At 57.4% G+C, this 57,671-nt stretch carries 47 protein-coding genes, 1 pseudogene and 1 riboswitch (2 of these 49 cut by a window edge); of the genes and pseudogenes, 28 read left to right on the top strand and 20 right to left on the bottom strand.

Going from position 1 to position 57,671, the window contains the following annotated elements:
- Positions 1-3,266, top strand: partial view of a PVC-type heme-binding CxxCH protein gene (locus Poly21_RS11725; RefSeq protein WP_146407228.1) — the 3' portion only. Its footprint begins 229 nt before the window's first position; the window shows 3,266 of its 3,495 coding nt (coding positions 230-3,495); its start codon lies beyond the left edge, outside the window; its stop codon occupies positions 3,264-3,266.
- Positions 3,267-3,359: 93 nt separating this feature from the next.
- On the opposite strand, the gene Poly21_RS11720 is transcribed toward Poly21_RS11725, so the two are convergent.
- The 6 genes from Poly21_RS11720 to Poly21_RS11695 all read right to left on the bottom strand — a co-directional run bounded on the left by Poly21_RS11720 (position 3,360) and on the right by Poly21_RS11695 (position 11,693).
- A complete protein-coding gene (locus tag Poly21_RS11720; RefSeq protein ID WP_146407227.1) occupies positions 3,360-4,640 on the bottom strand; it encodes a polysaccharide pyruvyl transferase family protein in 1,281 nt (426 codons plus the stop codon).
- A gap of 383 nt (positions 4,641-5,023) precedes the next feature.
- Positions 5,024-6,700 carry a prenyltransferase/squalene oxidase repeat-containing protein gene (locus Poly21_RS11715; RefSeq protein ID WP_436967508.1) on the bottom strand — a complete coding sequence of 559 codons (1,677 nt, stop codon included), beginning with the start codon at positions 6,698-6,700 and terminating at the stop codon, positions 5,024-5,026.
- 111 nt (positions 6,701-6,811) lie between these two features.
- Positions 6,812-7,216 carry an ExbD/TolR family protein gene (locus Poly21_RS11710; protein WP_146407226.1) on the bottom strand — a complete coding sequence of 135 codons (405 nt, stop codon included), beginning with the start codon at positions 7,214-7,216 and terminating at the stop codon, positions 6,812-6,814.
- Entirely contained in the window at positions 7,217-8,236 is a 1,020-nt protein-coding gene (locus tag Poly21_RS11705; RefSeq protein ID WP_302118729.1) for a MotA/TolQ/ExbB proton channel family protein, read from the bottom strand. It abuts the gene before it with no gap.
- Positions 8,233-10,188: a tetratricopeptide repeat protein gene (locus Poly21_RS11700; protein ID WP_302118727.1), complete on the bottom strand. Its 1,956-nt coding sequence runs from the start codon at positions 10,186-10,188 to the stop codon at positions 8,233-8,235. The genes Poly21_RS11705 and Poly21_RS11700 overlap by 4 nt, the downstream gene beginning before the upstream one ends.
- A gap of 326 nt (positions 10,189-10,514) precedes the next feature.
- Positions 10,515-11,693, bottom strand: a complete 1,179-nt coding sequence (locus Poly21_RS11695; protein WP_146407224.1) for a DegT/DnrJ/EryC1/StrS family aminotransferase — start codon at positions 11,691-11,693, stop codon at positions 10,515-10,517.
- A 331-nt stretch (positions 11,694-12,024) separates the two neighbouring features.
- Here Poly21_RS11695 and Poly21_RS11690 point away from each other — a divergent pair, with 331 nt between their 5' ends.
- Complete coding sequence (locus tag Poly21_RS11690) at positions 12,025-13,470, top strand: trypsin-like peptidase domain-containing protein (protein ID WP_146407223.1); 1,446 nt, start codon at positions 12,025-12,027, stop codon at positions 13,468-13,470.
- Positions 13,471-13,619: 149 nt separating this feature from the next.
- Here the strand turns inward: Poly21_RS11690 and Poly21_RS11685 are convergent, their stop codons facing one another.
- Both Poly21_RS11685 and Poly21_RS11680 read right to left on the bottom strand, forming a co-directional pair.
- Entirely contained in the window at positions 13,620-13,799 is a 180-nt protein-coding gene (locus Poly21_RS11685) for a hypothetical protein (RefSeq protein ID WP_146407222.1), read from the bottom strand.
- A gap of 150 nt (positions 13,800-13,949) precedes the next feature.
- Positions 13,950-15,389, bottom strand: coding sequence for a DUF1598 domain-containing protein (locus Poly21_RS11680; protein ID WP_146407221.1), 1,440 nt, complete (start codon positions 15,387-15,389; stop codon positions 13,950-13,952).
- Positions 15,390-15,711: 322 nt separating this feature from the next.
- Between Poly21_RS11680 and Poly21_RS11675 the strand changes: the two genes are divergently transcribed.
- Positions 15,712-16,410 carry a TraX family protein gene (locus tag Poly21_RS11675; protein ID WP_146407220.1) on the top strand — a complete coding sequence of 233 codons (699 nt, stop codon included), beginning with the start codon at positions 15,712-15,714 and terminating at the stop codon, positions 16,408-16,410.
- 178 nt (positions 16,411-16,588) lie between these two features.
- On the top strand, positions 16,589-17,641 hold the full coding sequence (locus Poly21_RS11670; protein ID WP_146407219.1) for a hypothetical protein: 1,053 nt from the start codon (positions 16,589-16,591) through the stop codon (positions 17,639-17,641).
- 130 nt (positions 17,642-17,771) lie between these two features.
- On the opposite strand, the gene Poly21_RS11665 is transcribed toward Poly21_RS11670, so the two are convergent.
- The 7 genes from Poly21_RS11665 to Poly21_RS11635 all read right to left on the bottom strand — a co-directional run bounded on the left by Poly21_RS11665 (position 17,772) and on the right by Poly21_RS11635 (position 27,377).
- On the bottom strand, positions 17,772-19,331 hold the full coding sequence (locus Poly21_RS11665) for a DUF1570 domain-containing protein (RefSeq protein WP_302118721.1): 1,560 nt from the start codon (positions 19,329-19,331) through the stop codon (positions 17,772-17,774).
- A 371-nt stretch (positions 19,332-19,702) separates the two neighbouring features.
- Entirely contained in the window at positions 19,703-20,710 is a 1,008-nt protein-coding gene (locus tag Poly21_RS11660) for an ABC transporter ATP-binding protein (RefSeq protein WP_146407218.1), read from the bottom strand.
- Positions 20,707-21,783 (bottom strand): ABC transporter ATP-binding protein, encoded by a 1,077-nt coding sequence (locus Poly21_RS11655; RefSeq protein ID WP_146407217.1) that lies wholly within the window; start codon positions 21,781-21,783, stop codon positions 20,707-20,709. The genes Poly21_RS11660 and Poly21_RS11655 overlap by 4 nt, the downstream gene beginning before the upstream one ends.
- Positions 21,780-23,036 (bottom strand): ABC transporter permease, encoded by a 1,257-nt coding sequence (locus tag Poly21_RS11650; RefSeq protein ID WP_146407216.1) that lies wholly within the window; start codon positions 23,034-23,036, stop codon positions 21,780-21,782. The genes Poly21_RS11655 and Poly21_RS11650 overlap by 4 nt, the downstream gene beginning before the upstream one ends.
- Entirely contained in the window at positions 23,033-23,962 is a 930-nt protein-coding gene (locus Poly21_RS11645) for an ABC transporter permease (protein WP_146407215.1), read from the bottom strand. Before Poly21_RS11645 ends, Poly21_RS11650 begins: the two co-directional genes overlap by 4 nt.
- Positions 23,959-25,956 (bottom strand): peptide ABC transporter substrate-binding protein, encoded by a 1,998-nt coding sequence (locus Poly21_RS11640; RefSeq protein ID WP_146407214.1) that lies wholly within the window; start codon positions 25,954-25,956, stop codon positions 23,959-23,961. Before Poly21_RS11640 ends, Poly21_RS11645 begins: the two co-directional genes overlap by 4 nt.
- Before the next feature lie 203 nt (positions 25,957-26,159).
- Positions 26,160-27,377 (bottom strand): amino acid aminotransferase, encoded by a 1,218-nt coding sequence (locus Poly21_RS11635; protein ID WP_146407213.1) that lies wholly within the window; start codon positions 27,375-27,377, stop codon positions 26,160-26,162.
- A 66-nt stretch (positions 27,378-27,443) separates the two neighbouring features.
- On the opposite strand from Poly21_RS11635, the gene Poly21_RS11630 reads away from it, so the two are divergent.
- The 19 genes and pseudogenes from Poly21_RS11630 (at position 27,444) to Poly21_RS11540 (ending at position 49,661) form a co-directional block, all read left to right on the top strand.
- Entirely contained in the window at positions 27,444-28,634 is a 1,191-nt protein-coding gene (locus tag Poly21_RS11630) for a 4-(cytidine 5'-diphospho)-2-C-methyl-D-erythritol kinase (protein WP_302118718.1), read from the top strand.
- A 9-nt stretch (positions 28,635-28,643) separates the two neighbouring features.
- Complete coding sequence (locus tag Poly21_RS11625) at positions 28,644-29,534, top strand: septation protein SpoVG family protein (protein ID WP_302118717.1); 891 nt, start codon at positions 28,644-28,646, stop codon at positions 29,532-29,534.
- Complete coding sequence (locus tag Poly21_RS11620) at positions 29,527-29,901, top strand: hypothetical protein (RefSeq protein WP_146407210.1); 375 nt, start codon at positions 29,527-29,529, stop codon at positions 29,899-29,901. Before Poly21_RS11625 ends, Poly21_RS11620 begins: the two co-directional genes overlap by 8 nt.
- Positions 29,902-29,987: 86 nt before the next feature.
- Positions 29,988-31,907: a hypothetical protein gene (locus Poly21_RS11615; RefSeq protein ID WP_146407209.1), complete on the top strand. Its 1,920-nt coding sequence runs from the start codon at positions 29,988-29,990 to the stop codon at positions 31,905-31,907.
- A gap of 154 nt (positions 31,908-32,061) precedes the next feature.
- Positions 32,062-32,290: riboswitch (cobalamin riboswitch) on the top strand.
- Between the two features lie 164 nt (positions 32,291-32,454).
- On the top strand, positions 32,455-33,534 hold the full coding sequence (locus Poly21_RS11610; RefSeq protein ID WP_146407208.1) for a DUF1559 domain-containing protein: 1,080 nt from the start codon (positions 32,455-32,457) through the stop codon (positions 33,532-33,534).
- Entirely contained in the window at positions 33,527-35,053 is a 1,527-nt protein-coding gene (locus Poly21_RS11605; protein ID WP_146407207.1) for a cobyric acid synthase, read from the top strand. Before Poly21_RS11610 ends, Poly21_RS11605 begins: the two co-directional genes overlap by 8 nt.
- Positions 35,050-35,682: a cob(I)yrinic acid a,c-diamide adenosyltransferase gene (gene cobO / locus Poly21_RS11600; protein WP_146407206.1), complete on the top strand. Its 633-nt coding sequence runs from the start codon at positions 35,050-35,052 to the stop codon at positions 35,680-35,682. The genes Poly21_RS11605 and cobO overlap by 4 nt, the downstream gene beginning before the upstream one ends.
- A complete protein-coding gene (cobU, locus tag Poly21_RS11595) occupies positions 35,679-36,323 on the top strand; it encodes a bifunctional adenosylcobinamide kinase/adenosylcobinamide-phosphate guanylyltransferase (RefSeq protein WP_302118715.1) in 645 nt (214 codons plus the stop codon). The genes cobO and cobU overlap by 4 nt, the downstream gene beginning before the upstream one ends.
- 263 nt (positions 36,324-36,586) lie before the next feature.
- Positions 36,587-37,528 carry an ABC transporter substrate-binding protein gene (locus tag Poly21_RS11590; protein WP_302118713.1) on the top strand — a complete coding sequence of 314 codons (942 nt, stop codon included), beginning with the start codon at positions 36,587-36,589 and terminating at the stop codon, positions 37,526-37,528.
- Complete coding sequence (locus Poly21_RS11585; protein ID WP_146407204.1) at positions 37,525-38,559, top strand: FecCD family ABC transporter permease; 1,035 nt, start codon at positions 37,525-37,527, stop codon at positions 38,557-38,559. Before Poly21_RS11590 ends, Poly21_RS11585 begins: the two co-directional genes overlap by 4 nt.
- Positions 38,560-38,624: 65 nt before the next feature.
- Positions 38,625-39,353 (top strand): annotated as a pseudogene (locus Poly21_RS11580) (ABC transporter ATP-binding protein); the annotation flags it as partial.
- Positions 39,347-40,336, top strand: coding sequence for an adenosylcobinamide-phosphate synthase CbiB (cbiB, locus tag Poly21_RS11575; protein WP_146407202.1), 990 nt, complete (start codon positions 39,347-39,349; stop codon positions 40,334-40,336). The pseudogene Poly21_RS11580 and the gene cbiB, both read left to right, overlap by 7 nt.
- The gene (gene bluB, locus Poly21_RS11570) at positions 40,333-42,114 is read left to right on the top strand and encodes a 5,6-dimethylbenzimidazole synthase (protein ID WP_302118708.1); all 1,782 of its coding nucleotides are present in this window, start codon (positions 40,333-40,335) and stop codon (positions 42,112-42,114) included. The genes cbiB and bluB overlap by 4 nt, the downstream gene beginning before the upstream one ends.
- A gap of 21 nt (positions 42,115-42,135) precedes the next feature.
- On the top strand, positions 42,136-42,594 hold the full coding sequence (locus Poly21_RS11565; RefSeq protein ID WP_146407200.1) for a MotA/TolQ/ExbB proton channel family protein: 459 nt from the start codon (positions 42,136-42,138) through the stop codon (positions 42,592-42,594).
- On the top strand, positions 42,591-42,923 hold the full coding sequence (locus Poly21_RS11560; RefSeq protein WP_146407199.1) for a DUF2149 domain-containing protein: 333 nt from the start codon (positions 42,591-42,593) through the stop codon (positions 42,921-42,923). The genes Poly21_RS11565 and Poly21_RS11560 overlap by 4 nt, the downstream gene beginning before the upstream one ends.
- Positions 42,923-47,041, top strand: coding sequence for a cobaltochelatase subunit CobN (gene cobN / locus Poly21_RS11555; protein ID WP_302118706.1), 4,119 nt, complete (start codon positions 42,923-42,925; stop codon positions 47,039-47,041). The genes Poly21_RS11560 and cobN overlap by 1 nt, the downstream gene beginning before the upstream one ends.
- Positions 47,042-47,204: 163 nt before the next feature.
- Complete coding sequence (cobT, locus tag Poly21_RS11550; protein ID WP_302118704.1) at positions 47,205-48,236, top strand: nicotinate-nucleotide--dimethylbenzimidazole phosphoribosyltransferase; 1,032 nt, start codon at positions 47,205-47,207, stop codon at positions 48,234-48,236.
- Positions 48,233-49,054, top strand: a complete 822-nt coding sequence (locus Poly21_RS11545) for an adenosylcobinamide-GDP ribazoletransferase (RefSeq protein ID WP_146407197.1) — start codon at positions 48,233-48,235, stop codon at positions 49,052-49,054. The genes cobT and Poly21_RS11545 overlap by 4 nt, the downstream gene beginning before the upstream one ends.
- Positions 49,047-49,661, top strand: coding sequence for a histidine phosphatase family protein (locus tag Poly21_RS11540; protein WP_146407196.1), 615 nt, complete (start codon positions 49,047-49,049; stop codon positions 49,659-49,661). The genes Poly21_RS11545 and Poly21_RS11540 overlap by 8 nt, the downstream gene beginning before the upstream one ends.
- Positions 49,662-49,663: 2 nt before the next feature.
- Here Poly21_RS11540 and Poly21_RS11535 read toward each other — a convergent pair whose 3' ends face one another.
- From Poly21_RS11535 to Poly21_RS11520, 4 genes are all read right to left on the bottom strand, one after another.
- Positions 49,664-51,052, bottom strand: coding sequence for a type II and III secretion system protein family protein (locus tag Poly21_RS11535; protein ID WP_302118703.1), 1,389 nt, complete (start codon positions 51,050-51,052; stop codon positions 49,664-49,666).
- Positions 51,053-51,364: 312 nt separating this feature from the next.
- Complete coding sequence (cpaB, locus tag Poly21_RS11530; protein WP_146407195.1) at positions 51,365-52,402, bottom strand: Flp pilus assembly protein CpaB; 1,038 nt, start codon at positions 52,400-52,402, stop codon at positions 51,365-51,367.
- A gap of 158 nt (positions 52,403-52,560) precedes the next feature.
- On the bottom strand, positions 52,561-53,118 hold the full coding sequence (locus Poly21_RS11525; protein ID WP_146407194.1) for an A24 family peptidase: 558 nt from the start codon (positions 53,116-53,118) through the stop codon (positions 52,561-52,563).
- 2 nt (positions 53,119-53,120) lie between these two features.
- Positions 53,121-53,297 carry a Flp family type IVb pilin gene (locus tag Poly21_RS11520; RefSeq protein ID WP_146408619.1) on the bottom strand — a complete coding sequence of 59 codons (177 nt, stop codon included), beginning with the start codon at positions 53,295-53,297 and terminating at the stop codon, positions 53,121-53,123.
- Between the two features lie 180 nt (positions 53,298-53,477).
- Between Poly21_RS11520 and Poly21_RS11515 the strand changes: the two genes are divergently transcribed.
- The 5 genes from Poly21_RS11515 (at position 53,478) to Poly21_RS11495 (ending at position 57,228) form a co-directional block, all read left to right on the top strand.
- Entirely contained in the window at positions 53,478-53,822 is a 345-nt protein-coding gene (locus tag Poly21_RS11515; protein WP_146407193.1) for a hypothetical protein, read from the top strand.
- A gap of 124 nt (positions 53,823-53,946) precedes the next feature.
- The gene (gene nusG, locus Poly21_RS11510; protein ID WP_146407192.1) at positions 53,947-54,501 is read left to right on the top strand and encodes a transcription termination/antitermination protein NusG; all 555 of its coding nucleotides are present in this window, start codon (positions 53,947-53,949) and stop codon (positions 54,499-54,501) included.
- Between the two features lie 365 nt (positions 54,502-54,866).
- Complete coding sequence (gene bamJ, locus Poly21_RS11505) at positions 54,867-55,529, top strand: BamJ family beta-barrel-assembly machinery protein (RefSeq protein WP_146407191.1); 663 nt, start codon at positions 54,867-54,869, stop codon at positions 55,527-55,529.
- Positions 55,530-55,667: 138 nt separating this feature from the next.
- On the top strand, positions 55,668-56,795 hold the full coding sequence (locus Poly21_RS11500) for a hypothetical protein (protein ID WP_302119752.1): 1,128 nt from the start codon (positions 55,668-55,670) through the stop codon (positions 56,793-56,795).
- A 52-nt stretch (positions 56,796-56,847) separates the two neighbouring features.
- Positions 56,848-57,228: a histidine kinase gene (locus Poly21_RS11495; RefSeq protein WP_146407189.1), complete on the top strand. Its 381-nt coding sequence runs from the start codon at positions 56,848-56,850 to the stop codon at positions 57,226-57,228.
- Positions 57,229-57,306: 78 nt separating this feature from the next.
- Here the strand turns inward: Poly21_RS11495 and Poly21_RS11490 are convergent, their stop codons facing one another.
- Positions 57,307-57,671 carry the end of a lipid-binding SYLF domain-containing protein gene (locus tag Poly21_RS11490; protein WP_146407188.1) on the bottom strand. 745 nt of this gene lie beyond the right edge of the window, so only the last 365 of its 1,110 coding nucleotides appear in the window; the start codon falls outside the window, past its right edge; the stop codon is at positions 57,307-57,309.

Below are 57,671 nucleotides of genomic sequence, written 5' to 3'. Positions count from 1 at the left end.
GGCGGATCGATCTGTTTGCTGCCGAACCGGAAATTGCCAACATCGTCGCCTTCGATATCGATAATCGTGGACGCGTGTTCGTGTGTGAAACCTTTCGTCAAAATCGAGGCGTGACTGACAACCGTGCGCACGACGAGGCATGGGTACTCGCCGACCTCGCCGCAGAGACTGTTCAAGATCGCATTGATTACCACAAACGTTTGCTTGGCGAGGGTGCCACCGCCTATGCTCAGCAGGAGGATCGCATCCGTCGTTTGGTCGACGAGGACGGCGACGGGAGAGCGGACGCGAGCACTATTTTCGCCGATGGCTTCCATGCATTGGAGGAAGGTACCGGCGCCGGTGTGCTGGCTCACGGCAACGACGTGTACTACACATGCATCCCCAAACTTTGGCGGATGACTGATCTCGATGATGATGGCGTTGCCGACGAGAAAGCGGTGTTATCAGATGGTTACGGGGTGCGCGTCGCGTTTCGCGGCCATGACTTGCATGGTCTCACAATGGGTTACGACGGCCGCCTGTACTTTTCGATCGGTGACCGTGGATTTCATATCTCCACGCCCGACGGACGCGTGTTGTCTCATCCTGACCAGGGGGCTGTTTTTCGGTGCGAACTTGACGGCAGCGATTTGACGGTCTTTGCTCGGGGACTTCGCAACCCTCAGGAACTTGCATTCAATGATTATGGAGACTGGTTTTCGGTTGATAACAACAGCGACAGCGGCGATAAGGCTCGTATCGTGCAACTGCTTCGAGGCGGTGATAGTGGTTGGCGGATGTACTATCAGTACTTGCCCGATCGGGGCCCATTTGGCCGCCAAAAGATTTGGGAACCGCACCGCAACGACCAACCCGCCCACCTCGTGCCTCCGATCGCGAATTTCACCGACGGCCCCTCGGGACTGGCGTTTTATCCAGGCACCGGCTTTGGCGACACGCTGAAAAACCGGTTCTTGATCTGCGATTTTCGTGGCGGCCCGAGCAACAGCGGCATTCGGTCGTTCGAACTCAATCAGTCTGGCGCGTTCTACTCACTCGGCGAAAACGACCAGCCGCTATGGAATGTGCTCGCGACGGATGTTGCCTTTGGCCCCGGCGGCGAGCTCCTCGTTAGTGATTGGGTCGATGGCTGGGATGGGTTGGGCAAAGGGCGTATCTATCGTCTTACCGATCCAAGCCAAACGGACGCACCTGTTGTCGCTGAGGTTCGTGACATGTTAGCTGCGGGGGTAGCTGATGTTGCCGTGGGAGAATTGGCGTCACGTCTTGCGCACGCAGATCGGCGGGTACGGCTGGCCGCCCAGTGGGAGCTCGCCAAACGTGGCGAGGTCGAGCCCTTGATCGAAGTTGCTCTCAACAAGAAACTCGAGCCTCGCTTTCGGCTGCACGGCTATTGGGGGGCCGAGCATGCAGTGCGACTGAATGGTGAGCTGCGTGAGCGGGTGTTGACTGCACTGCGTGTTGGCCAACAAGACGCCAGTCCCTGGATTCGTGCCGCCGCCTGCAGTCTGGCCGCTGACCAAGCTGATACCGCTTCAATTCCCCAGCTAGTCACCGCCATTGAGGACAAGGATTCTCGCGTCTCCTACCACGCCATGATGGCGCTGGCCGATCTGCTGGCCGGTAATCAGCAGTCTTTCGCTGAGTTTGTGGGGCCGGCGATGGTCGCCGTGCAGGCGCGCATCGAAGAGAACGCCAATCAAGATCCTGCACTGCGTCACGCAGCGATCCGCTGCTTAGCAGCAGCAGCGGAGGACAACTGGTTAGTCAATCTACAGTCTCACCGGTCGGTAGACGTGCGGCGCGCTGCCGTGGCGGCGCTACGCAACCGCCGCAGCGAAAAGGTGGCGGAGTTTCTCTCCGACGCGGATACGTTGGTGATCGCGGAAGCTGCGATGGCGATTCACGATGCGCCGATTCCGGTGGCTCAAGAACGACTTGCCGAACTAATCAGCAAACCGGACCTGCCCATCGACTCGGAACCCTTGCTGCGGAGGGTGCTGTCGGCTGGTTTTCGGATCGGTACACCAGCCGCTGCTGCGGCGATTGCTGAGTTTGCTGCATCGGATCGTTCACCGGAGTGGGCGCGGATTGAAGCGATTGACTCACTTGCGGATTGGTCCGCCCCAGGCCCACTATGCCGTGTCACCAACAAATACAGTCCACTACCGCCTCGTCCAGTGGCCGAGCCACCACTGCTAGCGGGCAAAACGCGGGACACGACCACAGTGAAAGATTCCATCGCGAAGTCGGCGTTGACAAGCCGAATCGACGAACTGATGTTGGCCAGTGATGCGGTCCGCGAGAAAGCCATTGATGTCGGTTCGACACTAGGCATTGTGAAGATTGCTCCAAACCTCGTGAAGCGATTCACCAACAAGACCCTCAATCCAGCAACACGGGCAGCCGCATTGACGGCGTTGGCACGCCTGCAGCCCACACTGGCGATCGAACTTGCTCGTGAGATCGACCTGCAACAACCCAACCGGATCGTCCTGGCTAGTCTGAGTGTTCTTGGCCGGTATGATGCCGCAGCTTCGATTGAACGCCTGATTGTGGCTACCGGGAGTTCAAGTCAGCCGGTCCGTGGATTGGCCTGGGACCTGATCGCATCCAACGAATCGCCGCGAGCGGAACAGCATTTGGCGGTCGGACTTCAAAAGTATCTCAGCGGTGAACTGCCCAGCGACGTGCGACTCAATGTGGCCGAAGCAGCCCGTCGGCGTCTGCCTGCCTCAGCGGCCAAACTTGCGGAGCACGAGGAGAAATTGAAGGTCACCGAGCCGCTTGCTCCCTGGTTCGATGCGCTCGACGGGGGTGATGCCGACGCCGGCAAAGACCTCTTCTTCGGCAAAACAGAACTGTCCTGTGTTCGCTGTCACCAAGTCGATCGGGTGGGGGGGGAAGTCGGCCCGAGTCTGACGACGATCGGCAAAACGTTGGATCGACGTCAACTCCTCGAGGCGATTTGCTTGCCCAACGCACGGATCGCTGAAGGTTTTGAGACGGCTGTCATCGCCGATGAAGACGGGACTGTCTTCACCGGCATTGTCGCTGCCGAGACCGATGACTTGGTTGAGCTGATCGCAGCCGACGGGACACATCATCCCATTGAAAAGGAATTGATTGTAGCTCGTAAGAAAGGGCTATCGTCGATGCCTCTCGGGCTCGCCGATTTGATTTCTGCCCGAGAGCTTCGTGACCTGGTGGCCTATCTGGCGAGTTTACAAATTGATCCTCGGGGCGAATCCGAAGTCGAGTGAGCTAACGTGGTTGTGAAGCTGCGGGGTGATCGCCCCGCTTGCTTGGCTGCCGCGGCCCACCGGCAATTGCGTCCAACGAGCTTCTGGGGATCCCTAAGTGTTTTCAGACAGCTCGTCTCGGAGGACGCCCATCGTTTCATGTTGCCGCTTCAACACGAACTGCCTGGCGATTTCCGTTTTTGCTTTCGCCGCGGTGAAGTCGCGTGCCATGGCGAGGACTGCGGCTGGGACCGCGGCGGCTTCCGAGTCGACGTCGAGATCGAACAGCCAGTCGCCTAAGCCGATGTCTCGCCACATGATTCCTTTGCTGGTTTGTTCAGCGAAACGGCATACGATCGCGGGAATCCCGTTGCCCACAGCCATGATAGGTGAGTGCATCTCACTGCCAAACAACCCAGCGCTGCGAACGTAGACGCTCAGGGCTTCATCGGTCAGCCAATAGTTTTCACGCCAGACAACTCGTGGCTTCACATCGGTGGGCAACTTGTCGTAGAGGTACTTTTTTCCTACCGCCATTTGGGTCATGTCTTCGGGGCACAGCAGCACCTTCAAATCCGTTTCGCGGACGACTCGCTCGATCGCTTCACGAATCGGTGCGTGATCGTGCTCCGCCATTTCTTCGTTGCGAGCGACGCGCTTGGGGTCGCTCTTGCGATGGTCACCGGGGATCGTCCAATACGGTGTGTAGCGAAGCCGCGACAGACAGCAGAGGAATTTACCAGTTTCAAGCCCATTGCTCGCGAGAAACTTTTCCGCCGCCTGGTCATTGCGTAGATCGCAGGCGAATGCGCCGTCGGGGCCGAATTCCATTACCGGGCATGTTACACCCTCGTCTCTGGCGAGTTGCAGGGATACCGAGTCGCGAAAGAAAACGAAGTCCGCTTGGCTAAGTAAATCGGGGCCGTTTCCCGACAGAAATGAGCCGTGGGTGATCCCGTAGACGCCGAAGGGTTTGCCGACATGCTTGACAAACGCCGCGACGTCTTTGGCTGCGACGAGGGAGGGACCCGAACCGTGCAATAGAAAGTCCGTCTCGGCAATTGCCGCTTGCAGTTCGGCGTTGGAGGCCGTGCCTTGCGAGCCGATCGATCCTTTGACAATCTTGAGCTGTGGAAACCGAACGTGTTCCATCGCCGCGACTTCGTCGGTGAGGTTACCTGACGCCCAGAGTGTCACCGTGGCGTCAGGCAGGTGCTTTTCCAACAGGGCCAAGACGCCAGGGGTGTGGGCGATATCGCCGATATTCACGCACTGCCAAGACGATCGCAGTAATATTCGTGGTGAGCGTGGCGGGCTGCCAGCAGGTAATGCATTGGCAATAGCAGCGGCTAGGGAGGCTGCGGTGCATTGAGCTAAAAATTGTCGACGCTGCATGTCGTTGCCTGCGATACTTGGCCGTGGGATGGATTGAAATAGTTCTTCGTTCGACTGCCGGAGCGGATGACCTCTTCGCCGCGATTGCATTGAGATCGAATCAATTCAAATGGAAGTCTGCAAGGGTCCCATCATAACAGCAAAATGACGCACCGTTTCAGGCAGGGTTCCGACCACCGGCGGTCGTGCACGATTCGTGCAGAATGCGTGAACGGCGTGTTCGGAGGTGGATAGATCGGGGGCAAGTAGTGGATTTCTACATGTGAGCGATGGAGCGTCGCCATCCTGAACACCCAGGTGCGTCGCAATCGCGATGTGAGTTGACGCCGACTCCGCTTCCACATCAAGGACCCGAGGGCGCCGCCCGTAATCGCCGCCCGAGATTACTGGCGGAGTTCATGTCGGTAGTAGGTTTCCAAACACAAGGTCGCCATCGCGGTGGTGTAAACAGTGCCACCGTAACCGCCCCATAAACTCGTGTCCGGCCAGCTGCCGTCGCTACGCTGGGTGGCCAGTAAACGCTTTTTCATCGCTGCGTTCCAGGTCTGCCATGCATCGTCTTGACGCTGGTGCAAGGCGAGTGACGCGTAATACCAAAAATAATAGTTGTCAGGTCCTACCTGTTGGCCTGGGAGTGATGCCAGCAACACCGCTTCGGCCTCGCTGATCGCGTCCTCTGACACCTGTTCGCCCAGCAGCAGGCGTACGGCGAGAGCTTCGGCAGTCATGGTAGGTGTGGTGCGTTCGCCGGGTCGGTAGCTTGCCAAGCCACCTGCTCGGCCACTTCGCACGGTGGTGAGAAAACGTTCCACGCCGCGTTGCATCGACTCCTGATCATCGAGTGCACCCGCTCGCTGCGCGCCATCAATCAACAAGGCTTGCCAGCCAAGCTGACTGAGGTCTCCGGTATCGCCGCGGGTGTACCGCCATCCGCCTGTGATCGGATGCTGAGTCGATTTGGAGTACGCGATTGCTCGGCGGGTTGCTTCAATGGCAGCGGGGTCTTGAGTCATCACGGCAGCTTCGGCCAGAGACAGCGATGCCATGGCGTGACAGTAGTGGGCGGCGTATACCGACGCGTCTCCAGCTAGGGATCCATCATCGCGTTGTCGACCAAGCAGGTAGACCAGGCCGCGATACACCGACTCCGTGTATTCGCCGGATTGATGGGTATTGCCTGCACCGAGTAACGCGAGCAGGGCAAGGCCGGTGAGCCCCGTTTCGGCTCGCTTTCCGGCTCCACCGCGTTGCAAGCCGAGCGGCGCACGCTCGCGGCCGGCACCGCTAGAGAGCGGATCCCACGCGCCGCTAGCACGCTGGTGTTCGGTCAAGTAACGCAGCGCTGCGGCGACGGCGGCTTCGGTGCTGGCATCGCCACCGGTCGCCTCGATCGCCTCAGTCTTGGCGGCTCCCTGCCGCGCTGCAAAATCAGAGTCCATCTCCCCTGGAACCAAACCTCTTTCTGCGGCAGCTGTATCCGTATCGTCGGCCAGTGCATCCACGGACGCCGAATTGGCCGCGACCTGTTCCGCCGGTGGTTGTGGAGGATTTTCGACGGCAGGTTCTTCCGGGGGTGCGGCGAGTGTTTCGGTCAACCATTCCCCCAGCGCGTCGTCGAGTTCACGGCCGGGATCGGAGGAAGTGCGAAGGGTTGCCGACGCGAGCGAGGTGGGCATCAGGTTGCGAATCGATTCCGCAACTGGGGAGGCGGGCGATTCCTCCTCGGGCTCACTCTGTTGGACCGGCGCGGGCTCGCTCAGCTCCACAATCGGACGTGCGAGCACGAGTGGAGTGAGCGACGGCGTACTTTCGTCGGTAGGCAAGTCACCCGCATTTTCCTCTGCGGCCGTATCCACCGAAGTGAGATTGGGATCGAACACCGCCACGGACACTTGGCTACTTCCCTTCTGGACGTCCTGTTCGTCGCTGGGGCCGCCGCCGGAGAAGAACATTGACAGACGCGGGACGTAGACAAGCTGGACGCCGTGAAGTCCGATTGATACCAACAGACAGATGATTGCTGCGGCCCGTCCGCTACTCTTGCGGCGGCGCAACAGCATCACGGTCGCCACCAGCAAGCCGACGGCGAGCAACGCAATCAACCGCACAGCGGTCGGGTTATGCCAAAACAAATCCCGATTGAGAAACGGAGTATTCACGTCGATCGCTCGCTACCTCCGCTTAGTTGCCACCCCGATTTGTTCGACACCCGATGCCCGGACCATCTGCAAGACTCCGGCAACCTGTCCATAGGGAATGGTGTCATCGGCGCGAACTGCGACCTTGAGTGCGGGGTAGCTACTGTGCTGGGAACGCAAGACATTCGTGAGCTGATCAGGGGAAACGGTGGCGCCATCGAGCGTGAGTGTGCCTTCAGCGGTGAACTCGACGATGCGCTCATCAGGTAGGCGCGCCATCGAGTTCATCTGTCCGACACTCGGCACATTGACTTGCAGATGGCTCTCGCCATTGTCGAGTTTGCTTCCGACCATGAAAAAAATCACAAGCAGGAAAACGACATCAATCATCGGCGTGAGGTTGATCGTCGCCGTCTCGGGATTGGAGCGTCGAATCATCTACGCGGCCTTGCGTTTGCGTGGTGCGCGGGCTGCACCGGAGTTTTCAAGTCCCTCGGCAGAAATGCAATCGATCACGCGCTGGCAGAGCTTGTCGATCTCACCAAGGTAACGATCCGATTTGGCACTGAAATACATATACGCCAGATATGCAGGAATTGCCACGCTCAACCCGCCAGCGGTGGTCATCAGAGCGGTGCTAATCCCAGCGGCGAGCAAGTCACTCTGCCCACCGCTTTGGGACCCCAAGTTCTCGAATGCTTCAATCATGCCTAAAACCGTGCCCAGCAATCCGATCAACGGTGTCACATTGCTGATCGCATGGAAGACGCGCAGAAAACGGCGCAATGAATCCCCCACTCGGTCACCCGCATCAATAACGGCTTGTTCGATCTCCATCATCGGCCGTCCCCAACGCCGCACTGCAGCATGAAAGACCTCTGCGACGGGACAGTCAAACTCGTCACAGATTGACGTTGCTTCCTCGTAGCTCAGTTGGCCGTCCTCAACACATTCCGTGAAGCGTCGTACGAAGGGCTTGGGGATCACGCGGGACCGTCGCAAGGCAACGGTGCGTTCCAGAGAGAGGCCGATCACGATTAATGACGCCACTGCCAGCGGGATCATCAGCCAACCGCCTTCGCTGATTTTGCGGATCATGGCGGGCATCTCCCAAGAGGACGCCTCCTCTTCTGCCGCTGGCTCGGCTTCAGGCTCTGCAGGGGCTGCCGGAATCGAAAACTGATTGGCCGTCGCTGGTCCTGACTGCGGTGCCGCGGCGATACGTGCTGCAGGACCGGCGGAAGCGTCGAAGCCTCCTGTGCTGGAAAACCCGTTGGATTGGTAGTTGTTGGAGAAACCGCCTTGATTGTAACCGTATGGCGGCCCGGATCTCTGCGCCTGCGCAGACGCGGTCGTGGCTGCTGCGGTAATCGCCATGGCCACGACGACCGCCACGCGGCAACGCGCGATCCATGGCGTGCGATCGGCCAACAGCTGGAAGCATCGAGGATTGATCATCGTCGTATCGTGCCTGTGGACGAAGTACCGTCGGTCGTCAGGGCTGCCAAGCGACGACGAGCGCCGCCTGCGTGTGGCGAGTCACCGAACCGGCTAACGAGTGCGGAATAACATATGGTGGCCTCGCGTGTCCTCCCCAATTGCTCAAACGATTTTCCAGCCTGCACGAGTGCGGCGGCCGTCCACTGATCACAATCACCAATCGCCTCGACTTGACGGTATGCTGCGATCGCGTCAGAGAACTTTTCTTGCATGAAGTAGGTCTCGCCAATCATCCACTGAGCGCGACCGCGCAAATTCGTATCGGCGCCGCTTGATCGCACGATTTGCTCGAGCAACGCTCGGCCGCGATCAAAACGTAACTGGCGAATTTCGAGATTCGCCGTCAATAAATTCGTCATGGCGACGCCTCCGGACGACTTTCCGTCACGTTCGGACTGCATCGCAACGGCTCGGGCGGCGGCAATCCGGATGTCAGCTTGGGTGATTGATCCTACCTCCGCTGCCGTTTCCGCCAATCTCAACAGTGTGGCGAAGTCTTCGGCACCACCTTCATCGACGATACGCTCCCAGAGTTTTAACGATTGTTTCGTTTTCCCACTTTGCAGTAGTGCTTCAGCGAACAGCCGTTCGACGTGCAAAGATCTTCCGCGGGCAGCGGCTTCTTCTTTGGCTATCTCTGTGTTTTGACGTTCACCCAGCCCGGGTTCGTCCTCGGCTGCCATCGCCAACATCGACCACTGGCCAGTGCGTCCCGCCCAGCGACAGGCTGCCTCACGAACGGCACCGGTGATCAATTTTCCTGACTTTTCTTGCATCGTCGCGCCCAGGCTGCCTGGGCTACGGTCGTTCTCATCGCTTGCCGACATCCATTTCATCGCCACCCGCTGAGCCGCTGCATCGTGACCGCTCTGCTGCAATTGCTCGAGTACCCCCGTCGCGACTTGTCCTTGCTCATCGATGAGCGCGAGGGCTGTGGCATAGGCAATCTCGGACTCCGGATCGCCAGCAATTGCTGAGGCTAATAGACCGGACTGCAGCACGTCGAGATTGCCGGCGGCGATGGGTGACATGAGTACGTATTCATGGCGTTTGATTAAGTACATCCGTATCGATTCGGACGGATCGGTGTGCGATGCACATGCGGTCTTGATGGATTCACATGCCGCCGATGTACGAGGATGCGCCCTTAATAATTCAGCGCGAGTGGACTCCGCACCGTCGAGATCATGCAAGCGAGTAAGGCAGTTGATTTTCAGCAAAAACGCCGAGGGAGCATCGGAATGCTTGGGGTGATGTTCCAGAAAGTCTTCGACGGCTACGAGTGATTTTTCGAGATGGTCGGGTTTACCACTTTCGTCGGCGGCCATGACGAGGGTCCACGCGTAGCCCAGCCGCGCCGTGGCGATTTCCGCTCCAACCTGACGCGAGGCGTGCTTTTCGTACATCTCGATAGCAAGCCGGTAAGCTTTGCCGGCAGTCAGTTTATCGTTGTTGTCGAGTGCACCAGCGGCAACAGCGAGCAGCGTATCTCCGGTTCGGCTGATGATCGCGGGGTCCACTGCCGATTCTGCCGCGAGGGTCGACCAGCGTAGGGCGTCGGCATGGCGACCATTTGCGGTGAGCGAGGAAGCCGACGCATTCCAAATCACAGCCGCTTTTTCTGCCGGCAGATTCTCGGGGGCACTGCCGACGAGTCGCTCACAAATTGCCGACGCAGTATGATAGGTTTCCGCGGCTTCATCGCGTCGCTGTTCCTGCTCGCACCGTCGTGCAATGCGCACAACTGCGGCCAGCGTGCGCAGGGTCGGCTCATCGCGAAGGTCCAGCCCTGATACTGCCGCAATCGCTGCGTCGAGATCACCCCCTTCCACGGCTTCCTGCAAGCTAACGCTGGCCGACGAACCAGGGACTTCCGTTGTACCAGCTTGCGCGGGCGTTGGTATCGACATCGCTAGAGCAAGCGCAGCGCCTAGGACCACACCACGCCGTCTAGGCACAATACAACAAGCCATCGTGCAGGCATGCGTCATCCGGACTGTTGGAGTACAGCCGGGATGACTGCGCCGGAGAATGTTGTCGTGATTGTGCGTCGAGTGGTCCGTTCGCGCCATCGTGGGGTTCCGCCGATTGAGAAGAAGTCTAGCGTCTGTTAGCAGCCTGTTGAGTTAATTGCTTTCGCCATTCGAATGCACAAATACGAACCCGGAGCGTAAGCGAGCGAGGAGCTACAACTCCTCGCTGACGCATCGGGTTAGTAAATTAACAGGCAGTTAGCTCAGGCAGCAGCTCGAGCAGCTGCTGCGTAGAACGATCCAATCGCTTCGACCACGCGGCGCTGTTCGGCTTCTGTCAGGGTTGGGAACACAGGGAGGTTGAGTACCTCACGGCTAGCCCGCTCTGTTTCCACCAAGCCGTTGTGACGGAACTCCAAATCCTGAAAACACTCTTGCTCGTGCATCGGAACGGGGTAGTAGATCTCCGAGCCGATGTTGCGTTCGGATAGGTAGCTACGCAATTCGTCGCGACGTCCGCTTCCAATGCGAAGTGCGTATTGGTTCCAGACATGGAAAGCGTTTTCGTCACGGACGGGGAGCGTGATTGCATCGGCGCCAATCACGCCAGCATTTTGGAGCAGTCGATCATATCGTGCGGCGACTTCTGTGCGGGCGTCGATGGCGTCACCGAGATAGCGCAGCTTGACACGCAGTACAGCGGCTTGGAACGTATCGAGCCGACTGTTGATGCCGACGACCTGGTGGTAGTAGCGAGGACGCATGCCGTGGCCGGCAAACAACCGCAAGCGATCGGCCAGGCCCGCATCACTCGCCGTAATCATCCCGCCGTCGCCCATGCCGCCAAGATTTTTGGTCGGATAGAAACTGAAGCAGCCCACTGCTCCCCAGCTTCCAGCAGGACGAGAGTGATATGCCGCGCCAATGGCTTGAGCGGCGTCTTCCACAACAGGAATGTTGTGCTCTCCCGCGATTTGGCAAATGCGGTCGATCTCCGCGCATTGGCCAAATAGGTGCACGGGAATGATGGCCTTGGTCGTGGGACTGATCAATGATTCAACGGACTCGGGATCCACATTGAACGTTCCCGGCAGAATGTCGGCAAACACCGGCGTTGCACCGAGCCGAGTGATGCAGCTCACCGAAGCGAAAAAGGTGAACGAGGGTACGATGACTTCGTCGCCAGGGCCGATATTTAAAGCCATCAAGGCGAGCAGCAACGCGTCACTGCCCGAGGCACAGCCGATCGCGTTGGGAACTTGGCAATATCCCGCCAATTCGCTCTCGAGTTCAGTCACGTCGGGTCCGAATAGGAATCGACCGCTATCGAGTACATCGGTCAGCGCTTCGATGAATTCCTCGCGATGTGGCCCGTTGTCGCGGTTGACATCGAGAAGCGGAACACCGGCTTGGTTAGGTTGGGTTGGGGGCTGTTGGGCCATGAGAGATATCATCCGTGAAATTGAGCGAGAAAAACCCGAAATTCCATTTTCGGCTTGCTCCAGCGACTGCGGTAGCCGTGAGCACTCAAGATCATATGTACGAATCTCTGACCTCATGGGTCAAGAGAAAAACTAACCAACCCGAGGCCACTCCGAAGTTCTGAGTGCCAGCAGCAGAGGCACTCGACGATCGCTCTGCCCCGTCGTGGTACCGCGGCGGCAATCGAGCACGGTTGATTCATCGGATATCCGTCGTTTTAATGCTCTCAGTCGCGAATCTCCTCGAGATGGTCCCGGATTCATTTGTTCACACACCTTCGGATTTCATGACATGCCGATTCGAACTGTCTGTTTGATTTCGCTCCTGATGGCGCCCATGGTCGCCGATGCTCAGCTGCCCGACGATTCTCCGCGAATGTCGCCGTTAGTCCGGGTGATTGCAAAGGTTGAGCCCGCGGTCGTGGCGTTGTTTATCCCTGCGGCCGATAATCCGCAGCATTTCTCATCTGGTAGTGCGACCATCGTTCACGCTGACGGATACGCAATTACGAATAATCACGTTGTCACGGGCGAGAGTGGATACGCGGTTTTGCGAGGCAAACCAGTGCGATTCCGCGTCGTTGGCCGCTCCCCCGAGAAGGACCTCGCCGTGATCCGGCTCCGTGACCATCAAGGTGAGCTACCCGTCGTCCCGATGGGCCACAGTCATGATGTCATGAACGGGGAGATGGTCGCAGTCGTCGGCAATCCGGGCGGCCGCGGCACCACGGTCACTTCCGGTATTGTGAGCTCAAAGGGAACGCAGCTCAGCGCGCCGAGTGCCTTGTGGGCAACCCAGCACGACTCGCGCTTTCGCGATGATTACATCCAGTATGACGCTGCCACCAATCGGGGCAATTCAGGCGGGGCGTTGATCAACATGGACGGTGAGTTGATCGGTGTGGTCGCCGCACTGATCCCAACGGAACAGAATTCGAGCTTCGCGATCCCGATTGACCGAGTCAGATTGCTGCTCGAACGCATTGTTGAGCCTGAGTTGATGCATCAACGCCACGTTGGCGTGCAACTCAATCCGCTAGCAGATTGGGCCATCATCACCGCCGTCGATTCTGACTCACCCGCTCAGCAGGCGGGGATCCATACCGGTGATGTGATCACGAAAGTGAACGGTCGCCAGCTCAAGAATCCCGCAGATTGGTTGTGGATGCTCAACGAAACGCTACCCCACGGCAAGTCGATCAACCTGATCGTCCGCCGTGAGAAAGAATCGCTGCCGATTGAATTGACTCCACGGAAACTCGCGGCGATGCAGTCGAGCAACCCGCCGGCGGACGAATCCCAAATCGAACCTGGTTTGGATTTCGCGTTCTATGACGGCAAGTTCAAACTGCTGCCTGAATTTGAGAAGTTAACAGTGTCGCGATCCGGGACCGTCGAAACGATCGACCTGGAGCAAATCCAAGGCGACCAGGAAGACTATTTTGCGGTCAGGCTCAGCGGATTTCTGAAAATCGATCAGGCGGGTCTGTATCGCCTGAGTTTGACATCGGACGATGGCAGTCGATTGTGGCTCAACGATGAACTATTCATTGACCACGACGGCAATCATCCAGCGATGACACTTAGCCGGCTGGCTCGCATGGCGCCGGGACTACACCCGCTCGAAATCGAGTACTTTGAGGGCTACGGCGCGAACGTGTTGGAGCTGAAACTGGAACGAATCGATGGCGAAGCCTCCGGGGAAACGACGCCGTTATTCAAGCGGGCTGTGCCGTGAGCTACCGCTTTGGTTTCGACAGATGATCACAAAGATCGGCTATTTCAGAGGGCGGAACGTAAGCATCCGACCTCAGCGAAGTTCATGATGGTTTTGTGTGGATGATTTGCAGGCATCTCGCCCGTATCATTCCAATTCTGCGGGCGTGCTTACTTTGCTGCGATCGAACGCAATTCGTCGAGTTCGACACTCAAGCGGTGGCGGAGTGGGCTTTCGTCACGCAGCTCGTTTTCCAGCAGGTCTTCAGCTTGATCGAATGTTTCCTCGGTTGGGTTGGGTGCCGAAACGAGTTCCCGAAACATGCTTTCAACGGTGGATTCAGTTAACACGATACAACTTTCTGAGGCGAGGACACTGGGAAGGGGTGAGAGGCATTAGCGACTGTGCAAATTCATGCGACTGAGCATCGCCAGCCTTCCCATCATAGGGCGAGATTCAGTGCCGACAAGTCCTTCGCGTGGGTGGAGCGGTAAGGTTGCTCAGTCCCACCACCACTGACCGGATTGTAGGTTTTTCGGCCCCGCAGTGTTCATCATTTTCTCGTTATCGCCAGTTTCATCGACTTCCATGTGCTCGCTGTTGAGCGCCACTCGCGGCTGAACACTGACGCCACCACCCAAGGGTGTCATCAAGGTGTTGCCACGCCAGATCGCATTGACGGCAGTTTCGACTTGTTCTGGGGCTGTGTAGGTCTCGACTGGGAGTTTCGCCTCGTCACCCAGAACCGGCATCGTCCAATCGGCCTGTGCGTAAAAATCTTGCTCTTGAATGTAGGCCGCGGCAATGGCCAAATCGATAAGTTGCTGTAGCTCTGCGTAGACTCGGACGCGGCTCGCGATCAGGGGGTATTTGTCCGTGAACTCCTTGGTAAACGCTTGGCTGGCTCGGTTCGTACGCCCAGCGGTGACGCGTTGGCCGTTGCCCATAACCCGTTCGCCTTCGCCCACCAGCTGCACGCCACGCTCATTGATTCGCATTGCCAAATGATCTTCGCTGACCGAGACGCCATCGTAATTGGGCTGAAAATACCACCGTTCCATGGAGTTCGCTGCCACGGTTTGAGGGCTGGTCCGGGAGACGTAACTCCGGACGGGGACGGGGAGTTGTTCCAGTCCGATACCGATCAATTTCATGCGATAGTCAGCTTCGACGAGGACGCGAGCAAAATGCGTTGCCGCGGGAATGCCTTCGATCGTCACGGTCTGCAAACCCAGGTTTTGCTTGAGTCCTTGGACTAAACGCATCGTATCGCCTGGGTTGGCCTGGCCGCCCATGGCACGCAAAAATTTCTGCATGCGGGCGAGGCCTTCTGGGGTGGGGTCAATGGAGACTGAGATAACGCGGGTCGGTGGGGTCGCGGGGGCGTAGGCGCGAAGGGCCGTCGCCAGATCTTCGAGCAATATGGTAGGACGCCCCGTATGGATCCCGACAAATCGATCCGTGGGATCGGCCACAAAGCCTTCGGCGGGACCGGCAATGACGATGTCTTGGGTGTCAGGGTAATAGAATACGTACTGAACGCTGGTTAAACCAGCGACAGCAAGCATGTCATCGCTGAGCGGACGGTCGGACTGTATGTGCTCGTCAATCACCTTCTCCAGACGATTGAGTGAAACTTTGCGTAATTCGCTGCGTTTCATCACATCCTCGACCTCGGCGGCGCGAAGGGCCTGCATCAAACGCTGCCGCGCCAATCGAGGATCGACCACTCGCATCTTCAAGACGCCATTGGCATCCACGTCGACCCCCGCGATCGGCTGACCAATGGTAACGTTGTTCCCCCCGGTGTTTGTACCGTTATTATTGGTTCCATTATCATTGTTGGCGATTGCTGCGGTTGCAAACACAAGCGTCAACATCCAAGAGAGGACCAGGGGCATCGAAATGCGAAGTCGAGATTGGTCACGAAGGAATCGCATCGGGGGACTCTTGCAGAAAAGTGAAAGGCATCGAATGGGAGGAAAAGGCGCGGGTTTGTCCAGCTACCCCGTGCTATGTTAGTTAGTATCGGCCGCGAACTCAACGGAATTTCTGAGGCCGCAATCATTTCCCCAACGTTGTTTGGCCGTGCCTCGAAGCAGAAACAATCGAAAACGACGCTCCCCGGCGATCGTCGGGAAATCTCAATCAAAGATTTCCCCCCAGTCAGCCCACGATCGTGCTCTCGCCAACCCCCGTCAGGACCGACGCAGTTCACCTCACTCTGCGGTTAAGGAAGATGTGAAGCGCCGCAATGCATCCATGGACACGTTGCGTGGGCTGGCGATTGTGATGATGGTCACCGACCATGTGGCTGGACTATTGCTAGGCCATTCGATCGTCGATTCGCCCATCCGTTTAGCAATGCGGCTGTCGATGCCTCTATTTTGCGTGTTGATGGGGTATTACCTGCCAACTCGCGAGACCTGGCGAGCACGTCGGTTTGCTGAGATCGCGGTCACGGCGGTAATCGTCAACCTGGTATTCTACCCCACCTATGGTTGTCTCGACATTCTATGCAGTCTGCTGATTGCCGGCGTGGTCGGCGTTGTCAGCGGACGGTTTTTTCCAATTTTTGTTTCCGCTGCACTGCTCTACCCAGTGGATCCGAGCGATGGTTGGCCCAGTGGCGGACCGATGGATTTTCCACTCTCGATCGTGCTCAGCTTTGTCGCTCTGGGCAGCCTGCATGCTCGCTACGGTGTTAAATGGGCCTGTTGGATCGCAGCCGCATTAACTGTCTTCTATTTACCAGCGACATCGTTAACCCCCGGCAGCGTGTCGCCGCTGCTATTTCTGTTTATTCTGCCGGCTACCGCTCTCCTGGCGTTGGCGGAGCGGTTTCCCTCTGTCTCCATCCCGGGACTGCAGTGGCTGGGTCGGAATCCGTTGAAGTCGTATGCAGTTCAGTACTACGTGATTTTCGCTCTCTCCTATGCCATCTCGAGGCTGTCCGGTTAGACGAAGCCTAATTCAGACAGCTTTCCCACACCCTACGGCTTTCCCCGCCCGCGTGATTGACCCCTGTGAGGGTTAAGAATTCACGAAATGGGCATGGGAATCTTCACGGATCCTACCTTGAGACGCTAGCGTATGTGACTCTGAGATGGAGCCAATTTTCCCCCGCAAGCAGAAGCCGATGACCCCTGAAGATATTGACGCCTCCGCCCCTGAAACGTCCCATCCTCGATTCGATGCGTCGGATGTCTACGAAGACGTGCCTGATGAAATCGAAGCCTCGTTGGATGAACACGACGAGGAACTGACGTCACCTAGCCTGACGGATGAACTCGAAACGCAGGCGTCGGTTCCGATGGAAAGCGAGACGACTTCCCCTGATGCAGGGGGAGACTCGCGATTCCAACCGGCGGGCAGTGATGATGAACTCGTCGATCTGCAACAGCCTTTTGTCGGGCGCTGGAACTCCCTCATCAGTACCACGAACTGGGAAAAAGGGCGCATCATCAGTCAATGGCGAACCGCTTTAATGGAAGCGGGCGCGCCGGTAACCGATTATTCCGATGAAGCCTGGGCTTCCCGTGTCGGTGGTGTCACGTCGCCCCACGTTGGTCGTCTGCGTCGAGTCCACGATCGCTTCAGCGAGCAAGCCGAAACCTATCCGAAGTTGTACTGGAGCCACTTCCTCGCGGCACTTGATTGGGATGACGCGGCGCTCTGGTTACAAGGCGCCGTCGAGGAAAAGTGGTCGGTATCGGCAATGCGTGAGCAGCGTTGGAAGGCTAACGGTGCGATTGAATCGGATCGGCCCGGCGCCAGCCAAATCGTCGAGGTGGACCTTGATGAGGACACGCCCGACCTCGGCACCGCACCTGCACAAGGCGGCAGTTCAACGCGAGACTACGATGGAGACACTGACGGCGTCGCGTCGGGTCCCGCTTATGAGGCTCCTGATTTCGGCGACGAATCGGAACTCGCGGCCCTACCCGAAGGCAACCATATGAACGACGCCAACGGTGCCGAAGGAGGCGGCGGGGTGGCGGTCGCCGAAAACGGAACTCCTTCCCCGCTGCAGCCATTTGCGGGCTTGCCAGCCCTGCCGGATGACTTGGCCGACGTGATCGAGTCACTGAAACTATCGATATTGCGTCACAAAACGGCCGGTTTCGAAGACGTCAGTGCCGATGCGATCCGGAGCTACCTCAACGCCGTCGCGCTACTGCTCGAGTCGTAAGGGATTGTCGATCGACGGGTCCGCCCGCCATGACGGCTCTACGCGAGTTCGCATCCGCAGAGCCGTTGCGGTCCGCGTGGACGGTTGCAGCCCTCCGGCTACAATGGTCACATCGGTCGGCCACGATTGGTCAGCGTGTGATCGCTTGCATGGCTCGCATAGCCGAAGTCCGGTTGGGAAAACTCTGCACCCGGAACGTTCGTAGCGGCAGGGTCGACTTACGTACCTCTTGGACGGTTTCGGGCGAGGACGTCATGATGACCTTGCTGCCTGAGATCACCACGTAATGGACTTGATTTTCTACAGGGTCGGTCCAGTGCAGCGACGAGAGATGTACAGAGAGTTCTCGTTCCAATGCCGCGTAATCATTACCAAGCTGATTCTCGAAAAGGGGTGGCACCGGGTTGGCTTGATTTTGTTCAGCGTCGTTGCTCTCGACCAGAAACTCGAGAGGTTGCATACGCGACGCCTCGCGAATGCATGCGAACAACTCCTCACGATGTTTACGCGCCATCCAGTGGATCACGCCCCACGAATAGGCGTACTCTTTCGAGTCGAAAACGTCGAGTTGGACGAGTCGCTCAAGTTGCTTGCCACTCCCTAATCGTCGGCCTTGTCTGACATCGTCGACAATTTCCTTCATTCGCAAATCATTGGGCGCGCCGAGTCCCTTCCACTTCGCACCTGCACCGGTGGACGTCGGGGCGAAGAACTCCGGGAGGCCTTCGCTCAACCACATCGGCCATCGCGACAATCGTTGCTGAACACCAATGTTATGCAGGATTTGATGCACGCCCTCATGAGCGACGGTGGAAATCGAATTCATGATGGCAACTTGCGGCGCGACGCGATTGAGTTGCGATTGTTCATACATTGACACGCTGTTAAGGGTGCTGTCGTAGTAGGCCACAACACCTTCAGGCATGCGCTTGAATTCCTGGAATTGATCGTCGGTAGCGAATGCGATTACGACCAGGGGAAATTCAGGTTCGTGAGTATCAATCTTGGTTCGCTGAAAGTACTTACGGACCGCGGGGTACATCGTTTCCAGGATCGTGCGGGTGGCCCGAATGAACGGTTCACTGGTATTATATAGAAACAGAAAGCGTTGGCTCTGAATCGATTTCATTCCGAGTTTCGATAAACGTTCGTCGGCAAGCCAACGGTCGCGAATCTCATTCATCGACATTGGTACGAACGGGTCGTCGGTGGGTGTGGTGAGCTGCGCTTCGTAAGCTTCTAAACGTCCATCGGGCAACATCACGATACGTGAATCACCGCTGCCGACGAGGTATCGTCCCACCACGCGGTTGCCTTGCTCGTCCCGAACGGCGAGCCGTTCATCATTGGGATGGTAAAGTTTTCCCAGTCGCACTTCAAACCCACCTGATTGGCCAGTTGGGTCAGACGGCGATGATGGTGGCGTCGGCGAGGCGGGACGCTCGTTCTCTCCACGAAACCCCAGCGGCATGCTCAATGGCGGCAACTCCATCTCCGGCATCAGTTCGATAACTTCTGGTGCTGAGTCTCTGCCAAAGGGTGATGGTGGCGGGTCGAATGTGTCCGGCTCGGTCGCGATGGGAGATGACGGAAAGCGACCTTGTGCCCATGCACTCTCGCCGCCGACGATTGACGACCCGACACCTGCTACGATCGCGATACGCAGCGTCAACTGCCAAACAGTGCTCATTCCCAATTCCATCTCATGGTTGATATCGTTGCCCCGCTTATTTGGGGGCGTTCCCGTTCGCACGCAGTGCCCGATTGATCGCTCGATCTCGCCATGAATCGATGTGATGTCATCGCGAACCAATCGACAGCCCACGAGCGGCGTCACGCTGAGAAAACAATCCGGATCATCTTAAAATGATGAAGGACTTAGCCGGGGCATGCGGTCTCGGCATCGCCCGCTGCAGCTTCGGGCGATTCGACGTGTCCGCCTGCATCGGTGCGGGCGGGGACGGCATCGATTCGCCTTAACTTGGATGGGTTGTGATCTCCAACGCAGTCTCAGTTTAACCCCTCTCGGCCCCGCTATGGCGGCTGGCACTTGAGTTTTTCCTAAGAGATCGCATCCTCGCGAACCCAACACGCCGCCGCGTGCGGCCGGTCAGGCAGTGGCGGCCGGTCGACAACGCAACGATCAATCTTCACCGGGCAACGCTCGGCAAACGCACATCCCGGGTAGTAAATATCCGGCGACGGGACTTCGCCGGAGAGCACAATCCGCTGTCGCGACGCCGCGACAGCAGGATCGGGAACAGGCACGGCGGATAGTAACGCTTCGGTATAGGGATGTTTGGGGGCTGCGTACAGTTCTTCGGCAGGCGCCAATTCGGCCATTCGTCCGAGATACATCACGCCCACGCGAGTCGCGATATGCCGCACCACCGCAAGATCATGCGCGATGAACAAATACGACAGTCCGAGTTTTTGTTGCAGATCCATTAACAGATTGATAATTTGGGCCTGGATCGATACATCGAGCGCCGAGACAGGTTCATCACATAGAATCAGGTCCGGTTGCACCGCGAGCGCGCGGGCGATGCCAATGCGCTGCCGCTGCCCGCCGCTGAACTCATGTGGATACCGATTCAAAAATCGGGGGTTCAAGCCTACCAGTTCCATCAGCCGGAGGACTTCTAATTTCCGGTCGCGGCCGCGGGCGAGCGAGTGCACCACCAGCGGTTCACCGATGATCCCACCAACCGTCATGCGTGGATTCAGGGATGCAAACGGATCCTGGAAAACCATTTGGATGCGGCGGCGATATGGCAGCATCGCGGCGTCAGACATGCCCGCGATATTGACACCATCCATGCGAACATCGCCGCTCGTAGGATGCACCAGATTGATGATTGCCCGCGCGGTCGTCGATTTTCCGCAGCCGGATTCACCCACCAAGCCCAGCGTCTCACCCCGCGCGATGTCAAACGAAATACCATCGACAGCGCGGATCACGCCTTTCTGCGATTTCAAAAAGGACCCACGCCGAAACGGAAAATGAACCTTCAAATCACGCACACTCAAGAGTGGCGGCGTGGCAGCTGTTTCGATCGGAACGCTCATTGGACTTCCTCTTCGACACCAACATCAACGGCATGACAGGCGGCCGTGTGAGAGTCGGACTCGCTCTCGGTGGTGGAGGTATCCGCACGCCGGGTCAGCACGGGATCATCAATTTGACAGCGCTCGAAGCGATACTGGCATCGATCACGAAACGAACAGCCGACGATCGGTACCGACATGTCTGGTGGTTGGCCAGGGATGGCAGCTAAGGGTTCATCACGGTTGGATTGAACATTCGGTAGCGAGCCGAGTAAGCCGAGCGTGTAGGGATGTCGGGGCATGGCGAACAGCGACCTCACATTGGCTTTTTCGACGATGCGTCCGGCGTACATCACGAGTACCCGGTCGGCGACGCCTGCCACCACCCCGAGATCGTGCGTGATCAATACAATCGCAGTGCCTTTTCTCGCTTGCAAATCAGCCAGCAGTTCCATGATCTGAGCCTGAATCGTCACATCCAACGCCGTCGTCGGTTCGTCAGCGATCAGCAACTCAGGCTCGCAGGACAATGCCATCGCGATCATCACACGCTGCCGCATCCCGCCGCTGAACTGATGCGGATAATCGCGTAGTCGCTTTTCGGGTGCAGTGATGCCGACAAGACCCAACATCTCAACGGCATGTTTGCGGGCCTCGTGTCGGGTCTTGCCCAGGTGCAATCGCGTCATCTCCGTCAACTGTTGCTCGATCGTCATGAGCGGATTGAGCGCCGTCATGGGATCCTGGAAGATCATCGCAATGTGCCGGCCACGGATGTTCTGCAATCGATGATCGGAGAGCGTGAGCAGGTCCTGGCCTGCAAAAATAGCTTGGCCACCATCAATGTTCCCGGGCGGTTTGGGCACCAAACCCATCATGGCGAGGTTGGTCACGCTCTTGCCACTTCCGCTCTCGCCCACAATCGCCACGGTCTCCCCGGGACGCACATCGAACGAGACGCCGCGCACGGCGCGTACCATGCCTTCATCGGTCTTGAAACTGACGTGCAGGTCGCGAACGCTTAGCAATGGCTCGGCATCGGTTAACGATGCGTCTGAGTTCCCGTCCGCTGCCTGCGCAGAATTATGCCTCATGAGCGATTCTTCATTTTGGGGTCCAAGGCGTCGCGAAGTCCGTCGCCCAAAAAGTTCAATGCGAATAGCGTCAGCGCTAACGCCGCACCGGGAAATGCCACCACCCACCAAAACAGCTTGACAATCGAAAGAGCCTCGACGCCGTCGTTAAGCAGCAGCCCTAACGAAACGTCGGGCGGTGCCACACCCAGCCCAAGAAACGACAAGAACGCCTCAAACAACATCACCGATGGAATCGTCAGCGTGAGATACACAATGACCACACCGAGCGTATTGGGGACGAGATGCCGGAACACAATTCGCATTGGGGAAGCGCCGATCGTGCGGGCTGCTTCGACAAATTGTTCATGACGCAGTGACAACACCTGCCCGCGGACCACTCGCGACATCGTCAGCCAGTAGATCGCACCGATGATGATATAAAAAATGGTGATCTGATGAATCCCATAATATTCTAGCCGAGACTTGACGCTGTCCTCGCTCAAGAACGTGACCAGGAAAATGACCACAAAGATGAACGGGATTGAATACAGCATGTCAACAATCCGCATCATGATCGCATCTGTCACACCACCGAAATATCCAGCGATCGCACCATAACTCACGCCGATCACTAAACTGACGATCGTGGCCACAATGCCAACGACCAGCGAAACGCGCGATCCCCAAAACACTCGAGCCAGGAGGTCTCGCCCAAGTTTGTCGGTTCCGAACAGAGACGGAATGGTCCAGTCACCAAAGATGGCCACTCGGATACGACACATCGTGAACGCCACCGGACCGAGGTCATTCCACAACTGGTTAAAGGGATGGTCAAGTCGCGAACGAGCATCGAACTTGGCGAGTTCCTGAGTTCGATTGCTAACGTCTGGATCAGCCAGTATCGCAGCCCGCTGCTCAGCTACCTCCGCTTGGTAATGAGCCAGTTGGGAGGTCAGTCGGCCGTCTTTGAACTTCAATCCATCCCGACCGCCGAGCACCACCGTCTGCGTGTTGGGTGGCAAAAAACGACGGTTATTCAGGTCCTTGTCCAGGGGGCTCTGCAGTGGCAAGAGAGGTGTGAAGATGGCCGCCAACATCAAGACGATTAGGAAAACCAGTGAGCACATCGCCGGCCGATTGCATCGGAGTCGCCGCCAGGCGTCCTGCCACAGAGAAACCCCGCGGATCTTTCGCGATTCCTGCAAAATCTTAGCCAGGGTCGCCTCATCGGGACCTGGCGAGCGACTGGGGGGCAAGGACGATTCGCTCATTGCAACTTCACCCGTGGGTCGATGACGGCGTAGGATAGATCAACGAGTGAGTTCATCACAAATAGCAGCACGGTATACGTGAGTACCATCCCCATCGCGAGCGTATAGTCACGCTGAGTTGCCGCGTAGATAAAGTGACTGCCGATGCCGGGCAGGGCGAAGATTTTCTCCAACACCAACGATCCCGTCAGCACGCTCGCGGTGGCTGGACCCAGATACGAAACCACCGGCAATAGAGCACCCGGCAACACGTGCTTGAGAATGACGGTGCGTTTGGGCAAGCCCTTGGCGAAGGCCGTCCGCACATGCTCGCGTCCGAGCACCTCGAGCATTCCGGCCCGTGTTAACCTCGCAATGTACGCCGCCACGGGCGCTCCCAAGCAGAGAGCTGGCAAGATGACCTGCCGCAATGTTCCCCAGCCCGCAGCAGGAAAGATTGGGATCCAAAATACAAACAGTAGAATCGCCAACGACGCCAGGACAAAATTGGGGATCGCGATGCCCAGCACCGCCGAACCCATCAGCGCAAGATCTCCCGCTGTGCCCCGATATACCGCCGATACCACGCCAGCGGTCACTCCGAGCGTGATCGCAAACACCAACGCTAAAATGGCCAGAGATGCGGAGACCGGAAATCCTTCGGCGAGCACCTCGTTGACAGTGTAATCCTCTAACTTGATCGACACTCCGAGGTCGCCACGTGTGACGATACCCACCAGATAATCGGTATACTGAGTCAGCGGGGGCGCGTCGAGATTGTAGCGAGCGCGGAGTTGTCGCTCGATCGCTGGCGGAACATTCCGCTCGCTGCTGAACGGATTGCCTGGGACGGCACGCATCAACAAAAACGAGAGCGTGTACACCGCCCACACCGTGAGCAGCATCCATGCGAATCGGCGAATTAAGTAGCTCAGTAAGTCCGTCATCGGGATTGCCTCTCACTCGGGTCAATACTGAGCAGGTGCAGCGGATGCAAGTCCTGCGGGCTGGGGAAGAATCCTTTTACCCGTGGTTTGACCATGTTCACGCTGACGTAGAAATAGAGTGGGATCACGGGCATTTCATCGATCCAGATCGCTTCGGCGGCGGCGAGCAGTTCCATGCGTTTGTCCAAGTCGCTTTCGGAGGCTGCCTCTTTGAGTAAGCGGTCGAAGTCAGCGTTAGACCACCCCGTGCTATTCTGCGCCCCGTCGGTGACCCACAGATCCAGGAACGTGTTGGGGTCGGCATAATCGCCGATCCACGCTGATCGAGCAATGTCATAGTCGAGCTGGGCGATCTTATCCAGGAACGTTCCCCATTCCATATTTTGGAGCTCGACCTTGATATTCAGATTATTTTGCAACTGTTGTTGAATGACTTCGGCGATCGCGCGATGTGCCTCGCTCGTGTTGTACAACACGCTGACCTTGGGGAGACCTCTGCCGCCGGGATAACCCGCAGCGGTGAGCAATCGTTTTGCTTCGGCAATATCCGGTTCAAATCCCGGCGGCGACTCATAGCCTGCGATGCCCGGCGGCACGAGCGCGAATGCGGGCACCTGCCCGGCCTTGGTGACCTGCTCAACAATCTGTCGTCGGTCGATCGCCAAGGCAATTGCTTTTCGTACACGCGGGTCGTCAAGCGGTTTGCGAGTGGTGTTGAGCCGATAGAAATACACCGACAACATGGGGGCGGAATAAAAATCGTCGCGCTCGCGGAGCGTTTCCATCAAGGCGACCGGCGGATCGGTTACCCAGTCGATTTGGCCGGTCACGTACATGTTCAGTGCGGTGTTTTGGCCCTCCGTTGAGAGACAGTCAATCGTCTCGATCGATGTTTGATCGGCGGCAAACCATTTTGGATTTTTGGTCAGACGAACTCGATCACGAAGCCGCCGCAAGCTGACCACGTAGGCACCGTTGGAAACAATGTTTTCCGCCTTCGTCCACATCGGCATTCCGAACTCTTCGATGCAATGCCGCGGCACGGGAAACAGCGGATAGTACGCCGTGAGGCTTGGGAAATACGGCAGCGGGTCTTTCAGGTGCACAACAAAGGTATGCGGATCGGGGGTTTCCATCCCACCAAGTTTGTCAAACGCCACCAGTACGCTGTGGATGCGCTGGGTATCCGGCGCAGCAAGTGGTGAATTCAAGTTGATCGCGAAGGACTGCGTCGTTGTCGGTCCGTCCCAATCGACATCGCCAGATTCTGAAGTTTGGGCAATGTCGAGTACGAAAACCCACATCTCCTGCCAGTCTAAAAGCGCCTGCTCGCGTTCCTGTTCCTCGACGTCTTCTCCAAACTCTGGTTCCGGCGGCTTGCGAATTTCCTTCAAGGTGCCATAGAGCATCGTCCCGCGAGGGAAGTTTTGGAAGCTCACCTCTCCAGTATCTGCCTCGGTTGTCCCGTCAGGGTTGGGGCGGTCGAATAGTTCGACTTCACAACGGTCGCCAACATTGACAACACCTGAATTGAACTGTTCAGCATAGGGGATGCTGAACAATTGGAAATTGTATTCGCACGCAGTTTCTGGATGCAGCATTCTCGTCCATGACCACGCGAAGTCTGCCGATGTGATCGGCACGCCATCAGACCACACCGCGTCGGGACGCAGGTGAAACGTATAGGTGCGTTTGTCCTCGGCAACGTCATAGCTCTCCGCCACGGCGGGTTGAGCGGACATCGGCTGCAGTCCCGTGACCGGGTCAGGCTCGCCGTCGGGTAGCATCTGCAATAAACCCGAGAAAATTCCAAAGAGTATCCGGCTCTCGGGTTGGCCCGTCGCCCGATGAGGATCGAGCGTTTTGGGGTCGGTGCCGTTTTGGATACTGAACTCCGCCGGCGGCATCGAATCGAACTGCGTTGCCCACACCACTGCAATGCCCGTCACGATCAGGGCTAAAATCACAAACGCTCGTCGCAGTTCAGGAGGCATGCAGAGGAGTCTTTTTCAGCGGTTAGTGATGGGCTTTGAAAACGCTCGGTGGATTCTGAACAATTTCCGACTGGATATTATTTAGTGTGTGAGTTGAAACCCAGAGTCACCGCACAGACGCGTCTCTTCGACGCGACGCTCGGTGATCTCGGCGTTTCGGTGATGCAAAATCAGTCCGCCCGATATCAATGACCTTGCAACGATTACATCACGTCCGCGACGGCTCGGCACAGCCAATCGACTTTTTGCTCGTTGATACCAGCGACATTGATGCGACCACTGCCGACGACGTACACACCGTGTTGAGTGCGCAGTTCGTCAGCTTGCATCGCGGTTAAACCGCTATATGAAAACATGCCTTTTTGATTGAGCAGAAACGAGAAATCCGGTGCACCGGGCTGTTCTTTCATGCCCGCCACAAACAGCTCACGCAGTCGCGTGATTCGCAGACGATACTCTTCAAGTTCAGCTTTCCACATGCGAGTCAACTCGGGATCGGCCAGCACCGTGGCGACGATCGATCCACCGTGCCGGGGCGGGTTGCTGTAGTTGGCACGCACCACGATTTTGAGTTGACTCAGGGCTGTTGCCGTCGCTGCGGGGGATCCCGCGATCAGCGTCACGGCGCCGACTCGTTCACTGTAGAGTCCAAAGTTCTTGCTATACGACGAGCAGACGATTGCTTCGTCACAGTGCTCGAGAACCGTGCGGAGTCCTGCTGCGTCGGCCTCGAGTCCATCACCAAAACCCTGGTAAGCAAAGTCCAATAGCGGAATTAAACCGCGGGTGGCGAGTAAGTTCGCAATCTGTTGCCACTGTGCGGCGGTGGGATCGACGCCCGTCGGATTGTGACAGCACGCGTGTAGTAGCACCGCGTCACCTGGACGGGTTTTCTCAGACAGGTCAGCGATCATCGCTTCGAAGTCGAGACTACGCCGATCAGCACCGAGGTAGCTGTACGTTTCCACTCCCAGTCCCGCCGCTCGCATGATCGCAGAGTGGTTGGCCCACGTTGGATTGGGCAGGAATACTCGTGTCGGCGCACACTGTGTCGCCAAAAAGTCACCCGCCACCCGCAATGCCCCAGTGCCGCCAGGCGTCTGGACAACGGCTGCGCGATCAGCTGGGAACTCGTCGCCGAGTAACATCTCACGCACCGCGTGGCGATAATCGGGCAATCCATCGATGGGCAGATAACTCTTGGTCTGCTCCGTCTCCAGGAGTTTTTGCTCAGCGGCTTTGACGCATTTCATGACCGGTGTCACGCCCTGAGCATCCTTATAAACTCCGACCGAGAGATTCATCTTCTCGGCACGCGCATCTGCAGCAAATGCCTCACTTATCCCCAGAATCGCATCGGGGGCAGCCATCGGGATGGAATCGAAACGGTGAGCGGCGGTAGCCGGTTCGGACGCGGTCATGCGAAAATCACACGCGAGAATGGGAGGTGACAAAATGGACGGTGCCCCTATCCTAGCGAACCAACGATGACGCGACCATCCGCGTCGCGTGCGATCGTTCGTATTAGAAACCTCGATTGGTATTACTGCCCTCAAAGCGACTTTGCATACGGAAACCAGCCCATGAGCAACTCCCGGCGGCCCCACTACCGCACGTCACCGCCCGCCAAGCTGAATCTGTTTCTGGAGATTCTGGGACGTCGGGAAGATGGATTTCACGAACTCGACACCGTGATGGTCGCCATCGATTGGCGTGACGAACTGCAACTACAAACGAAGTCAGAGCCCGGCATCACGCTCGATGTCGATTGGTTGCCCAGCCGGGCGGCTGTCGCAGTCCAACTCGGGGTCGCATCCGACGACGCACTGCTGCATGTGCCCACTGACGAGTCAAATCTCGTTTATCGAGCTCTCAACTTGATCACGCAGACCAGCGGATACACGGGGGGGTGGACGGTCCGACTGAGCAAACGCATTCCCAGTGGGGCGGGAATGGGAGGAGCGAGCAGCGATGCCGCGGCAGCCTTGCGACTAGCCGCCGTCGCGTTAGCAGATCTCGACAGTGGGCTCGCTAGGGAACTGACGAACGACAAACTGCGCGAACTCGCTGCGTGCCTGGGCAGTGATGTGCCGTTTTTTCTAGGCGATCTACCATCCAATCCCGGTGGGGACGTAGCGGCAGTCGTTGCCGCAGGAAGCCCCGGTTCGCTGGCCCGCGCCCTCGGCCGCGGCGAAAAACTAATCTTCTACCAGCTGTCCACTCCGCATTGCTTCATCGTCGTTTATCCCGCGATTGCGCTGTCGACGGCCGCGGTTTACGGGCGCGCCAAAGTCACGGATCATCCGCGCTGCGGACTCGATGTCATTAACGCGTTTGTGCATCCCCATCCCAACATCAATGCCGAGATACTCTATAATGCGTTGACTCCACCCGCTTGCGGGCTATCACCTCCCATTGGGGAGGCGATACAATGCTTGCGGGAGTTAGAGCGACCTACGCACCTGCTAGGGCGACACCTACCCCATTGCCAGATGACCGGCAGCGGCTCTGCTTGCTTCATTTGGTTGACTCCCGATGGCTCGCCTGCCGATGATGGGTGTCGATTGACTGGTGTCGATGAGGCATTGCTCGCGACGATTCGTGAGCGGTTGCCGGGTGGCGCGTTGGTGCAGACTGTCGCGACGTGTCCGGCAGCGCCGAAGATTCATATCGAATAGGGGATGGTGATGGAGATTACGGAGGTTCGCATCAAGTTGATGGAAGGTTCGGAAGATCGTCTGCGAGCGTTTTGTTCGATTACGATCGACCAAAGTTTCGTGATTCGCGATCTCAAGATTATCGACGGGAGTCACGGTCCATTCGTCGCCATGCCCTCACGCAAGTTGACAGGGCACTGCAACCGATGTGGTAGCAAGAACCACCTGCGAGCGACATTCTGTAATCAATGCGGAGCGAAACTACAAAGCGGCAGTACCGTGGATGCACCTCAAAAGCTGTACGCCGACGTGGCCCACCCGATTAACAGTGAATGCCGCGAGATGATTCAAAACGCGGTGGTTGATGAATTCCAAGCGGAGTTGCAGCGGGCGGCCCAGCCGAACTATCGCAGTCGCTACGACGACGAATTTGATGCTGGTGACTACGACGAAGCCGACTACTCCAGTGCGGACTCTGCAGCAGCGGTTCCCGCTGGTCCGAATTCCATTCCGCCCTCCGCGACCGATCCTGGTCCGCGAAAACCAGCTGTCGTCTCATCGTCGACCAACGCGCCGCTGGAAGAAGACGGTTTTCGCAATGCGGTGCCTGACTCATTCGGAGCGGGATTGCTCGATAGCAACCCTCCCACCGGTGACGCGGCGGCCAAGGTGTCCAGCGAAAACGACGATCTGGACGATGCGATCGTTGTACGGGGTGAGAGCGGTGTGCCAAACAGCCTACCTCGCCCGCACTTCCGCGATCGCCCCGGTCCCGCACCGCGCGCCCTCGTGACGAGCAATCCACCGTCGCAGGGCAGTCGCGTCAGTAGCGATCCCGAGCAGCCTGTCATGCCGGATGATGCGGGCCCCGAAAAGATAGCGGACGACTCCAGCTTCGGTGCTGGGATTTTCGATGGCTGAGCGAGACGAGGCCGTGATGCTGGCACGAGTGCGGACTCCCGTCTCGAGCGTTTCACCGAGGCATGGCGTTCTCGTAAAAGATGAGAGCGCATCGTCGACTGGCAGCCCGACATTGCAGATCGGAATCGCTTCGATGCTGGTGCTTGTCGTTGTTGCGGCGCTGATCTCGGCCGGTCTCGTCTACGCCGCTCGTATTCCCGAAATCCAAGAGGAGTGGTCGGTCCTATTTGGAACGAAGGTGACGGCCGACCGGAGTCGCCGTGGTCCGCAGATTCTTTTTATTCTGTTTACAGTCACCTCGCCGCTGTTGATCGCCATGACGCTGTCGCTAACCACGTCGCTGTGGACTTGGCTCTCGAAGCGTTGAGCACGAATTACCTCCATACGAGGCGGATATTAATATTATTCTTCGGTAGCAGCGATTGAACCTCCAGGCCAGGTGAGGATGGACTGATGACAGATCAGAGTTTGGAAACTGTAGCGAGCGTGGTCGCTCGACTCGGGGTACCGCCACCTGATATCGCTGAGTTATGGCTCGAAGATGCCCGGCCACATTTCGACGTCGGTGAGAATACGCGGTTTGATGCCGACGCAACCGCGTGGCAACACATGGTCGTCAATGAGTTTGGCCGGGCCGTTTTGCCACCCCGATCATTGGAATTACCGCGCGAGCTTGAACGGAAGATTGCCGAGGATTCGTCGACAGGTCCGAATGCAACGCCGCAGTCGTCGTCGCTGGCCGACAAACAGGGAGTCGGATTAGCAGTACGATCAAAGGCGGGGTTATTGGAAGGTCATTCCAAATCACCTCGACGACGCAGCGCCCGGCGGCAAGACGTGTCGCGCCGCCATCGACCCTCGACGAGGACGATCCTAGCTGGTAGTGCGATCGCCGCGGTCGCATTGTTGGTCGTCGTGCTCACATTGAGGTCCCCGTCCGCTCCTGACCGGTCGGCTCCCGACCCGTCTCGCGAAACGTTCGCGGCGAACAAATCGGTGATTCCAACTGACTTGTTTTCCCCGGAGCCGATCGCCGATCCGGAGTCGCTGCAGAGTTCCCCACCACCTCGTCGACAATCATCGCCCGGTCCAGTAGTCGCAGCGGCCACGGAGGTCCCTGGCTCGGCTGACCTGATGAGTCTGAACGCGGACCCCCCTGTCAACGAGACGCCCAGCGTCGGTGGGATGGAGGCGATGCCGGCGGACCTATCGCTCGACTCTCTCGTGCCTAGCGTCATCACAGAGAGTGACGAGGCGTCACCGCCGACTACCACCGAAACCACCATCTCGGCGGTCGACATCACAGACATGAGTGACGAAGACGCGGCATTGGACGAGGCGGTGCCGCAAGCAACCGCAGCGATTGTTCCGCCGCAAAAGCAGACGACGGCGGTGACACTGCCTCGCCCCCCGACTGCATCGGAGGCGGCGTTGTTGCCCCCTGCCCTGGTGCTGATGTTGGAGAGGGCACCGACTCGCCTGCAGCTCGAATTCCCTACTGAGCCGGCTCTGCATCTGCGGCCTGAGCAAGGTCGGTGGGCGGTGATCGCTATCGGCCGAGACCTGCCGATCGCAGTATTTGAGATCGATCAGGATGGTGGCGGCGACCAAGCATTGCGGTTTCGCTGGCTCGCTGCCGCATCCCAAACGCCATCGGCCGAGTCTCTTATCCACGGCCGCATCACGACCGCAGAGGGCGATGTCGTCTACCTGCGGTCCTCGCTCGACGCTCAGGCGATTGCAACTGATTTGAGTGAACGAGATGAGAAGCTGAAGTGGCTATTAGGCGGACCCATATTGCATTCCGTCACTCACCTACGTTTGGACCTGCAGGTGCCCGACGACGTCTCGCTGCGATGGATGGAGTCTGCCGACGAGGAGTCTCCACAGAAGACGCGGGCGATTGCTCTGCTGACTCTGAAGGACTCAGCAGAGCCAGGCGAACTCGCAGCGAGAATTGATGTACGGACCTCCGGCTCGTTGTCCATGCGGCTTCGCTACGGAGCGAGGCTTGCTCCCGCCATGCCATGGCTATGGACCGATGCTTCATCAATTCGTTCGAGCCTTGACGCCACCACCAGGCAATTGGAGTTAGCCGACGAGCAGTTACTGCAACTGGAAACGGCGATCTCGCGTGCTGGAAAGCTGCGAGCGAGGAGGCAAGAGGTTGCCCTGGAGATCCAGCGTGACAGTATTGAGGAGGCCGTTCGCAATGGGACATTGGTCGCCAAACGCTTGGCCGAATTGGACCAACTCGTTGCCCTGCTTGACGCGGAGGGACAGATTTCCTTGTCTCTCGAGGTGCGGTGGCCTGATGATAGCACGCAGACGATACTGGCCCTTCGCCCGACAGAGGATCACGGGAACCCATAGTGCCGTGGGCCCACCCGCGATCCTCCGGACCGATCGCGAAGCGGTCAACGACTTTTCGCCAGCTGTCGGTCCCGCCGGACCGGGGCCGCTTTTGACGAATTCTGACGAGACGGCTTGGTCAATTTTGTCATTGACAGGCGATGGGTCGCCAACGATACTCGGCCGCGTTCGTGGTGACTTGCTCTGCCCGCTGGCAGACAGGTGAACAGGGAACTCCGGTGAAATTCCGGGACGGTCCAGCCGCTGTGATCCACTGGCGACCTCAACCAGGTCGCATTCGTTGCCCCCTAAATGATTGCCATTGCCCGATGATCGGGTGAGAAGGCTGAGGGGTAACTGAAACGGAGGAGAGTCAGAAGACCTACCACGACAAGACATCCGCGTGCCCTCTTGGATTGGGGCAGTTGTCGCAAACGGTTTTGCAGCCTGGTTCGATTGGGCTGTGTTGTCGTTTGGCTCCCTTTCGTTGCCTACGAAATTGCAATCTCTCCCGTAGACGTTCTGCATCGGTTCACCGCAACATCGTTGCCGTGACAGCGGATCTTGCGTGATCGCATTGCCCCTCTATCTCATGATCTCGACATTCACGCCACGTGGGTTCGCCCCAACTCGCAAATCCACCCGTTTAGCAATTCAACCCTGCGCCGCGTTCACTCTGGTCGAATTGCTGGTGGTGATCGCTATCATCGGCGTTCTCGTGGGGTTGCTGCTTCCTGCCGTGCAAGCGGCTCGCGAGGCAGCTCGGCGGATGCAGTGTAGTAACAACCTCAAACAACTTGGGTTGTCGGTACACAATTATCAATCGGCGTTCGGGGTACTACCAGCCCAATCCACTGCACCGGGGCCCGGACGCGATTTCACCATGCGGCGCGGCAGCTGGTTAACGGCGACGTTGCCTTTCTTTGAACAGGAGGGCTTATTTCAGACCTTTGACAAGCGGTTCCACTGGCACGACCCGCGAAATGCCGCGGCAGTGGCGACCACAGTACCGATGCTGAGTTGTCCGTCGGTCCCCGACCGGCGTGGCTTTGAGTGGACCGTGCTCGTCGATTATCCCGGTGGCTCTTCAAGTTACTCGCTGACACCGCGAGATTTTTACGACGGTGCGACGACTGATTATTCCAACGTCGGGGGTGTCGGGACTCAGCTGAATGCATCTCTGCCACCAGCAAGACAGCTCAGCGATCCCAACAATTGTGGTGTATTGAAGACGACGTCAGGAAGGTTCGCGGACGTTCTCGATGGATTGTCCAATACGATCTTGGTGGTGGAGTGCGCGGCGCGCCCCGAGCTTTATCAAAACGGTCGCTACGTCGCCGATGGAGCGGTCAAGACATGGAGCGGCACATCGAGCGTGACACGCCCGTTTCCCACAGGCGGTGTGTGGGCGAGCCATAGCAAGGGCTTTCTAGTCGACGGTGCTCAATCAGATGGAAATACGGCGATTCGACCCGGACCTTGCAGCGTTAACTGCAGTAACGACAACGAAGTGTATTCATTTCACGTGGGTGGTGCCAATGTACTGATGTCCGATGGGGCAGTGAGATTCATCACAGCGTCGTTGCCCATGGAGCAGCTGGTTGCTCTGGTCAGCCGGAATGGTCGGGAGGTTGCTTCGATTGAGTAAAGTTGAAGTCGCCAAGACGGTCATGGTGATGGGCACAAGTTCGTCGGCGGGTAAGAGCCTACTGACGACGGCGCTGTGTCGTTGCTTGGCCCGACGCGGTTTTCGTGTCGCACCGTTCAAGGCGCAAAACATGTCGAACAATGCTGCCGTCTGTGCAGTTGGCGGCGAAATTGGGCGATCACAAGCCCTCCAGGCGATCGCAGCAGGAACTCCGCCGACCGTCGACATGAATCCCGTGCTATTAAAACCCGAAGGGCAGACGCGTTCGCAGGTCGTTGTCGATGGATCGCCAACACAAACACTCGAAGCGGTGGACTACTTTGAACGCCGCAGCCAACTATGGCCACATGTCACCGCGGCGCTCGATCGTTTACGTCAGCACCATGACATCATCGTGATCGAGGGTGCGGGCAGTCCCGCCGAACTGAATCTTGCTGATGTGGAAATGGTCAACATGTCCGTCGCTCGCTATTGCCGGTCACCGGTACTGTTGATCGGCGATATTGAGCGTGGAGGGGTGTTTGCACAATTGCTCGGGACCTTATGGTTGCTCACGCCTGCCGATCGAGCCCTCGTGAAAGGTTTGATCGTTAACAAGTTCCGCGGTGACCTGTCGCTGTTCGATGCCGGCGTAGAGATTTTGCAGCAGCGGGGAGGAGTGGAGGTGCTCGGAGTGCTGCCATATATCGAGGCATTGCGTTTGCCCGAGGAAGACGCAGTTGCCTTGGATGGATTTACCTGTGAGATGGAATGCTCAGGCGATGGGAGTTTGGATATCGCAATCATTCGCTTGCCACATATCGCCAACTTCGATGACTTCGATCCTCTCGCGGCGGACGCAAGCGTGCGCGTGCGTTATGTTCGATCCGCCGATCAATGGGGTGATCCCGACGTGGTGATTCTGCCTGGTACGAAGAACACCTTTGGAGACCTGCAGTGGATGCGTCAGACGGGCTTGGCCGACAAGACTCAACAGCATGCACTCGCAGGTGGTCACGTTGTCGGTATCTGTGGCGGCTACCAAATGCTAGGTGAGAGGATTCACAATCCCCATCGTCTGGAAGGGGGAAGCAAAGAGATTGAGGGCCTGGGACTGCTTCCTGTTGAAACAACTTTCCTACTGACCAAACAAACTCGCTTGGTCGAGCTGGCGTTGACGGATGATTCGTTGGCACCGGGGACGCTGGGTGAAACAATTTCGGGATACGAAATTCATCATGGGGCGACAAGAACTTCGTCCGCTTGGCTCCGACACGTCTGCTCAGACGCAGAGGATGCGGAGTCTCGCGCTGAGGGTTCGCAGAGCGGTGATGGCCGTGTCTGGGGATGTTACCTCCATGGCTTATTCTATAACGATCGCTGGCGACGTGCCTGGTTGACGAAGCTTGGAGTCGCAGCCTCCCGTGAACCGGCGACGTCGTCCCACGACCAATTGCAGCGGTCACTCGACCGACTCGCTGACACGTTCGAGACGCATATTGATATCGATCATTTACTGAGCATCATTTTTGAATCATGAACACTGAAAAACAACTTCCTGACGAGACGAATGAAGAGCACCGCAAACGCATGGTGCGTCTGAATGAAATCAAGGACCGGCAACTGGCAGAGGCAACCCAGGAAAAAGGGCTGATCATTGTTCATACCGGTGCCGGCAAAGGAAAATCAACGGCGGCATTTGGAATGGCAATTCGCTCTCTCGGCCAAGGCATGAGGGTAGCGATTGTGCAGTTCATTAAAGGGGCGATCCCCACAGGCGAAGCGGCGTTCGTGGAAAAAATTGCAGCTGCTGGGATGCCGATCGAAATGCACACGATGGGCGAGGGGTTCACATGGAAAACACAAGACCGCGAGCGAGACATCGCGACCGCGATGACGGGCTGGGCCAAGGCCGTTGAGCTGATGCGCAATCCAGCCATCGACATGGTCATCTTGGACGAGCTGAATATCGCAACCAAGTATGACTACATCTCTCCCTCAATCGTGGTCCAGGAACTTTTAGCTAAGCGGCCGATGCTGCACGTTGTCCTGACGGGGCGAAACGCCAGCGATGAGGTGATCGAAATTGCGGATCTCGTATCGGAGATGAAGGTCATTAAGCATCCCTACGGCCACGGTATTCAACCACAGCGCGGGGTAGAGTTTTGAACGTTTTTAATTCGCTGGATCGTGGGGGAAATGCCGCCGGTGGTTCCATCACGTTAGTGGTCGGTGGCGCGAGGAGTGGTAAAAGCCGCTTTGCGGAGCAACTCGCTGGACAATTGAAAGGTGATGACGTCCTGTATGTCGCTACTGCTCAACCGCTCGACGGAGAGATGACGCGGCGGATCGAGCACCATCGTCGCACTCGCAATGCAGCGTGGCAAACAGTCGAGAGTCCACTCAATATCGGACGTGCGATCGCTGACGTGCGAGATCTGCCATCCCTGGTCTTGGTGGATTGTTTGACGCTGCTTGTCAGCAATGTGATGTGTGATGAGCAACGGCATGACGCAGCGGTGGACGATTGGGAGTCGCGAGTATTGGCGGAAGTCGATGAGCTGATCGAGGTGGCCCGGCAGCGTAGGATCGATTTGGTGATCGTGTCGGGGGAAGTCGGCGCGGGCGTCGTGCCTGAACACGCTGCCGGACGCCTATTTCGCGATCTGTTGGGCCTTGCCAATCAACGCATCGCCGCATCGGCGGACGCGACGTATTGGATGGTAGCTGGACTGGCGATCAACGCTACCAAGATCGCCTCGTCGGTACAGGACGCCGCCGATGGTTTGCAACGGAGTGATGTGTTGTGATTGACCTTAATGAACTGTCTACGCGGGGCTTGCGATCCGATATGTTGCGACGCGGTCCTGGATGCGTAGCGTGGGACTATTGTCCCGAGCGTGCAGAAGTGAGGTCCCGGACGGAACAATGGTCCCATCCTACGCTCCATCGTACAGACGCTGTAGCGAGTCAGAACACTGAAGCAACGCAACTTGAGAATCGTGCGGCGAAACGTCGATTCAAGCCCAATGATTTATCAGTTCAGGCTTGCGTTCTTTTGACGATTGGATTGGTGTTTGCCGCGTCAGGTTGCGGTCGCGCATCCCAACCGATCGCCTCACGCGTGCAACCCGAGACACAGCACGTCATCGTTGATCGACTGGATCGAACGATTCGCGTCGGTGAACCAGCGCGACGAATCATAAGTTTGTCACCAGCGACGACCGAGTTACTTTATGCCATCGGTGCCGGTTCCTCATTGGTGGGGGCGACGACTCATAGTGACTTCCCTTCTGCCGCCCTTGAGCTTCCTCGCGTCGGCGGCGGAACATTGGAGAGTATTAGCGTTGAAGCCATCATTGCCGCCCAGCCTGACTTGGTCTTGTGCAAGTGGGACAGGCACCAGCCCCTGCTCGAGTCGCTCGACCGGCTCCACATCTCGACGCTCGCAATCGGGCCTAAGAACCTCGATGAGCTGTTTGAGGAGGCCGATTGGTTGGGCCGGCTGACAGGGCACGTTAGCGAAGCCGAAACATTGGTGGCGACGATGCAAACGAAACATCAGTCACTCCGACGGATCGTCGAGCGGGTGCGTCCTGAACCATCATTGAGTGTGTTCTATGAGGTCTGGGATGAACCATTGATGACGGCTGGCCCCGATTCGTTTATCGCCGAACTGCTGTTGCTGGCGGGATTACAAAATATCATCACGGACACTGACATCGCATATCCCAGAATTAATGCGGAAACGGTAATCCGTGGTAACCCTGATCTGATTTTGGCACCGACGTCGCACTTGAAGCGTGTCGACATTGAATCCTTCGGTGCCCGGCCGGGGTGGGGAGCCATCAATGCGGTAAACGAACATCGCATTTATGTGATCTCGGGTGACTTGATTTCGCGTTGTGGCCCGCGCGTGCTCGACGCGGTGGCGGAAATTATTGTGGCTGCGTACCCCAATACCGCCGCGGAGATTGCTGAGTTGACTCCGGATGTGGTTGCCGAGACGCCATGAGAGGCTTCAGTACGACATCGCTGCTGATGCGAATTGTTCTGGCGGCAGTCGCCACCTTGGCTATTGCGGCGTCGGTATGCTTCGTCGGCGCGACGTCCATCTCAGCTTCACGATTGGTGGATGCGTTGGTGGGGCGGTCGCCGCTCGATGAAACCGAGTGGATCATCTTGACGCAGTTGCGACTGCCTCGCACGATCGCAGCGATGCTTGTCGGTGGTTCGCTCGCGGCAGCTGGCGTTGGTTTCCAGGGATTGTTTCGCAACCCTTTGGCAGAGCCATATGTGATCGGTGCGTCCAGTGGCGCTTCCCTCGGCGTAGCGGTGGTCGTGATCTGGGGCCTACAGGCGTCGCTTTGGTCACTTGGTGCGACAGCCTTGATGGCCATGATCGGGTCGATCGGGGTGGTGATGCTGGTACTTGCTATTGGCGGCTTGGGCCGCACGGATTCAACAACTTCTCTGCTGTTGGCAGGCGTCGTAATCAGCAGCATGGCTGGGGCGATCGTCTCGGCATTGATGTTCCTGTTTGACCAGAAGGCAGTCGTGATTTTGTCGTGGTTGATGGGCTCGTTGGCCAGCAGCCACTGGGGCAGTGCGGCGATGGTGGGAGTACTTGGCGGGATGGGGACGCTCTCTATCTTTGCCCTGGCCAGACCCTTGGACGCCTTCGCGCTGGGAGATACCGCTTCACGTTCGCTTGGATTGGATTTGCGTCGCTTCCGTTGGCTGATCATTGCAGCCTCAAGTATCGCGACGGCAGGCGCTGTCGCTTCGTCGGGGGTGATCGGGTTTGTGGGGTTGATCTCGCCGCACATCGCACGCTCGTTGGTGGGGACGCGGCACGTGCATTTGATCCCAATGAGTGTTTGCATTGGCGCTTCGCTGATGCTACTGGCCGATGCGGTTGCTCGCACGATCATGGCCCCTGCCGAGTTACCGGTGGGAATTGTGACGGCGATCCTGGGGTGCCCCTTCTTCCTATGGCTGCTGCTCCGCGACCGGCGTGGTGCGTTGATGGGAGCGACGGCATGACGATCTTGCGTGCCGAGAACTTGACGTTTGGTTTCGATACCGAACGTGATGTGATTCGTGAATTGTCACTGGAGTTGCGGCCGGGTGAGCTGATGGTGCTGCTCGGCGGCAACGGGGCTGGCAAGACGACCTTGCTGCGCATATTGGCGGGGCATCTGTGTCCCGGTGGGGGCAGAGTGTGGTTGGACGGGAGGCCTGTCGACGAGTGGTCGACACGCGATCGTGCACAGCGTCTGGCATTGATGCCCCAAGCGGAACGTTGCGAGTCCGCAATCTCGGTGCGCGAGTTAGTGCGGTTGGGGCGAGCCGCTCATCGCGGTTGGTTAATGCCGCTCAACGAAGCCGATGAACACATCGTCGACGAGGCATTGGCCGTGACGCAGATGACGCCGTTTCAAGAACAAGCGATCACGACGTTATCGGGAGGCCAATGGCGACGGGCTATTCTGGCGCGATCGCTGACACAAGGAGCGTCGGCGCTGTTGTTGGATGAACCAACCAGTGGATTGGATTTAAGACACCAGTACGAATGTCTTGATCACATTCGTCGGCTGGTGCGAGAGAAGCAACTGATCGCCATCGTGACGCTCCACGATTTGAATCAAGCAGCCATGTTCGCCGATCGGATCTCGCTGTTAGCCGATCAACGCGTCTTCGCATCGGGGAGTGTCGCCGAGGTTCTGACTCGCGAGCGAATCAAGCAGACCTACGGGATTGATGTCTCCATTATGCAGCATCCGGTCTATGCAACGCCGGTGATCGTGCCTGTCTTGCCAGGGGATGTCGCATGCTGAATTACGCGTGGACCCCAGCAGTGATTTTGATTGCCGTGACTTTGGACGTCGCGTTTGGGGAACCACCCAACCGTTGGCATCCGGTCGCTTGGATGGGATCGTTGATTAGCTGGTGGAATCGGGTGTGGGACAGTCGGTTCGCAAATGTCAAGAAGGCAGCAGGTCGCGCAGATCATCGCTGCGGAGAGTTCTTGTGCGGGTGTGGGATCGTGGTGGTGGGGGCGGTTTTATGCGGAATGTTGGGTTGGGTAGTGCAGGCGAATGCGAACGGGGGCTTGGGGGTGTTGATTCAGGCGATGGTGCTAAAATGCTGTTTTGGATTTCGATCGTTGCAAGATGCGGCGCGATCGGTCGCAACCGAACTGCTTGACAAGAATTTGTTCAAAGCGCGAGAGCAATTAGCGTTTCATTTAGTCAGTCGCGATGTGTCGGAATTATCAGCCGCGGAAGTTTCCGCAGCGACGATTGAGTCAGTAGCCGAGAATACGTCTGATTCCGTCATTGCGCCGCTGCTTTTCTTTGTCGTGGCCGGTTTGCCAGGAGCGTTGATTTATCGGTTCATCAATACCTGCGATGCGATGCTGGGTTACCGTACCGAGCGACTGGAATGGTTGGGCAAGCCAGCGGCTCGACTCGATGATGTGCTCAATGTTCTTCCAGCCCGGATCACCGCGCTGTTAATGGTTGCTGCGAGCGTGGGCCATGGCGATCGTGTGCGTGCTTGGAAGACTTGGCGCAGCGACGCCAGGGCAACGGCCAGTCCGAATGCGGGTCAGCCAATGAGTGCCGCTGCCGGATCGCTGGGTGTTTGTTTGGAGAAACGCAGCCACTATCGGATCGGCAGCCAGTTCCCGCCGCCAGCGGCGCCGGATATCGAGCGGATGATAACCCTTTACCAACGCACAATTGTTTTAGCAGTGACGTTAACCTGCCTCAGCGGTTATCTGATCCATTGGTGTACAGGTTTAGGAAATCAGCCGTGAATTTACAGCACCTGGATTCAAACGAGGCGGTTCATGGTGGTATCGACTGGGATGAGCTACGTCGCCAGGGTATCGCCCCCGACACTGTGCTCGACCTCAGCTCCAATTTGTTGCGAGTGGATCATCCCAAGGCTGTTCAGCAGGCGATCGAATCGGCCGCGATCTCACCATACCCGGATCGAAACTCCAGCGTGCTACGTACTGCGATTGCGGAGCGACATGACGTTGCCCAGGAACGCGTGCTGGTGGGCAATGGCTGCTGCGAGCTGATCCATTTGCTTGCCGCCCATGGCGTGGGAGCGCAGCGTGACGGGGCTGACGCGCCTACAACACAAAGCGTCATTCTGGGGCCGACGTTCTCGGAGTATGAGCGAGCGTCGTGTCTGGCCGGCCTGCAGTCAACCGTGATTCTTGCCGATCAAGCCGACGGGTTTGCTGTGCCAACCGAAACCGTCGAGATGGAGTTGCGCCGAAAAGCCTATCGCGTTATCTGGATTTGCAATCCAAACAATCCCACTGGACAAGCCATCGGCGCGGACGTGATCCGCCAGTGGATTGCAAAATTCCCACGCACGACATTTATTATCGATGAGTCGTATATCGAATTTTCGGAGGCGACTGAGTCGTTAATCCATGACACGTTTGAGAATTTGGTGGTACTTCGTTCCTTAACAAAGTCCCATTCCATGGCGGGCCTGCGGCTGGGGTATTTGGTCGCGTCAGCAGCACGCGTAAGATCGATCAGCGCATGTCGTGTGCCGTGGTCAGTCAACGCGATCGCACAAGCAGCAGGCGCAGCTGCATTGGCTGCCCAGCAGCACTACGACCACGCGATGCTGAGAATGCGTGAGCAGCGAGGTCGATTGATAGACGAGCTAACTCGCCGCGGCTTCCAGCCTCTCGTCACGGATACTGGCTTTTTTCTGATGCCAGTCGAGAACGCTGGGGTGTTTCGCAATCGGCTGCTCCGTCAGGGAGTGTTGGTCCGCGATTGCCATTCTTTTGGCCTGTCAAATTATGTTCGGATCGCGGTCGGAGATGCTGCGGCGACCGACCGATTCCTGACCGCGTTGGACACTCCTTCCCTCAGCACTTCGCATCGCAGTTCTGATCTCACCCTTAGAGGAAAGATAGACGACTCCGATGATTTCGAAGGTGACTCGTTCCGCACACAACTATATGAGTTGTTCCGGATGCGACGGGACGTGCGGCGGTTTTCTTCGGACGCGATTCCCCCCGAGCTACTGGCGCGGTGGATCGACGCCGCTGTACTGGCTCCGTCGGTGGGATTGTCGGAGCCTTGGCGATTCGTATCGGTGCGTGATGCCGAAACTCGCCGCCACATCGTGCGGGAGTTTGAATCTCAGAATGCTACCGCAGCAGCAGGTTATGAAGGTGTGGCTCGAGAAAACTATCTGAGTTTGAAGCTGGCTGGCTTACGCGAAGCACCGGAGCAATTGGCAGTATTTGTTGAACCGGATCCGCACCAAGGTCGCGGTCTGGGGCGTCGCACGATGCCCGAGACGGTCGCCTACTCCGTGGTGGCTGCAATCCAAAATTTCTGGCTGGCGGCGCGTTGCGACGGCGTGGGTGTGGGTTGGGTTTCGATTGTGAGACCAGAGCAGATTGGCAGGCTTTTGAACGTTCCGCCGCAATGGGAATTGATTGCCTACCTGTGCGTGGGATACCCGTTGCATCCCGATCGAACAATTCCCGAACTACAACTCCGAAACTGGGAGGAACGTCGCGATGTCAGCGAGCACTGGATCACCCGTTAACTCATCAAGTGAACCTTATTCATGATAGAAAAATTGCTTTTTGACCTCGCGCAGGCATTCTGGTGGCCGATCATGCTGTTGGTGCTGCTATCGTTTGGCTACGCCATCTTGAAGCTGGGTGGCTTCCTCGTCGAGTCGTTTCAGCGAATGGGGCGTCCTAATCGTATCCTGATACTTCCAGCGGGTGCTGGACGATCGCTTGAAGAGATGGAATTGATTGTGCTCGGCGAGTTGGAGGGACTGAAACTGTGCAGCCGAGTGGCGCCCATGCTCGGTTTGGTCGCCACGATGATCCCGCTCGGACCGGCCTTGGCAGCGGTTTCCGCCGGGCAAACAGACACCGCTGCCGCCGGTCTGGCCGATGCCTTCGCTACCGTGATCGTGGCGTTGGTCGCTGCGTCGATCGCGTTCGCTATCTACACCGTCCGCCGCCGTTGGCTGCTGCAGGAGCTGAGCTACTGGATGGAGACGCAGTCATGAGCGATCGCCGCATCAAAATTCTCGATGATGAAGATACCGATCCCATGCTATCGTCGATCAATCTGGTCGATGTCTTCTTGGTGGCAATGGCGATGTTGATGATTGGTTTGATGAGACATCCGATGACCGAAATGATGCACGGAGATTTCACGCTGATTCGAAATGAGGGCGAATCTTCCATGGAGATTGTTGTTCGCGAAGGCGAAACACTGACTCGGTTTCAGTCAACCGGTAGTTCGTCGGAAGGCACTGGCACAGCGGCTGGAACTGCCTATCGGATGAAGGATGGATCGATGGTTTACGTCCCACACAAAGAGGAAGGACACTGATGCTGCGTTTTGATTTGATCCGCCTTCAGGCCGCTTGTTGGCTACTGATGTTGAGTGTGTCCGCTTGTGGCCATGTGGTTGCGGAAGATTCTGATACGGTAACCATGCTGCATACCTATTTGATGGCACCTGCCCGCGCAGCGACCTTGCAGGCGACTGCTCATGAGGCTGGTATTGAAGTGCGTTTCTTGCTAGTGGATTCCGTCCAGACGGAAGACCTGCGAGCGGCATTGTCTCGCTCTCGATTGGTCTTAGTCGATCTTCCGCACGCGAGTGTGGTGCCTGGAATGATTGCCACCGCGAGCGCTGCGATTGAGCATTCGAAATTACCCTATGTCGTGATCGGAGACACGCAACAGGTTCGCAGCGGTGATCTACCGGACGTCAAACCACTACAAGATCACGTCCAAGTGCCTGAGGCTTGGGCAGCACGGATCCGCGAGTACTACCGTTATGGTGGCCAAGCAAACACGGAATTTTTGGTTGCTGCCCTTGCGGACGGATCGCTCGACGATGTGGAAGCGACGACAGAATTGCCCGCCGCAAAACCATTTCCAGAACAGGGTTTTTATCACCCTGATTGGCCGGATATTCAAACGAGTTTAGATACCGTTGCCGGGTTGCTCGACGGCAATTTGGAGGGGCAGCGTGAGCGCGAAACGAGTGTCAAGAGCATTGTCGCCATCGCCATCAATCCTGTCACAATATCATCCGGTGACACCGCATGGTTGGACGCATTGATTGCGTCGCTGGCCAAGCATGGTCTGCATGCCTACGCATTCTACGGTCCGCGTCAGAATGCTGAACGGTTTGCGCAAATGACTCGTCGAGAGATTGATGGCAATTCTACTCGCTATGCCGATCTAATTATCAACGCATCCCTCGTCTTTCGGCCTCAAGAAACAAAAGCGGAGCTTGATTTGATCGGCGTGCCTGTACTGCAAACGCTGCCGTCGCTGGAGTTTGACGCCGAGCAGTGGAGGGCCAGCGATGAGGGATTGCCTCTAGGGAGCTTGTCGTATTATTACGCATCGAGTGAATTGGCTGGCATGATTGATCCCATACTAATCTCGGCTCGCAATTCAAAAACGAGTTTGCTGGAGTCCATCCCTGAGCAAACCGAAGCAGTTGCAGCGAAGGCCAAGTCGATATGTCGACTGCAACAAAGCGAGCGGTCCGAACGCCGAATCGCCATGATGGTTTACAACTACCCGCAGGGCGAAACTAACTTTGGGGCCTCTTTTTTGAACGTTCCCAGGAGTCTGGCGAATGTTCTCCAGGCGATGAAGCTCGGCGGCTACGAAACCGAAGGGTTGGATGAGTCCGTGATCACGTCTGAGATCCAGTCCTGCCTACGTTCGGTCTATGATCCTGCGCGATTGGTCGCGCAGCACGCCGAAGGCAGCGCCGAGTTGCTACCGCTTGGCGTCTACCAAGCGTGGTTCGATCAATTGCCTGTTGCGACGCAACAGAGAATTGAAGACTATTGGGGACCGCCCTCCGCCAGTGCGGTACAAATCGAGGACGATTTCGGATTTGTGATCCCGCGCCTCCAGGTTGGCAACGTTTGTATCATGCCCCAACCGCTGCGATTTGAAATCACCTCGGCGACCGAGACGGAGGTGCGAGTCAAACGCATCAATCATACTTCGTCGGTCCCGCTGAGTCATACCTACTTGGCGACCTACCTGTATCTACGTAGTCATTGGCAGGCCCACGCAGTCGTCCACTTCGGCACCCACGGCACGCTCGAATGGGCACCTGGTAAACAGCGAGCACTTTCCGTTGACGACGATCCGTCGCTGGCGCTCGGATCGATTCCAAACTTCTACCCCTACATCATGGACAACTTGGGCGAGGCGACAACCGCTAAGCGTCGCGGGCGGGCGACGATGATCAGTCATCTGACACCGATGTTCTCGCCTGCCGGTTTTCGTCCGGGACTGCATGAGATGCACGTGCTGATGCACGATTGGGAAACCGTGGCCCCCGGTCCGGTACGCAATCAGTTGGAAAGGCAACTTATTGAGTTGTTCGTCGAACACCATTTGGATAGAGACCTGGAATGGTCGCCCGAGCAAATTGGTGGCGACTTTCCAGCCTTCATGGAAGTATTGCATCCGTACTTGGACGACATCGCTCAATCAGCACAACCACAAGGGCTAGCAGTGTTGGGCGATGTCCCCGATCCGCAGCGTCGTTTTGGCATGGTGATGCAAATGCTGCGAAAACGCTTGATTGATGCGTTGGGCGAAGACATTGATGAAGTGTTCCTGATCGATGCAGAACAAGTCACCAATTCGCGGCCCGGCCGGTGGCTTCGATTGGCGTTGCAGGATCCCGAAGCGGCCAGTCGATTGGATTTACGTGCGATCGACCGGTTAGACTCCAGTGCCTACACGTCGGTGCCGAACCGAGCGGCGGAAAAGACACTCGACCCAGCCGAATTATTAGAACTAGCCCATGAAGCCCAGCGACTCGATACGGTGCTGGCTCAAAACAACGAGATCGAATCGTTACTTGCCGCACTCGATGGCCAACATGTGCCGTCGAGCTACGGCGGTGATCCGGTTCGCAACCCAGAGAGTCTACCGACGGGACGAAATTTGTATGGTTTTGATCCGTCCCGAGTTCCTACCACACAGGCGTGGCAGATTGGTGTGGGCGTGTTGGATGATTGGATCGAAAGCTACCGCCATAAACACGATGGCGAGTATCCCCAACAGATTGCTTTCACCATGTGGGCTGGAGAAGCGATGCGACATCACGGTGTGATGGAGGCTCAAATCATGCACGCGCTGGGCGTTCGTCCACGCTGGAATGGATCCGGCCGGATGACCGGATTCGACATCGTCCCAGCATCTCAACTAGGTCGGCCTCGACTTGATGTCTTGATGAGTGTGACAGGTTCCTATCGCGATCAGTTTCCGCATTTGATGAAATGGATTGATGAAGCTGTGGTAGCGGTCGCGGCTCTCGAAGCATCCGCTGACGAGACGCCGAGTGACTCGGTCAATTACGTTGCTCGGCACACCGAGCGGCTACGTCGAACACTGGAGGAAAGTGGGGTTGCCGTGACGGACGCAGTTCGACAATCGACCGCGAGGGTGTTTTCGAACGAGTCCGGCGGATACGGAACAGGACTGAACAATGCCGCCGATGCCAGTGACGTGTGGGAGTCGCAAACGCGAGGCGGAGGGGACACTGCCATGGCGGAACTGTTCACGCAGCGGATGGGGCACGCGTATGGCGAAGGGCTCGGCGGCGTGCCGGCAGCGAAACTGTTCGCCCATCAGCTCGCGAACGTCGATGCTGCATTCATGGCTCGCTCGTCGAATACGTACGGGGTTCTGACGAGCGACGATCCCTACGCTTACCTCGGCGGTTTTTCTCTCGCAGTAAGGGCAGCGGGGCGTAAGCCGCCGGAACTCTACGTTCAGAATTTGCGTGACGAATCGGAGGTGATCGTGGATTCAGCCAGCGGTGCGATCGCCAAGGAAATGCAGACTCGTTACTTGCATCCGCAATGGATCAAGGCACAGCAAGCAGAAGGATACAGCGGAACACTACAGGTTCTCAAAGCCACCAAATTTTTATGGGGTTGGCAGGTAACGGCTCCTGAAACGGTTCGTGAGGATCAGTGGCACTCGATGATGGATGTGTACGTCAACGATAAATATAACTTGGGGACACGGGAGTGGTTCCAGCAAGACAACCATGCCGCACTGGCACAGATACTCGAACGTATGATCGACGCAGTTCGCTTGGGGTATTGGCAACCCGATGCCGAGAGTCGTGCGACTTTGCTAGAGGCCTATGCGGATGCGACGCAAGCGAGCGAATTAATTCAACGCCATCAGGCTGTGACCCAGTTTGTCTCGGCGCAACGAGAGGTTGCGACCGGGGCCAAGCCTGATGCAGCCGCCAACGAAGTAACCGCAAACCAACCGACCCAGTTTGTGCGTGGACAAGAGTTACGCCCCCAGCGACAATCTCCGGATGAAATCGTTGATGAATCGCCGTCCATGACATGGCGGACCGTGAATACAATCGCGGTCATGATGCTTCTGTTCGTACTCGGCGCTTTTTTGCAGTACAGGCGAGTTGCTACAGGATAGAAGAGTCTCAACGAAGGAGTCGCTATTGGCTATCTGCACGGATGGGCCTTGGGCCCCTAAAACTAAAGGCACTCAGAAATACGCATCGCGTACGATAAGCAAGCACTAGCCACTCTAAAACGGAGTTGCGTCACGTTTCCCCATGCAACCAAGAATATTCAGCATGATGCAGGCTCCATCAAGTCACGATATCAATGCTCGCATCGACAGTTTATGCAAACCACCGGGAAGTTTGGGTGAACTGGAGTCGATCGCTCGCAAGCTGTGTGCAATTCAAGGCACGTTGTCGCCATCTGTCTCGCCCCGCCGCGTCGTCGTCTTTGCGGCAGATCATGGCGTGACGAGTGAAGGCGTGACGGCGTGGCCAAGTGAAGTGACAGGTTTGGTCACTCGGGTGATGCAGTCAGGGCGGACAGCGAGCGGCGTGTTTGCTGAGCATTTGCATTGTGAATACGAAGTCGTCGATGTGGGCTTGCGTGCTCGGTTGCCTGCTTCTCGGATTCCAGGATCGGCGGTTCAGTTCATTGACGCCGCTGGACGCCGGGGGACAGGGAATCTGCGTTTCGCTGCGGCCATGACTGGCGAAGAGTTCGACCACGCGTGGGCGGTCGGCAGTGCGCGAGCGGACGCAGCCAACGATGACGGCTGCCGACTGGTAATCGGCGGTGAGATGGGGATCGGCAACACGACCGCAGCGAGTTGTTTGGCGAGTCTGTTGGCAGGTGTTGACGTCCAGGATGCTGTCGGACGTGGTGCTGGCCTGAACGATATTGGTTTGGCAAAAAAAGTACGGGTCGTTGAGGATGCGATTGCCCGTGTGCGTGCATTGGAACCACTTGATGCCCAGCAAATTGGCTGTGAAGTCGGCGGACTGGAGATCGTGGCGCTCTCTGGGTTTTATGCACGAGCGGCAGCTCTTGGGTTGGTCATTATTTTGGACGGTTATATCGCAACGTCCGCAGCATTGTTGGCTGACGCGATACACCCGCAGACGAAGCTGAATATGATCGCAGGCCATCGTTCGGCGGAGCCAGGACATCAAGCCGCTTTGCAGCAACTCTGGTTATCACCTGTTTTGGACTTGGGATGCCGTTTGGGCGAAGGGACGGGGGCGCTAGCAGCGTTACCATTAGTCGACTTAGCGGCTGCGATGATCAACGGGATGGCCACACTCGCTGAACTGGAGTCGCCGTGAGTTCATCGCCTACCGAAGCAAACGCGTCTGCCGTTTCCATGTGGGTTGCGTTTGCCACTGCGGTGCAGTTCCTGACACGCATTCCAGTCCCCGGCGTAACGCACGGTTCCGCCGAAGTATTTTATGCTGCACTTCGCCGATCCGTCGTGTTTTTTCCGCTGGTTGGTGGCTGTGTGGGACTGTGTACGGCCAGCGTTGCAATGTGTGCCATGTATGGGCTATCTCCACTCGTGGCCGCGCTGCTGGCTATTGGCGGCGAGGCCTGGCTGACCGGCGCGTTTCATGAAGATGCCCTTGCCGACACCTGGGATGCACTGGGTGGCGGTTGGACGCGTGAGCAAGTCCTCACCATCATGAAGGACAGCCGACTGGGGACTTATGGAACGCTGTCGCTCATTATCGGTGTCGGAATTCGGATCGTCACAACTGCGGAGTTGATCGCAGGCCAACCGGTTTGGGCATGGGCCAGCATCGTGGCGGCAGCCGCGTTGGGACGCGTTGCCATCGTAGCGATGATGGTGACCACGGAGCCTGTCGTCGACCGAGATTCACAAGCTGGACAGATTTCGCAGACTCAAACGAGTCGTACGCTCGTCTACGCTTCTCTCATAGGCTTTCCATGTATCGCCGCGTGGATCATCCTGTCGCCGCTGACCGCAGTGTGTGGGTTACTCGCCGGTGGAGTGGTGCTCGCCTGGTTTCGGCGGAAAATCATTTCGAGAGTCGGCGGAACGACTGGGGATTTGTTGGGTTGCAGTGCATACTTGGTTCAGTTGGTAATTTTGATCGCGTCTACCTGGGGCGTCAGTCGTGCTTGATGTCACTTTGATTCGCCATGGTGAAGTAGAACCTCAGTGGAAGTCGATTTGCTATGGGGCCATGGACGTGCCCCTCAGTCCCGCAGGACAGGCCGCAGGGCAAACCCTTGCAGCGGCGATTGGTCAACAGTCGCGTGCCGATTTCGTTTTTCATAGCGGGCTGAGCCGTACGGCGTCTTTGGCGAAAATGATCGCGGTTCATTTCCCATCGGCACGAGTAATCGAAGATGATCGACTGCGTGAACGCGACTATGGGGATTGGCAGGGAGCAACATGGGATCGCGTCTACCACAGTGATCCTGAAAACTTCAATGGGTTGGTCGATGATCCCGACAACTACCGCCCACCCGGTGGTGAGACTACGACGGAGATGCAATCTCGCGTAGTGCAATGGTTCGGCGACCTTGGGAGAATCGACCACGCCACCAAGGTCATTGCGGTCAGTCACAGTGGGCCGATCGCGGCGTTGGCCGGTTACTGCCACAATCTCCATGCGAGCGAATGGCAACCCTGGATGCTCAAGAATTTAGAAGCGATCCAACTCCTAAGCGACCGCAGTGCAGCGGCAGACACATGGCTACCTCCCCGTTGTCGACGTGTTTTCTAACGTTACCATCGTGAACTGAGCGCATCGGCCTCATGTTCACTCGACAGCAGGTCTGAGAATGAGAAAATGTCGTCGGTCTGGCGGTTTTCATCTTGGTGAATCATGGCGTCGTTCCTAGGTGAGACGGCCAGGGGGGCCCATGAAGGTTCGTCATTCGCGGCACTGTTCACTGGCATGCACCAGGGTTGCCCCGGCATCGTGGGCGGTACGATTTCGGGAGTGATCGTGATCAGTAATTCAATCTCGTTGTGCTCGCAATGGACATGGCGAAACAACGCACCGATTCCTGGAACAGCTCCCAGAACAGGAGTGCGCTTGATGATAGAGACATCGCGTGACTGGAGTAAGCTCGCCAACAATACGGTTTCTTCAGTGTGCAACTCGAGCGTCGTGTCCACGTATCGCGTTTTCAGGGCCGGTAATTCAGTGGAGCCGCTGTTCGCCGGGTGGCGCGGGTCAGGTTCGCTCATCTCGGAGCGAACTTTCAGGCGAACTCGGTCTGGGCCGATTACCGTTGGCAAAAAATCGATGCTCGTTCCGTACTCGCCGTATGCGACATTCGGTTGACTTGTGTCACCCGAGAGCATCGTGGGAACACGACCTCCGACAGCAAAGCGTGCATGCCGACCATCCATTGTGACGACCGTCGGAGAGGCCAGGACCTTCACGAGGTTCTGCTGCTCGAGGGCCTGAATGAACGACTTGAGGTGACCGTCGTAGCGTAAGCATTGCTCGGATTCTCCGCTCGGTGATGCCGAATGACACCAAGGCGCATTCAACCCTAGTCGCCGCAGTTTTGTGCGATTGATTTCCATCATTCTTGTATGCAGCAGCACTTGATAGCTGCCCGCGACTTGAACGTTGTTGATGGCCGTCTCGTAGAACTGCTCGACGATCGCGATGGCACGATCGACGTCGTCGACGCGCGTGACGTACCCAGACACAATGGCACTCGCATTGACGGGCGTTACCTTCAGTGAGGCGAGCGGCAAGTGCGAGTTCAGCAGCTCATCGATCGGGCGAGTGTCGGCGACGACGTTCACGTCGATGGTGTAGAGTCGCTCTGACGTATCCCAAACGTTAATCTGCGTGGTGCCCGGTTTCTTTGCTGAAATTTGAATGCGTTGAACGCTTACTGGAGTGGCGTCGAGCACGTCCTCATCGTGCACCTGGAAACGCGGGATGCGTGTGTTCAACGACAGAATGCGGCTGGATTTGACGGTCAATTCCATGTGCTCCCTAGCCGCAGCAATGGAATGGGTAGCAGGGACCGAGGCCAGCATCGACACCGATTGGGCCACCGTCGCAGACGCGTCGAACAGTCCCCAGACAATCATCACGCTGAACGTGACTAACTTAGGAATGTTCGGTGTGTTGAGGTTCGCTCGCATGGTTGGCATCCTTGCCGTTTGGATCGAGTAGCCATCGTCGCCGACCCGTTGAGTTTCCTGCTTACTCTGAACATGGCATCGCCGGAATGATATTTAGCCCGCTGAGGTGATTCAGCTCTCCGAGCAGATTGCAGAAGGCGCGCCTTGAGTACGCGTGCAGCTCAGAGAGCTCAGCGATCATCGTCGTGCCATGGCGGTAGTGACCGCCGTTAAACGATGCTTCCCGCTAGACAGTGCTTCCCGCTAGACAGTGCCTTCCGTTAAACAGTGCTTCCCGTCCCTTGTGAAATCTTGCCAAGCAGGTTGCTCTGCTCAGAACAGGTCTGAAAAGGGGCTGGTGGTTTGCTGGAGATCATCGAGACTGGATTGGTCCACCATTACAGGGACCTCGGTACCCTCTTCAATCCAGTACTCAGTCTGCACTCCACCAGACAATTTGAGCATCTTGAAACCTTGCTTGGCTTCTTTGGTGGCGATTGCGATGGGTGTCGGTATGGCAATGGGTGTCGAGTCTTCGGCGGGTGGGGCAAGTGCGCTTGGGGGAGGCACCGAAACAAGGGTTGGTACCGACGAAGTCGCGGCGGTTTGTAGTAGCTCCGATCCTGCAACGGCGTGCGGTGGTTGTTGGTCGGACAACCACGCTAAGAATTCGGAAGCTGCTGGGCTCGGCGCCGCATCATCGGTGTGAGTATCGGATTCGGCAGGACTCGCGAGCGTCAGTCGAATGGAGCCGAGCTCATTGGCGCAGGTCCACGCCGGCGTATCTTTCCGGTGGATCAGCAGCGAGATTGAGGATGCCGCTCGGGCATCGATACTAACTAGGTCGGTGCCAGAGTGATTTAACTCATCGACCGCAAAAACCCGAACACCTGCTAATACGGTCTTGGCAGTTGGCTCAGCAAACCGATCACTCTGAGAAAAATACGCGACGACGTCCACTAAATCGCCTCGGCGGATGGGGCTGCCGACGCCTCGCCGGGTATTGGATTCAACGGCGACGACCCGATAGCCATGCGGGATTGTGGGTGTGGCATCAGCGACCTCGTCGATCAATTTGACAGGCATCATCGGTTCGCCATCGTAGAATCGCTGTCGCGCAAATTTGCCCTCAAAATCGGCGAGATTACCACTGGCCCCTTTCGGAATCCGATCGACCGGCCATGTTTCCAGACGCAGTTTGTCCGGCGTGATCGCCTCCGAAACATCGATCGTTCTGACCGATACGAAGATCTCGACGCTGGCCACGTTAGCACGATCCCCGGAGGGTGCTTGGATACTGCGGGTTAAGCCGATTGCGGCAAGGACGCCGCCCACACTAGCGATGAGGAGCGGAACGGTCTTATTGCTCATGACAGAATTTACTCGGGGTAACCGAAGTGAACCGGTGCTGCTGTCGTCCACGCGCGGACGCAACCCAGCGGTTGTCTCTCTGTCATCATCGGAATACCGCCCCAGTCAGCTCGATCCGGTGCACGGCTCGTGAAAGAAACCCCCTAAACCTTCTATCTTCACAAGAGCATGTCGGCGTAGCCAAAGTACAGGATCGTGCCGACGGCCATTGGGATACCGTAAGGAAGTAGGAGCATTGTGGATTTGCGCTGTCTGGCCAACGCAGCAAGTTGGGTTGGCTGACGCACGGTTTTCCACTCATGAAGGATTACGAGCGTTTGGGCGTAGTGCCGGATCCAATTTCCGCTCAGCCAAATCATGCTTGCTGCCATGATGCCACCCACGATCGCGGTGGCTACAAAAGCTTTCAGCGTCACGATCAGCCCACACCAGGCGCCGATTCCCGCGAGGAGTTTAACGTCTCCGGCGCCCATTCCGCCGACGTTTCGCAGCGGCAGCAGCAACATCATGCTGACCAAAGTGGCCAGCAGACTGCTACCGAAGCCTCCCAGTCCGTCGTGATAGGCGCACGACAGCCAGCCGCTGACGATGAAGGGGAATGTCAGCCAGTTGGGAACTTTCATCGTCAATCCGTCGATCACCGCCGCCGTGATCAGAGTGACGGTAACCAGCCAAATCGCCCAGTTATCTGCGATGCCTTGTAGAAGAGCGACCATCGTCAACTCCCCAACCCTGTCGTGGTCTCGTTCACTTCACTCACCGTACTGGTGTCCACGCCTTGCAAGACGGCCAAGCAGGTAGCGGCGATGAGGGCAAGCATGACGGCATATTCTACTGCCGTGGGCCCATCCTCCTCCTTCAGGAAATCGATGACACCTTCCATCAATTTATTCATTTCCATCCCCCTATGATTTCGCACCGACAGTATCGCTGTTGAAAACTACTCTATGATCCTCCCGAGTCAAAAAAAGAGCGGTTGCATGATGGCGGTTGGGAGGCAATCTCCTCAATGTCTGAGCGGTTATAGTGGTCAGGAAATCCAAGCGGGCAGGGAACGAAATGCGAAAGAGTTGTGATGGCGAAATGTGATCAGGGATATCTTTGCGAAGTGTGCGGTGCCGAGGTATCGTCGATTGTCGAAAGCGACCTGTATTTGCGGTATGTCCTGGACCAGCTCGATGCCGAACAACTACACCTCGCTCCCGAGCGGCATCTTCGCTGCAACCCGGTACTGGCTCAGTATATTGTCGATGAGCGATTTGATCCCGTTGAAGTGGGTGATGCATTTGACAAACGCGGTCTCGACGCAAGTTTCGTCGCTGCGCAAACTGACCGCGTTAGTGGCGCATATCGACGGCTGTGGGAGATCGCCACAGCGGACGAGCCGATCAGCCTGCTGGATTATCCTGAACGCGAGTAATCACTTGGAATGGGAATTCGCCTTGGAAACTTACCTGGTTGGCTGTCTACATGGCTGGCGGTAGGATCTTCGCGATCACCCTCAAGTTCTCCTTCTAGAGCTAGAAGCTAGCAGCTGTTCAAAAATGCCGATTCTACCTCCCGAGCCAGATTGCTTTCCAGACGATCTGTTGGACCAGCCGGAGTCCTTGCAGTCACCTTGGTGGCTGCTCTACACGCGCACGCGTCAAGAGAAAATGGTGATGCGTCGGCTCCGCGAGGCAGAGGTTGGGCATTATGGTCCGATGATTCTCAATCGGACTCGCTCACCGGCCGGTCGGATACGCACCTCCTACTTGCCATTGTTTTCGACGTACGTCTTTTTGCGGGGTGGCGAGGAGGAGCGGCATGCGGCGATCTGCACGGGCTGTGTTCTCAAGGCGGCCGAGATTCACGAGGTCGAGCAACTGCTCGATGATTTGAGGCAGATTCGAGCATTGATCGAGCTCGGCATTCCGCTGACGGTGGAGAGTCGATTGCAGCCCGGGACGATGGTGAGAGTGCGAAACGGTGTCTTTCAGGGTTACGAGGGGACAGTAATTCGCCGCGAGAACGAGACCCGCTTGCTGGTCGCAGTCCGCTTTATGGAGCAGGGCGTGAGCGTGAAGCTGGAGGATTGCCAGCTCGAGACGATTGGGTGAGTGTTCGCCGTGGAGTGCGACCTCACGCCAGTCGGGGGAGCTCGTCAACGTAGGGGGGCTCGTCAAAGCGAGGCGGCATGAGGCTCTGTGCGGGTGTTTGATGATTGGCTGGCGAGGTTCGCTGCTGCGCTCACGCCCACTCTCTGGTGATGGTAGCTACGCGTCTCCGGTCGTGGTATTCTATAGCTTCTGGAATCAGCCGCCGCGCCACGCCCACCCTCTACCGGGCGGCTCGCGGGCAGGTGATTGCCGCCCCGCCGGAAAATACGATTGAGATTTTCCTCGCCCTACCTCCTTCCTACCGCAAAGACGCCTGAATTATGCGACAGACGCTCCTATCTCTTTCTCTACTAACAACCATTGCCATGACGACGCCGTTACACGGACAAGACGCCGCATCGCCCGTCAACGACCCCGTCGGATACTTTCTCGGTTTCTCCGTGGGACAATCGCTGTCCCAACAAGGTTTCCAGTCCACCGACTTCACGAACCCGGGACTTCAGCAGGGCTTAGGCGATGCGCTGTCGGGTAAAGATCCTGCCCTGACTGATGAACAGCTCGCTGAGGCCCAAGGCAAGATCCAGGCCATGTTGCAAAAGCGTCAGGCCGCCAAGAACGCAGAGATGCGAGAGGCTGCTGCGAAGAACCTCGTTAGCAGCAAGGATTGGATGGCAAAGAACGCGAAAGCCGAAGGCGTGCAGGAACTTGACAAGGGCATCCAATACAAAGTGCTCACCGAAGGCGAAGGTGGTTCACCCACACCGAGCGATGTCGTCCGCGTTCACTACACAGGGAAGCTGACCAACGGGGAAGTTTTCGATAGCAGTGTCCAGCGAGGCGAACCCGCTGAGTTCCCCGTCAACGGCGTCATTCAGGGATGGCAGTTGGCACTTCAGAAAATGAAGGTGGGTTCCAAGTGGATGCTCTACATCCCGCCAGAAATGGGATATGGCGAACGCGGTTCGCAGCCTAAGATTGGTCCGAACGAAGTACTGATCTTCGAAGTTGAATTGCTAGAAATTCTGTAGCATCCTGTGAATCCCCCATCGCCGGCTCCGGGCGGACGAATCATGCGTCGCGATCCGTTGTCTAGCTCTCTCGCTGCGACCAGTTTTGGTCGCAGCGTGCGATGGTGGGTCTGCTCAATCGGGACACTCCACTGGTCGATGGCGTTGTCCGTCCCATTGGGGTTCTTGGCGGCAGCATTATTAAGTGTTGTGCCGTCAATGATCGGCGATACCGCGCACGCGGACTCGCCCGCGTGGGGGTACCTGGCAGGTGTTTGGTTATTCGGACTCACCATTCAAGCAGTGGTGACGCAAACGCTATTTACGATCCCGGTGCCGGTAAAACAGCACGCTGAGATATCAGAATCGTGCGACGACGATGACTCTGGCATGCACAGCGTCATCCTCACCATTGGCGGTGTCTGGATGGCTATTCCCAACATGCGATTGCTCGGTCCACGACCTAAACTGTTGGAGGTATTTGGTGGCGCCAGTCGTGTCCTTGCGCTCTGGTCACTGATGCTGTTGTCGATCGGCATCGCGTGCTTGGGATGCTTGCTGGGTGATCTATTGCAAAATCCACAAACAGATACCGATCCCGTGCTGAGCGGGTCCACGGCGACAATTGCCGCAGTCGACCGCCCCTGGGTCGCCGCCAGTTGGATCTTTTGTCTGCAGGGTTTCTGGCAATTGCTTCCGCTCCCACAATCGCTAGGACGAGTCGGTTGGTCGGCTGTGATCGGGTTGTTCACTCGTCCTCCTGAGCTCGCGACGAGCGACCGGCGGAAGGCGATTGACGTAGTCAGACGCGTTCAGTGGTGGCTGGTCGCCATGGCGTTGGCGATTCTCGTCAGTGGCGTCCTCGCGATCGAGCTCAGTGGAATCAGTACGCAGGCAGGGGGCCGTGCTTGGCCGGCGCTGTGTGGTGTCATTCTGCTAGCGTTGTGGCTGTTTATTTCTGCGCGAGGTGACGATCTGTTGGCATCACAATTAATCCTCGTTGCCAATGGCGAAACCGGGGTGCTCCATGGGCGAGTTGGCATTCGACCTATGCTGCGCCAATGGCAGGCCCGACGTCACCAACGCGCGCGTACCCGCAAACTCTTGGAGGCGGCTCAGCGTGAGCGTGAGGAGGCCAGTGACGCCGCTCGAGTCGACGATATTTTGCAACGACTGCACAGTTACGGACGCGATGCGTTGAGCGACGAGGAACGCGCGATCCTGAGGCGTGTCAGCGAAGCGATTCGTCATGAGCGCGCGCGCAATCAGGATCCTCAGTCGAAATGATCACTGACAACCCTACCGAGCTTTCTTCTCTCCATACGAGGCCAGACTCCCCATGACGCTCCCGAACTCGACCGCCTCCAGTACTGATTCGGCCTCGGCCCCTCCCAACACGGTTGTGTTCCTGTCGGGCGACCTCATCTTTGCCTCACGCGTCCAGGCTGCCGCGACAGCCGCAGGGCTTGCCTTTCGGCTGTCCGGAAACCTGCCACTGGATCTGTCGCATCCCGTTAGTCATGTCATCGTCGATCTATCAACTCGGTCGAAAGTTGTTGAGGAACTGATGCCGCTCTGCCAATCCCACTACCCTGATGCAAACGTGATCGCCTATGCGCCTCACGTCCAGGTTGATCGGATTCGCGCCGCGCGAACCCACGGCATTCCGACCGTGCTGACACGCGGCCAATTCAACGAAGCCCTATCGACGATGTTCTAAGTTACATTACTCGCGAACCGCGCCACGTCGATATTACCGCGGCACCATCAGTCATCACGTCAAACGGCACCACCGTGCTCAGAACGAGGTCGGTGGAGGAGGTAATGAAAGCTGCCGCTTCGCAGCGGTCTCGGCGGCGAGTTGACGGAGTAGACGAAGTGTTTCCACAAATTCAGGCTGGCTACTCAAGGCGGCAAACTGAGGGTTGGATGCAACACGTTCGTAACGAACCACCACCGCCTGAATCTCGTCGGGCGTGACCGAGGCAGGCACCTGCCATGATGCTGGGAGCACCAAATATTCCTGCCACTGAGCGTCCACCTTCTGCTGGAGAGCCGCGATCGACGCTGCAATCTCACTGATCGTACGTGATTGCAGGTCGAGGGCAGCTTGAGCTTCGGGGCTGTTTAAATATGTTGGATTGGTGGGCTCAGCCGGGCGCA

The sequence above is a fragment of the Allorhodopirellula heiligendammensis genome, from assembly GCF_007860105.1.
GTDB lineage: Bacteria > Planctomycetota > Planctomycetia > Pirellulales > Pirellulaceae > Rhodopirellula > Rhodopirellula heiligendammensis.
Note: the sequence above shows the minus strand (reverse complement) of the source record. Positions and strands in the feature narration are given on the sequence as shown.

Bases quoted from the DNA above. Each gene is read 5' to 3' on its own strand.
- Poly21_RS11720 (WP_146407227.1), bottom strand. From the start codon at position 4,640: ATGCAGCGTCGACAATTTTTAGCTCAATGCACCGCAGCCTCCCTAGCC.
- Poly21_RS11715 (WP_436967508.1), bottom strand. From the start codon at position 6,700: ATGCTGTTGCGCCGCCGCAAGAGTAGCGGACGGGCCGCAGCAATCATC.
- Poly21_RS11710 (WP_146407226.1), bottom strand. From the start codon at position 7,216: ATGATTCGACGCTCCAATCCCGAGACGGCGACGATCAACCTCACGCCG.
- Poly21_RS11705 (WP_302118729.1), bottom strand. From the start codon at position 8,236: ATGATCAATCCTCGATGCTTCCAGCTGTTGGCCGATCGCACGCCATGG.
- Poly21_RS11700 (WP_302118727.1), bottom strand. From the start codon at position 10,188: ATGTCGATACCAACGCCCGCGCAAGCTGGTACAACGGAAGTCCCTGGT.
- Poly21_RS11695 (WP_146407224.1), bottom strand. From the start codon at position 11,693: ATGGCCCAACAGCCCCCAACCCAACCTAACCAAGCCGGTGTTCCGCTT.
- Poly21_RS11690 (WP_146407223.1), top strand. From the start codon at position 12,025: ATGCCGATTCGAACTGTCTGTTTGATTTCGCTCCTGATGGCGCCCATG.
- Poly21_RS11680 (WP_146407221.1), bottom strand. From the start codon at position 15,389: ATGCGATTCCTTCGTGACCAATCTCGACTTCGCATTTCGATGCCCCTG.
- Poly21_RS11675 (WP_146407220.1), top strand. From the start codon at position 15,712: ATGGACACGTTGCGTGGGCTGGCGATTGTGATGATGGTCACCGACCAT.
- Poly21_RS11670 (WP_146407219.1), top strand. From the start codon at position 16,589: ATGACCCCTGAAGATATTGACGCCTCCGCCCCTGAAACGTCCCATCCT.
- Poly21_RS11665 (WP_302118721.1), bottom strand. From the start codon at position 19,331: ATGAGCACTGTTTGGCAGTTGACGCTGCGTATCGCGATCGTAGCAGGT.
- Poly21_RS11660 (WP_146407218.1), bottom strand. From the start codon at position 20,710: ATGAGCGTTCCGATCGAAACAGCTGCCACGCCGCCACTCTTGAGTGTG.
- Poly21_RS11655 (WP_146407217.1), bottom strand. From the start codon at position 21,783: ATGAGGCATAATTCTGCGCAGGCAGCGGACGGGAACTCAGACGCATCG.
- Poly21_RS11650 (WP_146407216.1), bottom strand. From the start codon at position 23,036: ATGAGCGAATCGTCCTTGCCCCCCAGTCGCTCGCCAGGTCCCGATGAG.
- Poly21_RS11645 (WP_146407215.1), bottom strand. From the start codon at position 23,962: ATGACGGACTTACTGAGCTACTTAATTCGCCGATTCGCATGGATGCTG.
- Poly21_RS11640 (WP_146407214.1), bottom strand. From the start codon at position 25,956: ATGCCTCCTGAACTGCGACGAGCGTTTGTGATTTTAGCCCTGATCGTG.
- Poly21_RS11635 (WP_146407213.1), bottom strand. From the start codon at position 27,377: ATGACCGCGTCCGAACCGGCTACCGCCGCTCACCGTTTCGATTCCATC.
- Poly21_RS11630 (WP_302118718.1), top strand. From the start codon at position 27,444: ATGACGCGACCATCCGCGTCGCGTGCGATCGTTCGTATTAGAAACCTC.
- Poly21_RS11625 (WP_302118717.1), top strand. From the start codon at position 28,644: ATGGAGATTACGGAGGTTCGCATCAAGTTGATGGAAGGTTCGGAAGAT.
- Poly21_RS11620 (WP_146407210.1), top strand. From the start codon at position 29,527: ATGGCTGAGCGAGACGAGGCCGTGATGCTGGCACGAGTGCGGACTCCC.
- Poly21_RS11615 (WP_146407209.1), top strand. From the start codon at position 29,988: ATGACAGATCAGAGTTTGGAAACTGTAGCGAGCGTGGTCGCTCGACTC.
- cobO (WP_146407206.1), top strand. From the start codon at position 35,050: ATGAACACTGAAAAACAACTTCCTGACGAGACGAATGAAGAGCACCGC.
- Poly21_RS11585 (WP_146407204.1), top strand. From the start codon at position 37,525: ATGAGAGGCTTCAGTACGACATCGCTGCTGATGCGAATTGTTCTGGCG.
- cbiB (WP_146407202.1), top strand. From the start codon at position 39,347: ATGCTGAATTACGCGTGGACCCCAGCAGTGATTTTGATTGCCGTGACT.
- Poly21_RS11565 (WP_146407200.1), top strand. From the start codon at position 42,136: ATGATAGAAAAATTGCTTTTTGACCTCGCGCAGGCATTCTGGTGGCCG.
- Poly21_RS11560 (WP_146407199.1), top strand. From the start codon at position 42,591: ATGAGCGATCGCCGCATCAAAATTCTCGATGATGAAGATACCGATCCC.
- cobN (WP_302118706.1), top strand. From the start codon at position 42,923: ATGCTGCGTTTTGATTTGATCCGCCTTCAGGCCGCTTGTTGGCTACTG.
- cobT (WP_302118704.1), top strand. From the start codon at position 47,205: ATGATGCAGGCTCCATCAAGTCACGATATCAATGCTCGCATCGACAGT.
- Poly21_RS11535 (WP_302118703.1), bottom strand. From the start codon at position 51,052: ATGCGAGCGAACCTCAACACACCGAACATTCCTAAGTTAGTCACGTTC.
- cpaB (WP_146407195.1), bottom strand. From the start codon at position 52,402: ATGAGCAATAAGACCGTTCCGCTCCTCATCGCTAGTGTGGGCGGCGTC.
- Poly21_RS11525 (WP_146407194.1), bottom strand. From the start codon at position 53,118: ATGGTCGCTCTTCTACAAGGCATCGCAGATAACTGGGCGATTTGGCTG.
- Poly21_RS11520 (WP_146408619.1), bottom strand. From the start codon at position 53,297: ATGAATAAATTGATGGAAGGTGTCATCGATTTCCTGAAGGAGGAGGAT.
- Poly21_RS11515 (WP_146407193.1), top strand. From the start codon at position 53,478: ATGGCGAAATGTGATCAGGGATATCTTTGCGAAGTGTGCGGTGCCGAG.
- nusG (WP_146407192.1), top strand. From the start codon at position 53,947: ATGCCGATTCTACCTCCCGAGCCAGATTGCTTTCCAGACGATCTGTTG.
- bamJ (WP_146407191.1), top strand. From the start codon at position 54,867: ATGACGACGCCGTTACACGGACAAGACGCCGCATCGCCCGTCAACGAC.
- Poly21_RS11500 (WP_302119752.1), top strand. From the start codon at position 55,668: ATGGCGTTGTCCGTCCCATTGGGGTTCTTGGCGGCAGCATTATTAAGT.
- Poly21_RS11495 (WP_146407189.1), top strand. From the start codon at position 56,848: ATGACGCTCCCGAACTCGACCGCCTCCAGTACTGATTCGGCCTCGGCC.